General features: G+C 56.2%; 36 protein-coding genes and 4 tRNA genes. 6 read left to right on the forward strand and 34 right to left on the reverse strand.

Translation table 11 applies throughout. The features are described from left to right. Positions 1–431: 431 nt before the first annotated feature. From A6U95_RS13800 to trxA, 19 genes are all read right to left on the reverse strand, one after another. Positions 432–508: transfer RNA gene (locus tag A6U95_RS13800), tRNA-Pro, on the reverse strand. 76 nt (positions 509–584) lie between these two features. Next, a tRNA-Leu gene (locus A6U95_RS13805) sits at positions 585–671 on the reverse strand. Between the two features lie 47 nt (positions 672–718). Beyond that, a tRNA-His gene (locus A6U95_RS13810) sits at positions 719–794 on the reverse strand. 70 nt (positions 795–864) lie between these two features. Further along, positions 865–941, reverse strand: a tRNA-Arg gene (locus A6U95_RS13815). A 135-nt stretch (positions 942–1,076) separates the two neighbouring features. After that, entirely contained in the window at positions 1,077–2,480 is a 1,404-nt protein-coding gene (locus A6U95_RS13820) for an amino acid permease (RefSeq protein WP_065684888.1), read from the reverse strand. Between the two features lie 346 nt (positions 2,481–2,826). Next, entirely contained in the window at positions 2,827–3,567 is a 741-nt protein-coding gene (gene wecG, locus A6U95_RS13825; RefSeq protein ID WP_065684889.1) for a lipopolysaccharide N-acetylmannosaminouronosyltransferase, read from the reverse strand. 8 nt (positions 3,568–3,575) lie between these two features. Further along, a complete protein-coding gene (gene wzyE, locus A6U95_RS13830; protein WP_065684890.1) occupies positions 3,576–4,943 on the reverse strand; it encodes an ECA oligosaccharide polymerase in 1,368 nt (455 codons plus the stop codon). Continuing rightward, entirely contained in the window at positions 4,940–6,025 is a 1,086-nt protein-coding gene (locus A6U95_RS13835) for a TDP-N-acetylfucosamine:lipid II N-acetylfucosaminyltransferase (protein ID WP_065684891.1), read from the reverse strand. Before A6U95_RS13835 ends, wzyE begins: the two co-directional genes overlap by 4 nt. Further along, the gene (wzxE, locus tag A6U95_RS13840; protein ID WP_065684892.1) at positions 6,022–7,272 is read right to left on the reverse strand and encodes a lipid III flippase WzxE; all 1,251 of its coding nucleotides are present in this window, start codon (positions 7,270–7,272) and stop codon (positions 6,022–6,024) included. Before wzxE ends, A6U95_RS13835 begins: the two co-directional genes overlap by 4 nt. Position 7,273: 1 nt before the next feature. After that, positions 7,274–8,404 (reverse strand): dTDP-4-amino-4,6-dideoxygalactose transaminase, encoded by a 1,131-nt coding sequence (gene rffA, locus A6U95_RS13845; RefSeq protein WP_024484180.1) that lies wholly within the window; start codon positions 8,402–8,404, stop codon positions 7,274–7,276. After that, entirely contained in the window at positions 8,391–9,110 is a 720-nt protein-coding gene (rffC, locus tag A6U95_RS13850) for a dTDP-4-amino-4,6-dideoxy-D-galactose acyltransferase (RefSeq protein WP_065684893.1), read from the reverse strand. The genes rffA and rffC overlap by 14 nt, the downstream gene beginning before the upstream one ends. Then, entirely contained in the window at positions 9,088–9,969 is an 882-nt protein-coding gene (rfbA, locus tag A6U95_RS13855; RefSeq protein WP_059199113.1) for a glucose-1-phosphate thymidylyltransferase RfbA, read from the reverse strand. Before rfbA ends, rffC begins: the two co-directional genes overlap by 23 nt. A gap of 184 nt (positions 9,970–10,153) precedes the next feature. Next, the gene (rffG, locus tag A6U95_RS13860) at positions 10,154–11,221 is read right to left on the reverse strand and encodes a dTDP-glucose 4,6-dehydratase (RefSeq protein ID WP_037434473.1); all 1,068 of its coding nucleotides are present in this window, start codon (positions 11,219–11,221) and stop codon (positions 10,154–10,156) included. Beyond that, the gene (gene wecC / locus A6U95_RS13865; protein WP_024484184.1) at positions 11,218–12,480 is read right to left on the reverse strand and encodes a UDP-N-acetyl-D-mannosamine dehydrogenase; all 1,263 of its coding nucleotides are present in this window, start codon (positions 12,478–12,480) and stop codon (positions 11,218–11,220) included. Before wecC ends, rffG begins: the two co-directional genes overlap by 4 nt. Continuing rightward, the gene (gene wecB / locus A6U95_RS13870) at positions 12,477–13,607 is read right to left on the reverse strand and encodes a UDP-N-acetylglucosamine 2-epimerase (non-hydrolyzing) (RefSeq protein WP_021181555.1); all 1,131 of its coding nucleotides are present in this window, start codon (positions 13,605–13,607) and stop codon (positions 12,477–12,479) included. Before wecB ends, wecC begins: the two co-directional genes overlap by 4 nt. 86 nt (positions 13,608–13,693) lie before the next feature. Further along, the gene (wzzE, locus tag A6U95_RS13875) at positions 13,694–14,746 is read right to left on the reverse strand and encodes an ECA polysaccharide chain length modulation protein (protein WP_021181556.1); all 1,053 of its coding nucleotides are present in this window, start codon (positions 14,744–14,746) and stop codon (positions 13,694–13,696) included. A gap of 20 nt (positions 14,747–14,766) precedes the next feature. Then, positions 14,767–15,864, reverse strand: a complete 1,098-nt coding sequence (gene wecA, locus A6U95_RS13880) for a UDP-N-acetylglucosamine--undecaprenyl-phosphate N-acetylglucosaminephosphotransferase (protein WP_024484187.1) — start codon at positions 15,862–15,864, stop codon at positions 14,767–14,769. 277 nt (positions 15,865–16,141) lie between these two features. Beyond that, the gene (gene rho, locus A6U95_RS13885) at positions 16,142–17,401 is read right to left on the reverse strand and encodes a transcription termination factor Rho (protein WP_021181558.1); all 1,260 of its coding nucleotides are present in this window, start codon (positions 17,399–17,401) and stop codon (positions 16,142–16,144) included. Positions 17,402–17,848: 447 nt separating this feature from the next. Beyond that, the gene (gene trxA / locus A6U95_RS13890; protein WP_021181559.1) at positions 17,849–18,175 is read right to left on the reverse strand and encodes a thioredoxin TrxA; all 327 of its coding nucleotides are present in this window, start codon (positions 18,173–18,175) and stop codon (positions 17,849–17,851) included. A gap of 131 nt (positions 18,176–18,306) precedes the next feature. On the opposite strand from trxA, the gene rhlB reads away from it, so the two are divergent. Beyond that, positions 18,307–19,596, forward strand: coding sequence for an ATP-dependent RNA helicase RhlB (rhlB, locus tag A6U95_RS13895; RefSeq protein WP_024484189.1), 1,290 nt, complete (start codon positions 18,307–18,309; stop codon positions 19,594–19,596). Between the two features lie 9 nt (positions 19,597–19,605). Continuing rightward, positions 19,606–21,099: an exopolyphosphatase gene (ppx, locus tag A6U95_RS13900; protein WP_065684894.1), complete on the forward strand. Its 1,494-nt coding sequence runs from the start codon at positions 19,606–19,608 to the stop codon at positions 21,097–21,099. A 78-nt stretch (positions 21,100–21,177) separates the two neighbouring features. On the opposite strand, the gene rep is transcribed toward ppx, so the two are convergent. After that, positions 21,178–23,202 (reverse strand): DNA helicase Rep, encoded by a 2,025-nt coding sequence (gene rep, locus A6U95_RS13905; protein WP_065684895.1) that lies wholly within the window; start codon positions 23,200–23,202, stop codon positions 21,178–21,180. A 240-nt stretch (positions 23,203–23,442) separates the two neighbouring features. On the opposite strand from rep, the gene ppiC reads away from it, so the two are divergent. Next, positions 23,443–23,724 (forward strand): peptidylprolyl isomerase PpiC, encoded by a 282-nt coding sequence (gene ppiC / locus A6U95_RS13910; RefSeq protein ID WP_021181563.1) that lies wholly within the window; start codon positions 23,443–23,445, stop codon positions 23,722–23,724. Between the two features lie 243 nt (positions 23,725–23,967). On the opposite strand, the gene A6U95_RS13915 is transcribed toward ppiC, so the two are convergent. The 9 genes from A6U95_RS13915 to bcsR form a co-directional block, all read right to left on the reverse strand. Further along, positions 23,968–25,464, reverse strand: coding sequence for a pitrilysin family protein (locus A6U95_RS13915; protein WP_065684896.1), 1,497 nt, complete (start codon positions 25,462–25,464; stop codon positions 23,968–23,970). Between the two features lie 319 nt (positions 25,465–25,783). Then, positions 25,784–27,076 carry a dicarboxylate/amino acid:cation symporter gene (locus A6U95_RS13920; protein ID WP_065684897.1) on the reverse strand — a complete coding sequence of 431 codons (1,293 nt, stop codon included), beginning with the start codon at positions 27,074–27,076 and terminating at the stop codon, positions 25,784–25,786. Between the two features lie 316 nt (positions 27,077–27,392). Next, positions 27,393–29,405: a biofilm formation regulator HmsP gene (gene hmsP / locus A6U95_RS13925; protein WP_065684898.1), complete on the reverse strand. Its 2,013-nt coding sequence runs from the start codon at positions 29,403–29,405 to the stop codon at positions 27,393–27,395. Between the two features lie 319 nt (positions 29,406–29,724). After that, a complete protein-coding gene (gene bcsC, locus A6U95_RS13930; protein ID WP_065684899.1) occupies positions 29,725–33,198 on the reverse strand; it encodes a cellulose synthase complex outer membrane protein BcsC in 3,474 nt (1,157 codons plus the stop codon). After that, on the reverse strand, positions 33,180–34,292 hold the full coding sequence (gene bcsZ / locus A6U95_RS13935) for a cellulose synthase complex periplasmic endoglucanase BcsZ (protein WP_065684909.1): 1,113 nt from the start codon (positions 34,290–34,292) through the stop codon (positions 33,180–33,182). The genes bcsC and bcsZ overlap by 19 nt, the downstream gene beginning before the upstream one ends. 8 nt (positions 34,293–34,300) lie before the next feature. Beyond that, positions 34,301–36,610, reverse strand: a complete 2,310-nt coding sequence (bcsB, locus tag A6U95_RS13940; RefSeq protein WP_065684900.1) for a cellulose biosynthesis cyclic di-GMP-binding regulatory protein BcsB — start codon at positions 36,608–36,610, stop codon at positions 34,301–34,303. 61 nt (positions 36,611–36,671) lie between these two features. Further along, complete coding sequence (gene bcsA, locus A6U95_RS13945; protein ID WP_065684901.1) at positions 36,672–39,275, reverse strand: UDP-forming cellulose synthase catalytic subunit; 2,604 nt, start codon at positions 39,273–39,275, stop codon at positions 36,672–36,674. After that, a complete protein-coding gene (gene bcsQ, locus A6U95_RS13950; protein WP_065684902.1) occupies positions 39,272–40,009 on the reverse strand; it encodes a cellulose biosynthesis protein BcsQ in 738 nt (245 codons plus the stop codon). Before bcsQ ends, bcsA begins: the two co-directional genes overlap by 4 nt. A gap of 3 nt (positions 40,010–40,012) precedes the next feature. Next, a complete protein-coding gene (gene bcsR, locus A6U95_RS13955) occupies positions 40,013–40,207 on the reverse strand; it encodes a cellulose biosynthesis protein BcsR (protein WP_065684903.1) in 195 nt (64 codons plus the stop codon). Positions 40,208–40,401: 194 nt separating this feature from the next. Here bcsR and bcsE point away from each other — a divergent pair, with 194 nt between their 5' ends. The 3 genes from bcsE to bcsG are packed head-to-tail and all read left to right on the forward strand — an operon-like array spanning position 40,402 to position 43,819. Beyond that, entirely contained in the window at positions 40,402–41,967 is a 1,566-nt protein-coding gene (gene bcsE / locus A6U95_RS13960) for a cellulose biosynthesis protein BcsE (RefSeq protein ID WP_065684904.1), read from the forward strand. After that, entirely contained in the window at positions 41,964–42,161 is a 198-nt protein-coding gene (gene bcsF, locus A6U95_RS13965) for a cellulose biosynthesis protein BcsF (protein ID WP_065684905.1), read from the forward strand. The genes bcsE and bcsF overlap by 4 nt, the downstream gene beginning before the upstream one ends. Positions 42,162–42,163: 2 nt before the next feature. Then, a complete protein-coding gene (gene bcsG / locus A6U95_RS13970) occupies positions 42,164–43,819 on the forward strand; it encodes a cellulose biosynthesis protein BcsG (protein ID WP_065684906.1) in 1,656 nt (551 codons plus the stop codon). A 159-nt stretch (positions 43,820–43,978) separates the two neighbouring features. Here the strand turns inward: bcsG and dppF are convergent, their stop codons facing one another. The 5 genes from dppF to dppA all read right to left on the reverse strand — a co-directional run bounded on the left by dppF (position 43,979) and on the right by dppA (position 49,663). Next, positions 43,979–44,968 (reverse strand): dipeptide ABC transporter ATP-binding subunit DppF, encoded by a 990-nt coding sequence (dppF, locus tag A6U95_RS13975; protein ID WP_021181580.1) that lies wholly within the window; start codon positions 44,966–44,968, stop codon positions 43,979–43,981. After that, a complete protein-coding gene (dppD, locus tag A6U95_RS13980; RefSeq protein WP_021181581.1) occupies positions 44,965–45,945 on the reverse strand; it encodes a dipeptide ABC transporter ATP-binding protein in 981 nt (326 codons plus the stop codon). The genes dppF and dppD overlap by 4 nt, the downstream gene beginning before the upstream one ends. A 14-nt stretch (positions 45,946–45,959) precedes the next feature. Next, positions 45,960–46,862, reverse strand: a complete 903-nt coding sequence (gene dppC, locus A6U95_RS13985; protein ID WP_024484208.1) for a dipeptide ABC transporter permease DppC — start codon at positions 46,860–46,862, stop codon at positions 45,960–45,962. An 11-nt stretch (positions 46,863–46,873) separates the two neighbouring features. Next, positions 46,874–47,893, reverse strand: a complete 1,020-nt coding sequence (gene dppB, locus A6U95_RS13990; RefSeq protein ID WP_065684907.1) for a dipeptide ABC transporter permease DppB — start codon at positions 47,891–47,893, stop codon at positions 46,874–46,876. Positions 47,894–48,055: 162 nt separating this feature from the next. Beyond that, the gene (gene dppA / locus A6U95_RS13995) at positions 48,056–49,663 is read right to left on the reverse strand and encodes a dipeptide ABC transporter periplasmic-binding protein DppA (protein ID WP_065684908.1); all 1,608 of its coding nucleotides are present in this window, start codon (positions 49,661–49,663) and stop codon (positions 48,056–48,058) included. Positions 49,664–50,144: the final 481 nt, after the last annotated feature.

Here is a 50,144-nt window from a genome sequence, read left to right on the forward strand (position 1 = left end):
GATCGACCTGAGAAATAGGTCGATCATCATGGGTAAAGGATGTTAAAAAGTGTTCACCATGTCCTTGAACACCTGTCTACCATGTCCCCGGTCTGTACAGGGAGAGGGTTAGGGTGAGGGTCAACACGATATCTCGGGTATCGGACACCCACCATTTCCGCCAGTATAAAAAGCAAAAAAGCCGCTCATTACTGAACGGGCTACACAAATTCCAGACGTAAAAAAACCTGCTTAAAAAAGCAGGTTTCTTTGAAATTGGTCGGCGAGAGAGGATTCACTCGTATCGTCCATGATACTCGCCCCTTCGGGGTATCGCTGACGCGATATGCAAATCTGTTCCCGACAGATTTGTCGACCTCCTTCGGAGGTTCTCATCCTCATAGACTTCAGACGTAAAAAAACCTGCTTAAAAAAGCAGGTTTCTTTGAAATTGGTCGGCGAGAGAGGATTCGAACCTCCGACCCACTGGTCCCAAACCAGTTGCGCTACCAAGCTGCGCTACTCGCCGATTTCTTGTTGCTGATACTACTGAACTTTCCAGCTTATGTCTATGTAAATATTAAATTTATCAGACATTTTGTGTGTGGTGCGAAGAGAGGGACTTGAACCCTCACGTCCGTAAGAACACTAACACCTGAAGCTAGCGCGTCTACCAATTCCGCCACCTTCGCACTGTCACAAAACAGCTTTCAATTCTTTTACTTTACCCTAGGTAAAGTGGGGTGGCTAATGGGGCTCGAACCCACGACAACTGGAATCACAATCCAGGGCTCTACCAACTGAGCTATAGCCACCATAACTACTTTATCTACTGCTTACTTCACGCGGTAATCATACCACCGCAGCTCCTGCGCACAAAATTAATGGCGCGCCCGACAGGATTCGAACCTGAGACCTCTGCCTCCGGAGGGCAGCGCTCTATCCAGCTGAGCTACGGGCGCGTAGCGCCGTTGCGGGTGGGGATACTACGGTTTTATGCCCATCCTGTCTAGTGCTTTTTCTCAGAAATGTTGAGTTCGCTGACCCTTTGCTCACTCTTGCAGCAGAAAGGGCCCGACAAGGCCCTTTTCGTAAGCTTAGCGCTGACTTTCTGTCCGCTTTTCAGGCTGATGATGGACTTTATGCATACCGAATACAAAGTAACACAGGCTCACCGCAGCCAGGAAAATCATCCCCACCACCAACGAAATCCGCGTATCCGGATTGATCCCCATGCCAACCAGCACACAAATCAGGAAAGCGATGGTCAGGTAGTTCATGTAAGGGAACATAAATGACTTGAAGCTGTGAGTCTTCATCGCTTCTTTATGGGCACGGCGGAAATAGATCTGGCTGATCAGCACCACGAACCACGGCATCATGCCCGGCAGCACGCTGGCGCTATAGACATAGACGAACACCTGCTGAGGATTGGGGATAACGTAGTTCAGCGCAGACCCCACCAACAGGCAAATGATGGTAACGGCAATACAGTTGACCGGTACGCCGCTGGCAGAAAGCCTGGTCAATGCCGCAGGCAGTTGGCGGTTCTTGGCCAGGGCATAGAGCATGCGGCCGCCGCTATACATGCCGCTGTTGCAGCCGGAGAGCGCGGCAGTCAACACCACAAAGTTGATGATACCTGCGGCGGCGACGATACCAATCTTGGCAAAGGTCAGCACAAACGGACTGCCTGCGGTGCCGATACCGTTCCACGGGAAGATGGTGACAATCACGAAGATGGCACCGACATAGAAAATCAGGATACGCCACAGGATGTTGTTGATCGCACGTTTGAGCGTCACCTGCGGGTTTTTGGCTTCCCCGGCGGTAATGCCGACCAGCTCAACTCCCTGGTAAGAAGCTACCACGATACACAGGGCAAACAGGAAGCCTTTCCAGCCACCGGCAAAGAAGCCGCCGTGAGCCGTCAGGTTGGCAAAGCCCGTCGGCTGCCCGCCGTTACCGAAGCCGAAGAAGATCACCCCCAAGCCCACCAGGATCATCACGATAATGGTGGTGACCTTGATCATGGCAAACCAGAACTCCAGCTCACCGTACAGGCGCACCGCCGCCAGGTTGGCTAACGCGACCATAGCGACCGCAATTAACGCAGGCAGCCACTGCGGTATCTCTGGGAACCAGAACTGCACATAGACGCCGATAGCCGTGATTTCCGATATCCCCACGGCAAGCCACATAAACCAGTAGCCCCAGGCGGTGAGATAGCCGAAAAAGGGGTTCATGTATTTGTGCGCATAGACAGCGAAAGAGCCCGCCACCGGCTCCAGGAACAGCATCTCCCCCATCGAACGCATGATGAAGAACACAAACAGGCCAGCGATGATATAGGCCAGCAGCACCGAAGGCCCTGCCCATTTCAACGTACTGGCTGACCCCATAAACAGACCCACGCCGATCGTGCCACCCAGGGCGATCAGCTCTATATGTCGCGCTTCTAACCCGCGATGTAAACCTTGTGGTTTTTCTTTGCTTGCCATACATCCTCAATCATATTTTTGATGCTGTTTTGCCTGCCGATCGGTGCCGGTCATTATTGTTTTAGACAAGTTGAGTGTAATTCATCCCCCGCCGGGCAAAACGGAACTTAAGGAGTCATCCGCACAATTTAATTGCGGGGAAGTGCCGCTGCAGCCTGGGGAAATTTTCGGGCGCTATGGTTTCGCATTTTGCCGCTATAAGCAAACCGCGAATTAAAACCTTATGGAATAAGTGACGAGGGAATGATTGACCGAGGTTATAGCTTTGACCACGTTATGGCCGATAGGGAGATTATTTGAGCAAAACAGACGCTGGAGCAACGGAGAGGCTGCTCCAGCCGAAGGATCACATCTTGCCGGTGTAGTAATAGCCGACGAACTTGAGTAGTCGAAGCTGGCGGCGAATACGGCTCGGCTGGCTGAGCAGGCGGTAGAGCCACTCCAGGCCCAGATTCTGCCACACCTTGGGCGCGCGCTTCACATGGCCGGTAAACACGTCATAGGTGCCGCCAACCCCCATATACAACGCCTGTGGATGCACCTTGCGGCAATCCCGCATCAGGATTTCCTGTTTGGGTGATCCCATTGCCACGGTCACGATAGCCGCGCCGCTGGCACGAATGCGTTCAAACAAGGCATCCCGCTGTTCCGGCTTGAAGTAGCCATCCTGGCTGCCTACCAGATTCACATTCCACTGGCTACGCAGCTTCTGCTCGGTCTCTGCCAGCACCGAAGGCTTGCCACCCACCAGAAACACCGGGGTGCCTTCCTGCCCGGCGCGCTGCATCATGGCTTCCCACAGATCGGCCCCGGCCACGCGAGACACCTCCGCGCCAGGATACTTGCGGCGGATTGAGCGCACCATGCTGATGCCATCGGCATATTTGTACTCAGCCTCATCCAGCAAGGCATGCAGCGCCGGATCGGTTTCCGCATTGAGGATTTTCTCGGCGTTCATCGCCACCAGGGTGCCCTGCTTGACCCTGCCACCGTCGAACAGAAAATCCATACACTGCGCCATGTCGCGAAAGCCCCACAGGCTGAAACCACGCAGCTCATACTTGGGAACCGAAATGTTTGCTTCCATTGTCACTATTACCTTGGCACAAGGGAGTTGGCAACGGGAGCCAACGCGCGCTTGCGCATAATTCGAGTTTTGATAAGCCCGGCAGCATCAAACAGCCAGTACAGTAATTTTGCCAATACCAGGCAGGCACCAAAAATGATGCAGAAGAACACCACGCGTGAGACAAAGGAATCAACCCCCTCACGCGCCAGCACGATGATATTAAACACCGCACCAAAGCAGAACCCTTGCAAAATCGCCGCCTTAAAGCGGTTCTGTTCACTTTTGCCCAGCTCATACAGCCAGTCGAACCACTTGATGATCAGGCCCACCACAATGGCGCCCAGCGGGATAAACAGCACCCCCCCCATCACCACCAGCGAACCAATCAGCGTCGGGGAAATCGCCAGCCCGGAATGGTTGTCCAGCACTTCCCAGGTAAAGTAGTTGGCGGTATTCAGCACCAGATCAGGCCGCCCCGGCCACAACCAGGCAGGGATAAAGACATAGAAATCACGCACGATCGGGGCCAGCCCCTGGAAATCGATCTTGTCGTAATTTTGCAGCAGCAGCCCCAGATTCTCCCACGGCGAGAAGGTATCACGCGTCAGATACAGGAAAGTGTAGAACGCTTCCGGGCCGCTGACATCCAGGCTATAGCGTTTTAACGCCAGCCAGAACATGCCGACAATGCCAAGCACCCCGGCGGCTACCAGCATCCACAGCGAGATCCAGCCGCGCACAATGCCGATAAACAGGAATAGTGCGAACGCGATGATGATGTTGGCACGGGTACCGCCCACGATCACGTAGGTCAGAATGCCAAACGCCACCGTGGCCGCCAGGAAGAAGAACCAGGCGCGCAGATCCTGCTTCAGGAAATAAACCACCAGCATCGCCGGGATGAAGAAGTAGAAGAAGCGCTTGAGCGCCACCCCTGACACATCGCTGGAGAAGATTTGGCTGTAGGAGTTGAGCTTGAACAGCAGGAAACCGTTTTGCATAAAGAAGATGCCCACGGTGCCGATCGCCACCAGCGCCAGCAATATCCAGGTGATATGCGTCTCAACCCGGTTCATGGTGAACACCGGCTTATGCGGCTGACCAGTGCGTTTACGCAACCGCGTCTTGTAGCTGACGTAGTAAATCGCGTAGAAGGCGGTGGCGGAGAGAATGGCGTACAGCAGGAACTCTACCGGCACCACGGCCACGTCAAACTGGAACACCAGTAAGCAGGTCAGCGGGAAGCCAAAGTAAAACGTCAGCAGATAGAGCAGGGAAAAGAAGACGTTAAAGTTGAAGCGGACGCGCCGAAACTCCTGATAGGTCAGGGTGAGCACAAACAGAGCCCCGATCAGATAGACGACAAACAGTCCGCCAAACTGTGCCAGCGTCATGGGTTTTCCCCCGCCGCCAGCGCCAATGCCTGCTGCCAGCCATCCACGTAGTTCGGATTGAAAAAGGCGATGGATTGCTTATCCAGCGTTGCCAGTTGGCGCTGTGATTCGCGCACCACGGCTTCATCCAGCGAATCGCCATAGAACAGCACCGGCAGATGCTGCTCGGCCAGGTCCTGCCAGAACGGGTTCTTGCGGCTCAGGACAAAAGGCACGCCAAACTGGATCAACAGGCACAGCGTACCGATCCCCTGCTGGCGGTCGAAAATGAAGTAGCCGAGATCGCATTCACGCAGGATATTGAGATAATCGTCAAACGCCACCTGCTGGGTCAGCAATTGCAGGTTCTGCTCGGAGAACAGCTTCAGGCCCGCCGCACGCACCTGGGCAATATAGGCGTCATTATTGGCCGGATAGCCCATCGGCAAAATCACCCGCACTTTGTCACCAAATTGCTGATGGATCGCCTGTAACGCCTCGATATGGCGGTTGGTGGTATCACCAGAGTTGCCCACCAGGATGGTCATCGGCCCGGCCAGGTTCTTTTCAACTTCGATGCCTGTCAACGCTGGGTCCATCCGCGTCGGGAAATACAGCAGCGAGGCCGGAACGCGCGCGTGCCGCTGCTGGTAGTGGATCAGGTCGCCTCGGGTAGCAAACACGTGGCCAATCCGCCCTTGGGCAATGCGGCGCAGCACGTAGAACAGGCGATATTTCCAACTGGTGGCATTTTCATACAGATCGGCCCCCCAGATATGCCAGCTCACCTGGCGCGGCTTGATTTTGCCACTCAGCAAGGCCAGCCACAGCGCCGCGTTAAACTGGCCATGCAAGAACAGGCGGTTGTCACGGCTGGCCTTGGCACGGGCAATCACGGCCTCTGCGAGGCTCTTTTTGCCGGGGAAAGCCTCGATGGTCAGTTTGGGAAAGTGACCCAACGCGGCCACGTCTTTGGCTGCCACCATGAAGTGACACACTTGTTCTGGGGGCAGACGTTCGGCCAGCACGTCGTTAAAGAAGCGCAGCACCGTCTGATTATGATGCGGGATATCAGATCCCAGTACGTGGATTAGTATGGTCATACTCGTCTACGATAAAGAATAAATACGCAGCTACAGAGCGCAAAATACACGATGTAGGTTGCCATATAGGCCTGTGCTGCCCCTAATGCGCCGTGCAGTGGGATCAGCCAGTGCGAGAACAGCGTCAGCAAGGCAAACTGGCTGACCTCTGTCAGAATATAAAAACGTAGCGACGCCTTGGCGATCACCAGGTAACCAAAGACATAGGCCCCGACTTTCAGCACGTCCCCCACCAGTTGCCAGGCAAACAGATCGCGCATGGCAACGAATTTCTCTGAGAACAGCAGCCAGATGGCGAAGTCACGCAGCAGCCAGACGGTAAAGCTGGCAGCGGCGACCGCAGGCAGCACAAACTTCAGCGAGCGCACGATCTCCCGCGAAATAGCGCTTTTCTCTTGCAGGCGCGACAACGTTGGCAGCAGGTAAACGGTGAAAGAAGCGGTAATAAACTGCAGGTAGGCATCGGAGATACTGCTCACCCCTTGCCAGATCCCCACTTCGTCCCAGCCGTAATGCTCTGCCAGCAGGTTACGCATCATTACATAGGCGACCGGCAAGGTCACGGAGGTGATGAGCGCCATCAGGGTAAACTTACCGAGATGGCTGGCCAGCGCCTTATCCCAGGCCAGCGCCAGATAGCGCAGCGGCAGCGCCTTGCGCCGCCACAGCATGAAACCGGCAGGCAACACCACCAGGGCGGGAACCAGAGCCAGCCCGGCCAACGCGCCTTCATAGCCGCCCAGCTTAAAGCATAGCGTAAAGGCAACCACACCGATCAGGCTGCCAGCGATCACCGCCAGCGCGTTACCCATCGCATCGCGATAACCTTTGAGGATCGCCAGGAACAGGTTGGCGTAGGCAATCCCCATCTGGATAAACGCCACCGCCCGCACCACGTTCACATAGTCACCATGGCCAAACAGCCCACGGCTGATCGGCTCGGCAGCAAACAGGAACACCAGCGCCAGCAGGGTTGAGAAACCCAGCACGATGCTGGATGCGGTACCCACCGCCACCCGCAACCGCTGCGGATCCTGATGGTATTCCGCCACATACTTGGTGATACCGTTAAAAATCCCGGCACCCGACAGCACGCCCAGCACGGTGATCAACTGGCGGAAGTTACCCGCCTGCCCAACACCGCTGGGGCCGAAGGCCACCGCCAACATTTTTACCACCAGCAACCCCACGCCGATCTTGATCAGCGTGGAGCCAGCGGTCCAAATCGATGCTTTTGCCAGCGACATATCAGGCGAGGAAGCTCAGGATGGTATTGATCACCGTACGTTGATTGACGTCTGACATGTTAAAGAACAGCGGCAGACGCACCAGGCGCTCGCTCTCTTTGGTGGTGAAGCGGTCCTCGCCGGAGAAACGGCCAAACTTCTCACCCGCCGGGCAGGCGTGCAGCGGGATGTAATGGAACACCGACATGATTTCGGCTTCTTTCAGGTAGTCGATAAACGCGGTGCGATCCTGCACGTCTTTCAGCTTGATGTAGAACATATGGGCGTTATGCACGCAGTTGGCCGGAATGACCGGCAAGGCGATACGCCCCGCAGCCGCCAACGGTTTCAAGGCATCGTAATAGTTCTGCCACAGCTTCAGGCGGCGCTGGTTGATCGTCTCGGCGGCTTCCAGCTGCGCCCACAGATAAGCGGCTTGCAGATCTGACATCAGATAGCTGGAACCAATATCGCGCCAGGTATATTTGTCCACCTGACCACGGAAGAACTGGCTGCGGTTGGTGCCTTTTTCACGGATCACTTCGGCACGATCGATCAGAGCCGGGTCGTTAATCAGCGTCGCGCCACCTTCACCGCCAGCGGTGTAGTTTTTGGTCTCATGGAAGCTGAAGCAACCGATGTGGCCAATGGTCCCCAAGGCTTTGCCTTTATAGGTCGACATCACGCCCTGCGCAGCATCTTCTACCACCATCAGGTTGTACTTCTTCGCCAACGCCATGATGGTGTCCATTTCGCAGGCCACGCCAGCGTAATGCACCGGCACGATGGCACGGGTTTTATCGGTGATCGCCGCTTCAATCTTGGTTTCATCGATGTTCATGGTGTCTGGACGCAGATCGACAAACACCATCACCGCCCCGCGCAGCACAAAGGCGTTAGCGGTGGATACGAAAGTGTAGCTCGGCATGATCACTTCATCACCCGGCTGGATATCCAGCAGGATGGCGGCCATTTCCAGTGACGCGGTGCAAGACGGCGTCAGCAGCACTTTCGGGCAGCCGAAATGCTGCTCCATCCACTGCTGGCAGCGACGGGTAAAACCACCGTCACCACAGAGTTTGCCGCTGCTCATCGCAGCCTGCATATAATCGAGTTCCGTGCCAACAACCGGTGGAGCGTTAAATGGGATCATGTAAACCTCTATAGAACCAATACGCGGTGCTTTCTAGGGTGGCACCGTGCCGTTGATAGAGCCGTAACGCGGCAATATTACTTATCTGAGTCGCGATCCGCAGGCGCTGCAGCCGTTGCTGCTGGCACCAGGCGATCGCGGCAGTCATCAGCCGAGAACCGGTCCCTTTACCTTGTACACCTGGGAATGCCGCCAGCAGGCCGATACGCGCCTCTTGCTGGCCGATATCACGCAGGCTGACAAACCCTTCTGGCTCCCCATCGCTGCCCAGCACAAGCAGGCACTGATGGTCAAACGTCCCCAGCACCGCTTTTTCAATCCAGGTGGCGTAAAAACGCCCGCTGTCCTGCGGCTGATACCAAGGCGCGCGAAAACGGCTGGCGGCAAAAACCTTGGCCGCCACCGAACGCAACAGTGGAATATCTTCAGGCTGGGCGATGCGGATAGCCGGTAAATTCAATGCACAATCTGTGCCAATTGCCAGGGCAAAGTCCACTTCGCCCTCTACCAGCCGAAATCCCACACCAGCCAAACCATCGGCCAAGTCCAGGCGCTGAGCCGGGATCTTGGCCTGAACCAGCGCAAACGCATCCAGTTCAGTTGCCGTCAGCGCGGGAGCCGCATCGTCAAAATGCAGTTTGGCGCTAGAGAGTTGGAAATACTCGCTTTCCCAACCCAAAGGCTCAATATTGGCGTGGACGGACATGCAGTAAATCCAGTAAGTATTTGCCATAACCGGTTTTGGCTAACGCCTGCGCCGAGCGTCTTACGCCATCATCATCCAGCCAGCCGTTACGCCAGGCGATCTCTTCCAGACAGGCAATCTTGAACCCTTGGCGCTTCTCTACCGTCTGCACAAAGGTACTGGCTTCGATCAGGCTGTCGTGGGTGCCGGTATCGAGCCAGGCAAAACCACGCCCCAGCAGCTCGACGCTCAATTCGCCACGTTCCAGATACATCTGGTTGATGCTGGTGATCTCCAGCTCGCCACGTTCGGAAGGCTTCACCTGCTTGGCGAAATCCACCACCTGGTTGTCATAGAAATAAAGGCCGGTGACCGCCCAATTGGACTTTGGCTTCAGCGGCTTTTCTTCAATCGACAGCGCGCGGAAGTTATCGTCGAACTCCACTACGCCAAAGCGCTCTGGGTCCATGACCTGGTAACCAAATACCGTGGCACCTTTCAGACCCTGAACCACGCTTTTCAGTTTCGGGCTGAAGCCCTGGCCGAAGTAGATATTGTCGCCCAGCACCAGGCAGCACGGCTCACCGCCGATAAACTCTTCGCCAATCAGGAAGGCCTGCGCCAACCCGTCCGGGCTCGGTTGTTCGGCGTAGCTGAGGTTGATGCCAAACTCTTCACCGCTGCCCAGCAAACGGCGAAACGAGGGCAGATCTTCTGGCGTAGAGATAATCAGAATATCGCGGATCCCGGCCAGCATCAGCACCGAGAGCGGATAGTAAATCATCGGTTTATCGTAAATGGGCAGCAACTGCTTGGAGACGCCGCGGGTGATCGGGTGTAAACGCGTCCCCGAACCGCCGGCTAGAATAATACCTTTCATCGTCACTCCTGACTCACCTTCGTTACGCGAAAGTTCTTTTTGCCATACGTTAAGTAAACATACCCAATAGATTTCGAGCCACAGCCAGGCGGCAAGTACGTCAGTCCCCAGGAGCTTATACATAATAAGTGACTGGGGTTGACGTACGCAGCCAACAACGCTGTGGCCTGAAAGATGAAGGGTATTACTGGCTTAAGCCTAAACGTTCCCCGGCATAAGACCCGTCTTGCACTCGGCGCCACCAGGTTTCATTGTTCAGATACCAGGAAACCGTCTTGCGGATGCCGCTTTCAAAGGTTTCCTGTGGGCGCCAACCCAGTTCACGTTCAATTTTGCCCGCGTCGATGGCATAGCGCATATCGTGGCCAGGGCGATCTTTAACGTAGGTGATCAGATCGCGATATTTCGCCACGCCCTGCGGCTTGTTCGGTGCCAGCTCTTCCAGCAGATCGCAGATAGTCTGTACCACTTCGATATTTTTGCGTTCGTTGTGGCCACCGATGTTATAGGTTTCCCCAATCACACCTTCTGTCACCACCTGATATAACGCCCGCGCATGGTCTTCCACAAACAGCCAGTCACGCACCTGCGCCCCGTCGCCGTAGACCGGCAGCGGTTTGCCGGAGATGGCATTAAGGATCACCAGCGGCACCAGCTTCTCTGGGAAGTGGTAAGGGCCGTAGTTGTTGGAGCAGTTAGTCACGACGGTGGGGAAACCGTAGGTACGCAGCCAGGCGCGCACCAGGTGGTCGCTCGAGGCCTTGGAGGCGGAATACGGGCTGCTTGGCGCGTAAGGCGTAGTTTCGGTAAACAGATCGTCGGTGCCGTGCAGGTCGCCGTACACCTCATCGGTAGAGATATGATGGAAGCGGAAAGCCTGCTTTTTCTCTGCCGCCAGCGCCTGCCAATAATGACGGGCAGCCTCCAGCATGGTGTAAGTGCCCACTATGTTGGTTTCGATAAAGGCCGCCGGGCCGTCGATCGAGCGGTCAACGTGGCTTTCTGCCGCCAGGTGCATCACGAAATCCGGCTGGTACTGCGCAAATACGCGGTCCAGTGCGGCACGGTCGCAGATATCTACCTGCTCGAAAGCATAGCGCTCGTTGTCCGCCACACCCGCCAGCGACTCCAGGTTACCGGCATAGGTGAGCTTATCAACCACCACCACGCTGTCGCGGGTACCCTCGATGATATGTCTTACTACGGCAGAGCCGATAAATCCGGCCCCGCCAGTGACCAAAATACGTTTCAACGCCAAACTCCTTTGGTATCCACGATCCAGGACTGCTTAATCTCTTCCGGCCTGATGGCCTTGAATTCTTTATGATCGACCAGCATCACGATCACATCCGCCTGCTGTAAGGCCTCAGGCAGTTTTTTCAGCGTAACGTGGCCCGCCAGTGACTTCGGCAATTGCTCAACGTTAGGCTCGACCGCCAGGGTTTCACCCACGTGCCAATCGGCAATCAGGTGAGCCACTTCAACCGCCGGGCTTTCACGCAGGTCGTCGATATTGGGTTTGAACGCCAAACCGAAGCAGGCAATTTTCACTTCAGAAGCGCGCTTGTTAGTGGCCGCCAGGCAATCTGCCACGGCTGCCTTGACTTGATCGACCACCCAGAGCGGTTTGCCGTCGTTAACTAGGCGCGCAGTATGGATCAGACGAGCCTGTTGCGGGTTCTGTGCCACGATGAACCAAGGATCAACGGCGATACAGTGCCCGCCCACGCCTGGGCCAGGTTGCAGAATGTTGACGCGCGGGTGGCGGTTGGCCAGGCGGATCAGTTCCCACACGTTAATGCCTTGCTCGGCACAGATCAGCGAAAGCTCGTTGGCAAACGCGATGTTAACGTCGCGGAAGCTGTTTTCCGTCAGTTTGCACATCTCGGCGGTGCGCGAGTTGGTGATCACACACTCACCTTCGAGGAAAATCTTGTACAGCGCGCTGGCGCGCTCGGAGCATTTTGGCGTCATCCCGCCAATCACGCGGTCGTTCTGGATCAGCTCAACCATTACCTGCCCAGGCAGCACGCGCTCAGGGCAGTAGGCAATGTTCACGTCGGCCTGCTCACCGGCATCCTGCGGGAAACTCAGATCGCTACGCGCCTCTGCCAGCCACAGAGCCATCTGCTCGGTAGCGCCCACCGGTGAAGTAGACTCCAGGATCACCAGGTCGCCTTTTTTCAGTACCGGTGCCAATGACTTGGCGGCGGCTTCAACATAGGCCAGATCGGGTTCGTGATCCCCTTTGAACGGCGTGGGTACGGCGATCAGGAACGCATCGGCCGCCAGCGGTTTAGTCACCGCCTGCAGGTAACCGCCTTCTACCGCTTCTTTTACCACGCGATCCAAATCAGGTTCGACGATGTGGATGGCACCGCGGTTAATGGTATCTACCGCGTGCTGGTTAACATCTACGCCCACCACTTTTTTCTTGCGGGAAGCAAACGCCGCCGCCGTTGGCAAACCGATATAACCCAGGCCAATAACTGAAATAGTGTTAAAACTCATAGTGTCACCTGATGATTCTTTAAAGCTTCGAGGATACGTTGGCAGGCATGCCCGTCACCGTACGGGTTATGCGCCCGGCTCATGGCGTGGTATTCGCCTTCGTCTGTCAATAACCGGGTTACCGCATCAACAATTTTAGCTACATCCGTTCCCACCAGCTGTACCGTGCCGGCATCTACCGCTTCTGGCCGCTCGGTGGTATCACGCATCACCAACACCGGTTTACCCAGCGATGGCGCCTCTTCCTGAATGCCGCCTGAGTCGGTCAGGATCAGATAAGATCGCGTCATCAGATAGACAAACGGCAGGTAATCCTGCGGATCGATCAGAATGATGTTATCGATCCCCTTCAAAATACGGTTGACCGGCTCGCTGACGTTCGGATTGAGGTGCACTGGATACACCACCTGCACATCAGGATGCTGAAGAGCAATCTCGGCCAAGGCGCTACAGATGCGCTCGAACCCACCGCCGAAGCTTTCGCGGCGGTGCCCAGTCACCAGGATCAGCTTTTTGTTGGCATCCAGGAAAGGATAACGCTGGTCAAGGCTGCTGCGTAGCTCTGGGTTGTGCATGATGCGGTCGCGCACCCACAGCAATGCATCGATCACGGTGTTGCCCGTGACGAAAATATGGTCGTCCCGCAGCGATTCACGTAACAGGTTCTGCCGTGAATTTTCGGTTGGCGAGAAGTGATACATCGCCAAATGCCCCGTCAACTTACGGTTGGCCTCTTCAGGCCACGGAGAATAGAGATTACCGGTACGCAGACCCGCTTCCACATGCCCCACCGGGATACGCTGATAAAACGCCGCCAGGCTGGTCGCCATGGTGGTCGTCGTGTCACCGTGAACCAACACCACGTCCGGCTTGAAGTCCTCCAGTACGCCTTTGATCCCTTCCAGAATGCGGCAGGTGATTTCACTCAGCCCCTGGCCCGGTTTCATAATATTCAGGTCGTAATCCGGTACGATTTCAAACAAACGCAGTACCTGATCCAGCATCTCGCGATGCTGTGCCGTAACGCAGACTCTTGACTCAAAGGCATCATCCTGAGCCAGAGCATGTACCAGAGGTGCCATTTTGATGGCTTCCGGTCTGGTGCCAAAAACAGTCAACACTTTCACAGCGAATCTCTTTTGGTCGGTGAAGTGCAGGCGAACCTGCAAAGTTGGGCACTCAGTGCCCAACAGCGAAATTATTATATTATTGATTAACTACGTGGCCGGCGTACCAAGGCAACGCCCGCACCAATCAGGCCACCGATTGCGCCCCACATAATCAGCCAGAATACCCGGCGTGGGCTATCACGTTTCACCGGCTCTTCCGGCGTACGTAAATAGCGGTAGGTCTGGAATTTGGCATCTAACGTCGGGCCGACGTTCAAAGTTGCCAGCATGGCCCGATTCTGATCGTAACTCACATCGTAAGCCGGGCCGGAAGCCTGTAAACCTTCCAGGCGCGCCTGCAGCATGGGTTTGCCCAACAGGAACAGATCGGAGTCTGGCAGTTGTTCGGCTGGCGTATCGGTCTGCGTACGGCTAATCCCCTGCTGTTCGGCGATTTTCAGCGCCTGCTGCACGGTCTTGAGCTCACGCTGATACACCGCATCGGCTACCGCTTCCTGGCGTTTGACCTGTGCACTCATCGAGGTGGTACGCGCCGCCCAGGCTCCCTGGATCTCTTCATTCAGATGCTGCGCCGCACGGTGGCTGGCAAAGGCAACATACTGACGCAGCAGATGGTTGGAGTCTGGCGCGGTCTCGGCGGTGAGTTTCACGCTGTCATTCAGCACTTTTTTGTCGTCGCGCGGCGTGAACTGAATATTGTTAATCAGATCATCAAGCAACGCCGCATCGGCACGGGCATCCCCTTCCTGGCGCTGTTTGTAGTAATCGCTTTGCAGCCAGAAATCACGGCGCGTGTCATAAGCGGCCAACTGCATGATAAATTCATTATAGGCTTCATCGGCGATGCCTGGCTGATCGCTGGCAACCGCAGGCAGCGTGCGCTGATCCAGGTTACGCAGGAACTGCTGCTGAGAGTAATATCCCCCCAGCGCATTCACCGTTGGCTTATCGGTGATCGCCGTGGCGCTCCACTCCTGTTTCACCAGGTAGGAAACGATCAGCGCGACGGCAGCAAACAACACCGCGAAACCGATAATCCATTTTTTGCCGCGCCACAGGGTGCAGCATAGACCTCGGATATCGAGTTCGTTATCGACCACCGGGGTATTCTTGTCAGACGTTGTTTCAGGATTCATCACTGCCCTAAAGCCTCAGGTTAAGGTACTTGCTTATTGTTCGTTGCATTCCGCAGGCGGCGCTTGAGACGTTTGATATAGCGCGCAACCCGCCATGCACGTTTAATGCAATAGCCATACAAGAAGAATGCAAGCAAGAATAATGCCAACATAACCCATTCAGGTATGAAAGTCAGACGTTCGCCTATCACACCAACCGCCGCCAACAGCGCTGCGGCCAAGGTGATGAGCACAAAAGCCTGACGAGGCGTAAAGCCCGCTCGCATAATCAAATGGTGGATGTGTTGACGGTCTGGCGAGAACGGGCTCATGCCCTTACGCAGACGGCGATACATGATGGCAATCATATCCATCAGCGGGATGGCGATAATCCACAGCGCGGTGACCGGTTTGATCGGATGGTTTGGCCCTTGCGAGCTTTGCACCAGCAGCCAGATGGCGGTAAAACCGATCAGCGTACTGCCGGCGTCACCCATAAAGACCTTATAGCGACGGCCAAGGATGCCGAGGTTGAGCAGAATATAGGGAACAATGGCCGCCAGCATGGCGAAACACCAGAAGGCAAGCTCGCTATGGCCGCCTTGATACAGCAGGATCCCCATTGCGCCGAACGACACGCAGGAGAGACCGCCGAGCAGGCCGTCGATACCGTCGACCATGTTAAAGGCGTTAATCGCCGCCCAAACGGCAAACAGCGTCACCAAATAGCCAAACGGCCCCAACTGCATTTCCCAGCCACCAAACACATAGCCGAGGCTGCGCAGATAAAGGCCAGCAAACACCATCATGGCGATACCGACCAGTGCCTGAATGGTGGCGCGGATCTTGACGCTAATATCGAAGCGATCGTCCAGCGCCCCGACGAATACCAGGACACCGGCGCAGGTGAGATAGAGTTTGCTATGCGCAATCGTCTGGTCGGTGATCAGGAAGGCAAAGCAGATGCCAGCGTAAACAGAAATCCCACCCACCAGCGGGATCAGCCCCTGATGACGTTTGCGATAATTAGGCTTATCAACCAAACCAATAGGTTTTGCTGCCTTGCGAGCAACAAATAAAAAAGCCAGAGAAAACAGAAAAACAAAAAGAATTTCAGTACTCATGGTGAGTAAGTTCACGGTTAACAAATCTCTGAAGAAGATGAGGCAGCTTAACATGGGTAAAAAACCGCGCCACATGACCAAGCGACCTTTCAGTCATTTCCTATGACATAGACACTTATCAATGCCCAAAACGTGTCTTGCTTCAACGCATTAACGCAAAAACGGGCGCAAATAAGATAAGTTCTCAATAAGTCACAAGAATAACTTACTTTCCTTTACTGTTACTTATCGTATCCGCCAAAAGCAAAAAACGCCACGACTAGGCGTGGCGTTCCTCGAATATTTTACTTATTTATGAGCGTTTCATCATGTCGAAGAATTCATCGTTGGTTTTGGTCATCGCCAACTTGTTAATGAGGAACTCCATCGCGTCGATCTCGCCCATTGGGTGAATGATCTTGCGCAGGATCCACATCTTCTGCAGTTCTTCAGAGGTGGTGAGCAACTCTTCTTTACGCGTACCGGAACGGTTGTAATCGATAGCAGGGAACACGCGCTTCTCGGCGATTTTACGCGCCAGATGCAGTTCCATGTTACCCGTACCTTTAAACTCTTCGTAGATCACTTCGTCCATCTTCGAACCGGTATCGACCAGTGCGGTAGCGATGATGGTCAGGCTGCCGCCTTCCTCAACGTTACGAGCCGCACCGAAGAAACGCTTCGGACGATGCAGGGCGTTGGCATCCACACCACCGGTCAGCACTTTGCCTGAGGCAGGTACTACGGTGTTGTAGGCACGCGCCAGACGGGTGATGGAGTCCAGCAGGATGATCACGTCTTTTTTGTGTTCGACCAGGCGCTTGGCCTTCTCGATCACCATTTCGGCAACCTGTACGTGGCGGGATGCGGGTTCGTCAAAGGTAGAAGCGATGACTTCGCCTTTTACCAGACGTTGCATCTCGGTCACTTCTTCCGGACGTTCGTCGATCAGCAACACCATCAGCACGCAGTCTGGATGGTTGTATGCGATGCTCTGCGCAATGTTTTGCAGCAGCATGGTTTTACCGGCTTTTGGCGGTGCCACAATCAGGCCACGCTGGCCACGACCGATTGGCGCTGCCAGATCCAGTACGCGAGCCGTCAGATCTTCGGTAGAGCCGTTGCCGCGCTCCATACGCAAACGTGAGTTGGCGTGCAGCGGCGTCAGGTTTTCGAACAGGATCTTGTTACGGGCGTTTTCCGGTTTGTCGTAGTTGACTTCGTTAACTTTCAACAGGGCAAAATAGCGCTCGCCTTCTTTTGGCGGACGAATCTTACCGGAAATGGTGTCACCTGTGCGGAGGTTGAAGCGGCGGATTTGGCTGGGAGAAACGTAGATATCGTCGGGGCCTGCGAGGTAGGAACTGTCTCCGGAACGGAGGAAACCAAATCCATCCTGCAATATCTCCAGCACGCCATCACCGAAGATATCTTCTCCGCTTTTCGCATGTTGCTTGAGTATAGAGAAGATAATGTCCTGTTTGCGCAGGCGGGCCAGGTTTTCCAGCCCCATATTTTCGCCGAGAGTAATCAGCTCAGAAACCGGCGTATTCTTTAATTCGGTAAGATTCATAGTGGGGGTTCTTAAACTCGGGGTGTGTCTCGAACTAGTATCGTGAATGGTATGGCAGCGTGTTATACCCATAACCTTTCAAGCTACAACGTGAAATTCATAGGGTATGCGTGCCTGTTACTGGACGTTCGATCGCCGGGCTGCTGGGCCGCCGCAGTAAGAAATGGCTTAGCTGGGGCGCACACGCTGACGGTTTAAGATCGAAGGTGCCTTAAAACTGATTTTTTTGTAAAACCGCTTGATCGTCAAAACACGGGCTCGGTTCACAGTAAAATGCTAGTGCCGATGGTTCAACGTAGAGTAATGCTTAGATTCAGACTCTTTAGATTTAATACTTATGGCAAGTTCAGAATGCAGTATGGTTAAACTTAACACGCTTCTTGGCAGGCGTCTAGCGGTGAATGAAAATCCCCCTCCAGACGCCCGTCACGGGGCTTCCCGCCCTAATTACAGATTCGCGTCCAGGAACTCTTTGAGCTGGCCCTTGGACAGCGCGCCGACCTTGGTCGCTGCCACTTCACCGTTCTTGAACAACAACAGCGTTGGGATACCGCGGATGCCGTATTTAGGCGCGGTAAGCGGGTTTTGATCGATGTTCAGTTTGGTAATGGTCAACTTGCCGGCGAACTCTTCGGCAATCTCGTCGAGGATCGGAGCAATCATCTTGCACGGACCACACCATTCAGCCCAGAAATCGACCAGGATTGGCCCTTCGGCTTTCAGCACATCGGAATCGAAGCTGTCGTCAGTCAGGTGAATAATTTTATCGCTCATGTTCTACTCCACAGGATTAGGTCTACCTTGTTGGTGTAGCATCAAACCAACTCAGGTGATTTTATTTCACCGCTTTTATTTCAACGGATATGCTTTCGTAAAGCAATAGTTAGCTGATATTCTACCACACTATGAGCAAAACACACTTGACCGAACAGAAGTTTTCCGACTTCGCCCTGCACCCGTTAGTCCTTGAAGCCCTTGAGAAAAAAGGGTTTCACAACTGCACGCCCATCCAGGCGTTAGCATTGCCGCTCACCCTCAGTGGGCGCGACGTTGCAGGTCAGGCGCAAACCGGTACCGGAAAGACGCTGGCATTTTTAGCGTCTACTTTTCACTATTTGCTGTCCCACCCGGCGAAAGAAGGTCGCCAGACCAACCAGCCGCGCGCCTTGATCATGGCGCCTACGCGTGAACTGGCGGTGCAGATCCATTCCGATGCAGAAGCTCTGTCGCAGTCTACCGGGTTGAAGCTTGGCCTGGCCTACGGCGGCGATGGCTATGACAAACAGCTGAAAGTGCTGGAAAGCGGCGTAGATATTCTGGTGGGGACCACCGGCCGTTTAATCGACTACGCCAAACAAAACTATATCGATCTGGGTGCGATCCAGGTTGTGGTGCTCGATGAAGCCGACCGCATGTACGATCTGGGCTTTATCAAAGATATCCGCTGGCTGTTCCGCCGCATGCCTGCGGTCGATCAACGCCTGAACATGCTGTTCTCTGCCACCCTGTCCTATCGCGTACGCGAACTGGCCTTTGAGCAGATGAACAATGCCGAATATGTGGAAGTTGAACCGGAACAGAAAACTGGCCACCGCATTCAGGAAGAGCTGTTCTACCCTTCCAACGAAGAAAAAATGCGCCTGCTGCAGACGCTGATCGAGGAAGAGTGGCCGGATCGCTGCATCATCTTCGCCAACACCAAGCACCGCTGTGAGGACATCTGGGGCCATCTGGCTGCGGACGGTCACCGCGTAGGCTTGCTGACCGGCGACGTGGCGCAGAAAAAACGCCTGCGTATTCTGGACGACTTCACCAAGGGTAACCTGGATATCCTGGTCGCCACCGATGTCGCCGCACGCGGCCTGCATATCCCGTTGGTGACTCACGTCTTCAACTACGATCTGCCGGACGACTGCGAAGACTACGTGCACCGCATTGGCCGTACTGGCCGCGCGGGCGAAAGCGGTCACTCCATCAGCCTGGCCTGTGAAGAGTACGCGCTTAACCTGCCAGCCATCGAGACTTATACCGGCCACAGCATTCCTGTGAGCAAGTACAACAGCGATGCGCTGCTGAGCGATCTGCCAGCACCGAAGCGCCTGGTGCGCCCACGTGGCAACAACGGCCCACGCCGTAACTCTTCCGCGCCACGTCGTGGCGGTGCGCCACGTAACAACCGTAAACGTTCAGGCTAATAGACAACTATGCCAGGTTCCAGCACCCTCTATGCCGCCATCGATCTGGGTTCCAACAGTTTCCATATGTTGGTGGTACGTGAGGTGGCTGGCAGTATCCAGACGCTGGCTCGCATCAAGCGCAAAGTGCGCCTGGCGGCCGGGCTGGATCAGCACAATCACCTGTCACAGGAAGCCATGCAGCGTGGCTGGCAATGTTTGCGGCTGTTCTCAGAACGCTTGCAGGATATCCCGCGCGATCAAATTCGGGTCGTCGCCACCGCAACGCTGCGCCTGGCCAATAACGCGGCCGAATTCCTGCAAACCGCCGAAACTATCCTTGGCTGCCCCGTTCAGGTCATCAGCGGCGAAGAAGAAGCCCGCCTGATTTACCACGGCGTTGCCCACACCACAGGCGGCCCGGATCGGCGTCTGGTGGTCGATATCGGGGGTGGCAGCACGGAGTTGGTCGTAGGTACAGGGGCGCAGGCCGCGCAGCTGTACAGCCTTTCGATGGGCTGTGTCACCTGGCTCGAACGCTTCTTCAGCGATCGCAATCTGGAGCGGGATAACTTCGAAGCCGCCGAACAGGCCGCGCGTGAAATGGTGCGGCCGATCGCCCCACAACTTCGTCAACATGGCTGGCAGATTTGCGTCGGCGCCTCCGGTACCGTGCAAGCGCTACAGGAAATCATGGTGGCGCAGGGGATGGACGAACGTATTACCCTGCCCAAGCTGCGGCAGTTGAAACAACGCGCCATTCAGTGTGGCAAGCTGGAAGAGCTGGAAATCGAAGGCCTGACGCTGGAACGTGCCTTGGTGTTCCCAAGCGGCCTGTCGATACTGCTGGCCATTTTCCAGGAGTTAGGCATCGAAAGCATGACGCTGGCCGGTGGCGCTCTGCGCGAAGGGCTGGTGTATGGCATGCTGCATCTGCCGGTCGAGCAGGATATCCGCAGCCGCACGTTACGCAACCTGCAACGCCGTTACCTGCTGGATATCGAGCAGGCCGAACGCGTCAGCCAGTTGGCCGCGAACTTCTGTTTGCAGACCACCAACGAATGGCAATTGGATACGCGATGTCGTGAGCTACTGCATGCGGCCTGCCTGATCCACGAAATCGGCCTGAGCGTCGATTTCAAACAGGCTCCTCAACACGCCGCCTATCTGGTCAGTCATCTAGATTTACCCGGCTTTACCCCGGCACAGAAAAAACTGTTAGCCACCCTGCTGCAAAACCAAAGCAATGCCCTCGATCTGGCGCTGCTGAGCCAACAAAACGCCGTACCGCCCCGCGTGGCACAGCGCATGTGTCGTCTGTTACGTCTGGCCATCATCTTTGCCAGCCGCCGCCGTGACGATACCCTTCCCGCAGTACGCCTGCGTGCAAACGATGAAGAGTTGCATGTGATTTTGCCGCACGGCTGGTTAGAGCGACATCCGCTGCGCGCAGAGGCGTTGGATCAGGAAAGCCACTGGCAGAGCTATGCCCACTGGCCGCTGTTTTTGGAAGAGCAGTCTTAAAAGGGCACATGCAGCGCCCCTATATAGGAAGCCAGTGCAGGCTTTTGTTAGCGGTCTGAGACGCCTTCGCAACTAGTCTCAGCTACCGCCTTTGGCCTTGGCCAACATCGCCTTCACGCTGGCCAAATGGCTCTGACCTTTCTCCATCCGCTCCTGCGGGCTGACCACCTTACGTTCCGACTCCCAGGCCAGATCGTCCTGCGGCAGTTCCAACAGGAAACGGCTGGGTTCCGGCCGCACAAGCTCACCGTATTGGCGACGTTCGCGACACAGGGTGAAAATCAGCTCTTTCTGGGCTCGAGTGATCCCCACATAGGCCAAACGCCGTTCTTCATCGACATTATCCTCGTCAATGCTGCTCTGATGCGGCAATAACCCCTCTTCCATCCCCACCAGGAACACATAGGGGAACTCCAGCCCCTTGGAAGCATGCAGAGTCATCAGTTGTACCTGATCCAACTCTTCATCACTTTCGCCGCGCTCCATCATGTCACGCAACGTAAAGCGCGTGACCACCTGGGTCAGCGTCATCGGTTCGTCCAGATCGTTGCCTTCCAGCATCTCGGTCATCCAGCCAAACAGCGTGTTGACGTTTTTCATGCGCATTTCGGCCGCTTTCGGGCTGGGCGAGGTTTCAAACAGCCAGCTTTCATAGTCGATGCCGCGGATCAGATCGCGCACCGCTGCCACCGGTTCACGCTCCACCATCTGGATGATACCTTCCATCCAGTGGGTGAAACGCTGTAAAGACTCCAGCCCCCGTCCGGTCAGATACTGGCCCAGGCCAAGATCGAAGCTGGCGCTGAACAGGCTCTTGTTACGCTGATTGGCCCACTCCCCCAATTTTTGCAGCGTCGCCGGGCCGATTTCCCGCTTCGGCGTATTGACGATACGCAGGAAGGCGCTGTCGTCATCCTGGTTGGTCAAAACCCGCAGATAGGCCAGCAAATCCTTGATTTCCGGGCGCGAGAAGAACGACGTGCCGCCAGAAATCTTGTACGGAATGCGGTTCTGCATCAGCATTTTTTCAAACAGCCGCGACTGGTGGTTTCCGCGATAGAGGATCGCATAGTCGCCGTAGTTGGTTTTCTTCACAAAGTGATGGGCGATCAGTTCCCCCACCACCCGCTCGGCCTCGTGATCTTCATTGTTGGCCGTGACCACCTTCAACTCTTCGCCGTAGCCCAGTTCGGAGAACAGGCGTTTTTCAAAGACGTGCGGGTTGTTGGCAATCAGGATATTGGCGGCCTTCAAAATACGTTCGCTGGAACGGTAGTTCTGCTCCAGCTTGATCACCTGTAACGCCGGGAAATCTTCCTTTAGCAGTACCAGGTTCTGCGGACGCGCACCGCGCCAGGAGTAGATCGACTGATCGTCATCCCCCACTACGGTAAAGCGTGCGCGGTTACCCACCAGCAGTTTCACCAGTTCGTACTGGCTGGTGTTGGTGTCCTGATATTCATCCACCAACAGGTAGCGGATACGGTTCTGCCAGCGCTCACGCACCTCCTCATTACGCTGTAGCAACAAGGTGGGCAGCAGGATCAGATCGTCAAAATCCAGGACGTTACAGGCCCTCATGTGGTCGTGATACAGCCCGTAGCAGTGGGCGAACAGTTTGTCCCGCTCAGAGCGCGCCAGCCCCATTGCCCGTTGTGGATCCACCAGATCGTTCTTCCAGTTGGAAATGGTCGAGATCAGCTGTGCCACCAGAGTCTTGTCGTTTTCCAGCCACTTCTCGGTCAGTTCCTTCAACAACGCCAGCTGGTCTTGATCGTCAAACAGCGAGAAGTTGGACTTCATCCCCAACGCGGCGTATTCGCGTTTGATCACTTCCAGCCCCAGCGTATGGAAGGTGGAGATCATCAGGCCACGTGACTCTTTGCGCCCCATGGTTTGCGCCACACGCTCTTTCATCTCACGCGCCGCTTTGTTGGTGAAGGTTACGGCGGCAATATGCCGGGCCTGATAGCCACATTGGTGGATCAGGTGGGCGATTTTATTGGTGATCACACGCGTTTTGCCGGAACCGGCACCGGCCAGCACCAGGCAAGGCCCGGTAACGAATTCGACGGCTTGTTGTTGGCTGGGGTTTAATCGCATGGCGCTTTATTGCTCAATATTGGTGTGCAGGGGAGAAGGATTGTAGCAGAAAGCGCCACTCAGATTTATACCCGTCGCCTTTCAAGTTGTAGCGTTGTTACCCGCGAGCACAAACCCCAGTCACTTATCGAAAATAAGCTCCTGGGGATTTACGCTCTTGTCGCCTAGCTACAACTCGAAATTCATAGGGTAAAACAGGTATAATGGCGAAAAATTCTGCATGACGGTATTGGAAAAATTATGGCAAAGACCGCTAGTGCCCTGCACATTCTGGTGGATAACGAAACACTGGCCAACGAGCTGCTGGCCAAACTCAAGCGCGGCGTCAGCTTTGATACGCTGGCGCGCAAATACTCGAGCTGCCCGTCCAAACGCAACGGCGGCTCCCTGGGTGAGTTCAACAAGGGGACGATGGTCGCTGCCTTCGATAAGGCGGTGTTCAGCATCCCGTTGCTCAAGCCCTATGGCCCGGTGAAAACCCAGTTCGGCTATCACATCATCAAGGTACTGTATCGCAACTAGGCCCCTCACCCTAACCCTCTCCCACAGGGAGAGGGGACCGATCGAGCTAACTATCAGCTAAAGAAAATTACCTGACCACAGCACCAAATCAGATCCCTTTTATGTGGGGCACAGAACGATCACGGCACCTCACCACCAAGTCTGGCCCCTTTTACGTAGGGAACAGATCTACCACAGTACATGACCACAGCACCGGACCAGCTCCCTCTCCCTGTGGGAGAGGGTTGGGGTGAGGGGCAATGATTACTGTGCGCTGGCTTCCGGTGCTGCGGTAGCCGCGTCCGCCGGTTTTGGCTCTTCGCTCACCACGGCCGGTGCTGGTGCCATGATGCCGTTATAGGTTTCCTGTAGCTGCTTCATATTCATCTCCGGCTCCCCCTTCGGCTGTAACAGCACCAAGGTGGCATCCTGCGACAGTTGCAGCTTCAGTTCCTGATTCAGCGATTCCAGCGTCAGCGACGACAAGAAGGCCTGACGCAGCTTCTGGTATTGCTCCGGAGCGATATCCACCACGCCACTTTGCTGTGAACGCAGACGCTGGCTCATCAGCACGTCGGTGTCGGTGCGGGCATAGGTGGCAAACAGTTTGCTCAACTGATCGGTTTTCTGTGCCAGCAAGGCATTGAACTCATCCTGAGACAGGCCGTTGTTACGCACATTAGCCAATTCGCGGGCAATAAACGCCAGGCCACTGTTCAGATTATCATTCGGTGAATTCAGATGGATTGCACACTGGGCGCGTTGATACTGCACCCGGCAGTCAAAGCCCAGCTTGATGTTTTTCTGCTCGCTCTTTTGCAGTACCTGCTGAATATGCCAGAACAGGGCTTCACGGGCCATATCACTGCGCCAGTAACGGCTCAGGCTTTGCGAATCGCGAATCGGATGCCATGGCGTATCCCACATGATCGACAGCGTATCCTGCTTAACCTGATCGCTGATCAGGCTGACAGGCTGCGGTGGCAGTGGGGTCAGAGTTGGCATGGTTGCCGGCGCTTCGCGCTTGCCTTGGAGAGGCGAGAACGCCTTGTTGATCTGCTCACTCAGGCTACGGCTATCAACTTTACCTACGACATACAACGTCATAACGTCCGGGGTATACCACTGCTGGTAAAATTTCTGCAGTTGCTCGATATTGACCGGCCGCTTGACCGGTTGGCCCGGATCGTGTGCGAGCAACGTTGAGCCTTTCAGGCGATAACGCCACCAGCTGTCTTTAGGATCCGGCGGGAAGATACCGATAGGATCCATATTGGCATTCATCACCGCTTCTACCGTTGGCTCATCAATAGCCAGCTTACCCGTGGTATCCGCCAGCCAGGCCAGCGCCTCTTTCAACAGATCGGGACGGTTATTGGGCAGGCTCAGATTGTAGATGGTGAAATCATAAGAGCTGATGGCTGGCGGCAATGGCCGTTCACTGTCCACGCTCTGTTGCCACAGCGACTGTAGCTGCGGCTGGGTAAAACTCTCGCTGCGCGTAATCGCAATACGCGGCAGCAGATGGGCAAAACCGATCTGCTGGGCAGACTCCACCAGCGATCCGGTATTGACCATCAGCCTTAATTCAACGCGATCGCTCGGGCGCTGTGGTGTATCAAGGATCTGCCAAGAAAAACCGTTACTCAGCTGCCCCTGCTGCCAGGCAGGATCAGGTTGTAGCGCTTCAGCGTGCACGCTGCCGTTGGCCGCAACCAACAGCAGCCCACCCACTAAAAGACGAATTCTGGTGCCCTGCATGTGAACCCCTACTTAATGACTAGCCAATTTTTTATGCAAATACGGATATTCCGTTCATTGGAATATAAGGCATCGTCTCGCCGCGATGTTGACGAGTACGGCCTGAACTGTGCGTGGCACAGCAACGATCACACCCTGAGTTTCACCGTAGGGCGGAAAGCGCAAAGTGTACCATTCTGTTAGACCGCGCGCCTTGGCGGATGTCACTCATCACAGTGAAAAATAATAGCTGTAGGGTGTTATGGAGAAAAAATGAACAAGAAGCAAGGGGAAATGACATCGGCTGCCATGGCAGCCGATGTTGAAGATAGGAATAAACTTAGGCAGAAGGCAGCTTTTTGTTGGTCGCAACCTTATCTGTTCTGTTATTCAGCACGTCTTGCAGCTGCTTCTCATCCAGTTGGTTACACCATTTGGCCACCACTACCGTCGCCACACCGTTACCGACCAGGTTGGTCAAGGCGCGGGCTTCAGACATAAAGCGGTCGATACCGAGGATCAGCGCCAGACCGGCCAGCGGTAAATGCCCTACTGCCGAAATGGTCGCTGCCAGTACGATAAAGCCACTGCCTGTAACCCCTGCAGCCCCTTTCGAGGAGAGCAGCAACACCACCAACAAGGTCACCTGATGCATGATGTCCATATGGGTGTTGGTAGCCTGGGCGATAAACACCGCCGCCATCGTCAGATAGATCGAAGTGCCGTCTAGGTTGAACGAGTAGCCTGTCGGGATCACCAGGCCTACCACCGATTTCTTGCACCCCAGATTTTCCATTTTATCGAGCATGCGTGGCAGCACCGATTCGGAAGACGAGGTACCCAGTACGATCAGCAGTTCTTCTTTGATATAGCGAATAAATTTGAAGATATTGAAGCCGTTGTAACGGGCAATCGAGCCCAGCACCACCACCACAAACAGCACACAGGTGACATAGAAGCAGACAATCAGCTGGCCCAGTTGCAACAGGGTGCCCACACCGTATTTACCGATAGTGAACGCCATGGCACCAAAGGCCCCCAGCGGCGCCAGGCGCATGATCATATTGATGATGCCGAAAATGACGCGGGAGAAGCTGTCGATAACGTTAAAGATCACCTGGCCTTTCTCACCCAGGCGATGCAGAGCAAAACCGAACAGCACCGCAAACAGCAGCACCTGCAAGATGTTGCCGCTGGCAAAGGCACCTACCACGCTACCCGGGATAATATCCAACAGGAAAGGCACAATGCCCTGCTGCGAAGCCTGCTCGGCATAGACTGCTACCGCTTTGGCATCCAACGTTCCTGCATCAACGTTCATCCCGGCACCGGGTTGCACCACGTTAACGATTACCAGGCCGATCAGCAACGCAATGGTGCTGACGATTTCAAAGTACAGCAGGGCAATCGCCCCGGTACGGCCCACGGCCTTCATGCTCTCCATGCCCGCAATGCCGGTCACCACGGTACAGAAGATCACCGGAGCGATAATCATTTTGATTAATTTAACAAATCCATCGCCCAGGGGTTTCATCTGGGCACCGAGTTCAGGGTAGAAATGGCCAAGCAGGATCCCCAGCGTAATCGCTGTTAACACCTGAAAATAGAGGCTCTTAAATATAGTTGTTTTCATTAGCACATCCTTTGGGGGGAGACAACGCGGCAGGCGGGCAATCACTCGTCCGTCCTGTTTATCGCTTGCGCGGAAAATAACACCCCCATAACAACATGGAAATAACTTGTTGGAGGGATCCAGGCCTATTGGTGTGAATTTAAGAGCTGAAACGCGTCAGTCAGTGTACAAGTTCCAGCGTTACGGACGCTTTTCTTTGCATTAACTCAGAATAGGTAGCAGTAGAAACTAGTTTTTGACTGGGGAAATAAAGCGGCCGCTCCCGCCTGAAAAGTACCAGGAGGGAGGATAAAAACTCAGCGTCAGGTCAACCAGGTCACGCTTTGGCAACGGAGGCAAACTGCGCTTCAAACTCCTTGCGGGGCAAGGGCTTGGCAAACAGGAAGCCCTGGCCAGTGCGAATGCCGTGCTGTAACAGCCAGTCTCGCTGCGCCGCGGTTTCCACCCCTTCCGCCATTACCGGCAGATGGAGCACCTCGGAAATCGAGCTGATGATCCGCACCATCGCATCGTCCTCCGGCAGGCCGTCAATAAAGCTTTTGTCGATTTTAATCAGATCAATTGGCAGGGATTTCAGACGATTGAGGTAATTCAAGCTGGCATAGCCCATGCCAAAGTCATCCAAGGCGATCGACACGCCTAAATCATGTAATTCCCGTAGCAGTTCCAGCGCCCCATCAAGGTCGTGGATACGCACCGTCTCGGTGATTTCCAGCAGCAGCTTATGAGGGTCGATCTGGTGCTCGTCCAGCAGCCGTTTCAACTGAGGCACAAAGTCTTTATGCTGCAGTTGGATCGGCGAAATATTTACCGCCAACGGCAACGTGATGCCCTGGGATTGCCACGCGGCCAGAATACGGCATGACTCTTCCAGCACCCAGTTACCCAAGGGCACGATCACGTCCAACTCCTCCGCCAGCGGGATCACATCCGCCGGGAGAATAATCTGCCCGTCGGGCAGTTGCCAACGTAACAGGGCTTCCGCACCAGTCACCTGATTGGTTTGCATATCCCACTGCGGTTGCAGGAACAGCGCAAACTGACGTTGCTCAATGGCCAGCAGGATCTCGCTTTCCTGCGTCAGACGCTTTTGGGTTTTTTCGGTCAGGCAAGGCTCGAAGAACAGGATCTGATTTTTACCCTCACGATGTGCCGACATCATGGCCGAGGTGGCACTGCGCAGCAGTTGCTCCGCGCTTTCCCCAGAATTGGGATAATGGGCAATGCCGATACTGGCGCTTGGCCGCAGCGGCATTTTCTGTTGCAGGTTCAGTGGCGCATTGATGGCTGCCATCACTCTTCTGGCCAACTGCATGGCGTGAATGGGCTGCTCAATATTTTTCGCCAGGATGGCAAACTCGGCATTGCTCAGCTGTGCCAGCACGCAGTCCACACCGATAACCTGACGCAGCTTTTTCGCCAGCGTCAGCAACAGCGCTTCACGCATGGATGGGTTCAGCGCGCCGGAGGCTTCATGCAGGGTTTCGATCCCCACTACCAACAGATTAAAGCGCGGTGGCCGCATACTGGCAGCAATATGCTGTTCAAGCAGCGCGGCAAACAGCACCGGATTGGGTAATTCGGTCATCGAGTTATGGGTACTCAGGCGGCTCATGGCGGTATGCGCCTTGGCCAGCGTTTGCTGGTTGCGGTTGTAATTGCGCACCAGCAAGCCTAATTCATCGTCCTGATGTTGAGCAGGCAACATCAGTTGGTGGTAAGGGAGATCTTCCTGAGGGACATTTTCCAGTTCACGCGCCATGGCTCGCAATGGATAAACCAGCAGCCGGTTCATGCACCAGCTAACGGCGATCGACAGGATCAGCGCCAACAGCAGATAGGTCGACAGCATGGTCGATAGCGTGCTGAGGATAAACTGATACATGCGGTACGAATCGGCCTGTAACACCAGATAGGCCAGCGGCTGAGGATTGGCAGGCACCCGCTCAAGCGAATAGAGCGGCACCGAAATCTGTACCGGCAGCTCAAAGATTCGCGCCACTAGCGCAGGGACCGGGCGTTCCGGCGGGAAATTGGCATGCAGTGCCTGAAACTCGTTAGGCAGGACAATATCCGCTCGGGTGAGGATCCCCACCGGCTGCAGAGAGTTGAGCACGCGTTTGGTTTCCGGCACATCCATGCGCAGCACGGCTTCTGCCAGAGGCTGACGCACGGCCTGGGCCACATTCTCCAACTGCTGGGCATAGTCATCTCTGCGCTGCTGCACAAAGTGGAATAGCTGGATCACGATGAAGATACAGATCGTCACCAGTGCCACACCAGACACTGCCGCCATCTGCTTAATCGTTAATGAACGCCTGACCCGCAAAAACCTGCACTCCTAGATTAATCAATGACGCCCCTCACCCTAACCCTCTCCCACAGGGAGAAGGGATTGAATGCTCTAAAACCTAACTCTTGTGCCTGACCGCAGCTCCGTATCAGTTCCTGCAAGGAGGGGCAGGGGTAAGGGGAAATATTGCTTGCTGGATAAGCGGCTTGAGTATACTCGATTGCCTCACGTGTTTACCTTACCAACCGCTTGGTGGCAGCAGGAAAAGCGCGGGTTTCGGTATTATCCTAGCCGGAATAGCCACAGGGTAGCAAAACTACCCTGTGGGCGACACCACGAATCGACCAATTTCACGTTACTTGAAGTCGGCGTACGGCGTCAGTGGCTGCGGTGGCAGATCGAGATCGCCCTGCCAACCGGCGAGCGAGTAACGCAGATAAATCAACGCATGGCTCGGGGTATAGTCTTTAGCCTGTTGAATATCGATGCCGGCCCCCAGTGTCCAATGGGAACTGAGGCGGCGTTCGATCAGGGCTCGCAGCGTATAGCCCACGCCGGAGGAGGAGCCACCGCTTTCCACCGCGTCCCTGTCTGGCAGGGAATCTGGGATCAGCCCTTGCAGGGGATAGCGTTTTTCATCGTTGGTTTTCGAGTGCGAGATCGACACCGAGCCCCCCACTTCCCACGACCAGTTTTCCGTGCGCTGGCGATAGTTCACCGGCACCGCCAGCGAAACATATTGCTGCGGGCTGTAATAACCCCCCTGCCCAAGGGAGTAACCGCTCAAGTCTTTCTGATAGTGCCAGAGCATGGTGCTCAACCCAACGGTGGCGCGGCGGTTATCTTCGTTTATCACCTTATAGTAATAACCGGCCATCAAGCGCTGGCGCTGGTTATCCTCGACATTCTGGCCGGTAAGCTGATGAGCACTGAGATCGGCCCACACGCCGTTGGCTTCACCGCGATCGTAGCTGGCGCTCAGATTGATACCGGTGGCACGCACGCCGCCCCAGGTAGTGCCGGTGTTCGGATCTCGCGTCCCGCCGAAGGCCAACAGCGAACTGGTAATCGGCCGCCGCGAGGCGCCCAGCGTCCAACCGATATGGTTCCAGTCACCGCTATAGGCCACGCCACCGACCCAGTCCACCACTTCAAATCCCATCGGGGTAGTGCCGATGTCGGTTTGCCAATGGTCGTTAGCCCAACCGGCCGCCACGCTGGTGCCGGTGGTTTTTTGCCGTTCGTCACCGCGGCAACCCTGCGTGTTACAGGTGCCAAAGGTTTCGAAGTACTTGCCGTTATTATCGGTCGAGAAACTGCCCGCGTTCAGTTGGACGGTGTCGGTACGCAGGAACGCCCGGCCGTCATACAGCGGCATATCCACCTGCAACATGGTGTCATGCGCCTGATAATCCGAGATGCCACCGGTGCCGCTCGAACGCCAGTAGTCGTGATCGAGCGTGACCCTGACGTCCTGTTGGCGATAAAGATCGGCGGCATCGGAGCGGATGCCGCGTTTTAGCCAGTCATCCGTCGCGTTATTGCGGGTCAGACGGGTATAACCGTCATTATCCTCGGGCACCGTTGGCGCAATGCCGCTGGCCACCATCGCCTGACGATAATCCTGCTGCGCCGTTTGCGGTTGCAACTGCTTTTGCTCCAGCCTGGCGGCATCACGGTACACCAAGGCTTTGGCCTGCCCCGGCGGCTCCTGTTGGGCAGCCACTTTTAACTGCTTGAAGATATCGGTCGCTTTTTGCGGTTCGCCCACTGCCGTCCAGGCATTGGCAACACGGCGCTGGCCATTGATCGACTCGTCCGCTTGCGCTGGTGCCGTTTGCAGCCGTTGGCGGGCCTCGCTCAGCTGACCTTGCGCCACATAGGCTTCAATCTCCCCCAAACGCGCATCCGGATTATTCGGTTCACGCGCACGCACCCGCTGATAATCCGCCAGCGCCTCGTCATACTCTCCCCGCTCCAGCGCCCAATCTGCCAAGGTCAGGTCGATGCGCGTTGCCGGGGGCTGCTGGCGCAGATAGGCGATTGCTGCGGGTTCATCACCGGCAGTTCGGAGACGTTCGGCATGATCGAGCGTGGCCTGCATCTGCAAGCGCTGGGCCATCTCACGCATCCCGTCGTTCCACTGCGCTTTGGGCAATGTATTCAACTGGGCCAACGCCTGGTTGTCACGATCGCTACCAGCCAGGTACAGCGCATAGGCGTAAACCTGCTGCGGATCGCCTGACTTCTTCGCGGCCAGTTGACGCATCAGCACGTCGGCCTGCTGCGGTTGCCCGGCCTGACGCAGCGTTTGCGCATAGTGGTAGGTCAGCCAGACGTCATCAGGATCCTTCTGGTGCGCCTGCCGGTACTTTTCCGCCGCCTCTGGCCACTGTTGGCGCTGGGCCAGTTCGTCGCCCTGCTGTTTGAGCATATCCAGTTGCAACCCGTTGAGAGTGCTGTGCAGCTTGGTCTGCTGCCCACGAGGCAGGCTATTGAGATAGGCCAGCGCCTTTTGTGGCGACTGCCGCTGGTAGATATTCACCAAACCCCGCACCGCGCTACCGCTGCCCGGATCCAGGCGCAGAGCCTGCTGATAGTAGCGCTCGGCAGCAGCATCATCTTTACGGGCTACGGCAACATCGCCCAGGCCGATCAACGCATCGCTGTCGCCGTTATCAATCTGCCGCGCCTGCTGGTATTTTTGCTGAGCCAACGGCAGGTTATTAGCCTTTAACGCCTTGTCGCCCGCCTCGATCGCTAGCCAGTAGCGGGTGGTTTTGATCAGGCTCTGCCATTTGCTGCTGTCGTAGTTATCCTTGTCCGCCTTCTGCGCCTGCTGGAACAGGCTCAAGGCCTGCTGCCGGTTACCGGCGCGGGAATAGGCCAGGCCAAGCGCACCAAGCACTTCGGCATCATTGGGCGCACTCGATAGCGCTTTTTTCAGTTCCGGGATTGCCGCACGGCTGCCGCCTTTATTCACCTGCGCCAGCCCGGTCATGCGCGCGCGATAGGCAGGATCGGCCAGCAGGGTCCGCTGGCGGGCCAGTTCCTGCTGTGCGCCAAGCGCCTGCTCACCGCTTTCAAACACGCCGAGGAAACGGTTCAACGCCGCCACGCTCTGCGGGCTGACCGGCAACGCTTTGACCTGTTCCAACCACAAATCTGCCGCAGAACCGCGGCCTGCGGGATCGGCCGCCACCTGCTGTAACAGCTCATAGGCCTGAGCGTCACGATCCTGGCTGAACAGCATCCGCGCCAGCGCCATGCGCAGCGTGATGTTGCCGGGATATTGCCGATCCAGCGCCTGTAGTTGCTGTGTCGCGGCTAATTCCTGGCCGGGTAGCCTGGCCACCAGACGCCAATACTCCACCGCCAGATCGAGCGTCGGCAGATTACCGTGGAACAGCTCGTCGTACTGAGCTTTGGCCTCCGGCAAGCGCCCTGCGGCCGCCATCAGGCGAGCCTGTTGCAGCTTCTGGCGGGTTTCCGGCTGGGTCAGCAGCATATTCATTTCTGCCTGGCGGAACACCGGCGATTGCGGTGCCACCCCCTTCAGCTTATCCAGCTGTTGCTGCGCCAAGACCTGATTTCCCTGCCGCAGCGCCAGGCGCATACGCGCCGCTATCACGTCGGGGTTATTCGGATCCATCAGCTCAAGGCGATATAGCGATTGACGTACCAGCTCATCTTTGTTGCTGGCTTCACCGATGCGCACCTGCTCCAGCAGCCATTGCTCCGGGGCAACGCTCTCGGCACTCTGCGCCTGCGGCAACAGAGCCAGGCTTAAAGGAAACAGGCTTAGCCAGCCTAGTGTGAAGTTGCGCATAGGCTACTCCAGGCAGGTTGAAGTTCACCCTGACGATTGAAACGATAGCGTTGTTGATCCCATCCCTGGCCGAACAGCAGCAAAGAGGCGCTGAAATAGGCATCATTACCCAAGGGGTTATCCTGAATACGTTGGCGTTGCACCGCCAGGGCATCGGGTTGTGCAGCCAGCAGCGGCAACAGCGCGGCGGAGAAACCTACCGGGCCAGTACCGTTGGTTTTCCCGCTGGCGGTATCGACCTTCTCCGGCACAGCGCCAAGCTGGGCGGTGAGGCGCATCATCGGTTGAAACTGCTTCACCAGCGCCGCTTTATGGGGATCGTCGTCCGCCAACATCCCAGCCCAGAGATAGACGCGAATGGCGTCATAGCTGCCGATATTGGGTTTGACGGGATCGGGCTGCCAACCTTTGCCCGATTGCCACTCGGCCCAGTCTGGTGAAAACCCTTGCGGAGCCGTTTCCAGCAGCATCCGCTGGCTGGTTTTCTGCATCGCTCGCCACGGCCCGTTCAATTGGGCAAAGCGGGCCAGCAACTGCGGTGGTAAATAGCTGGGGTTCAAGCGCCAGCGATCCTCGGCCACAAAACCCATCTTGCCCGGCAGCAGCATCAGACCCAAACCGGGGATATTCGCCACCTCTTCACGACCAATCCGTTGCAACAACAGCGTGCCCAATGTTTGATAGCGGCGGCTTTGCCACAGCCGCCCCGCCTCCAGCAGGTTATACGCGATCCATAAATCCGCATCGGCAGCCGAGTTGCTGTCCAGCACCTTCCAGGCCTTGGCATCGTCCTGCCCCCACAGCCAGGCGGGCAGATGTGCGCTCAGGTCGCCAGAGGCGAGATTGTTCTCCGTCCACGCCAACAGCTTATCGAAGGCAGGCCGATCGTTGGCCACCAGCGCGAAGAACATCCCATAGCTCTGCCCTTCGGACGTGGTGATGCGCTTCGGGCTGCTGGGATCGATCACCCGCCCTTCATCGCTGAGATAAAACTGTTGGTACTGCTGCCAGGCTGGCCAATCACAGCTTGCTGCCGTGCTGAACGCACACATCAACATCAGGCCAGGCAGCAGGCGGCGCAGACAGATCTCCATCATGGCGATTAATCCCGATCTTCCGGTGACAGACGACGACGGCTAAAGGCCTTCAGACCACGCCGCAGCAATAGGGCCGCCATCACCACCACCAGCGCGGCTATCGCGCCCAGCAACAGCGGATGCGTCGACAACGCATACCAGATACGTTCCCACCATGGCAGATGGCCGACGTAGTAAACATCCCCCACGCGCAAGCTATCGACGCCGGACTCACGGATCACGGCCACCGAACCAAACATCGCCGCACGCTTGCCGCTGTCTAGCTGCGCATTATTCAACAGTTCATAACCCCGTGGGCTGTCTGCCAGCAGGGCTACAATGCTGCGCTGATCGTGGAACGGGGATTGCACACCGACAACCGCCGCCATCGCCCCTTCCGAGCTGATGGTGGTTTTGCTGTCTGGCGTAGCGTCATCCTGCTGCACATCCATACTCGGCAGCGGCAGTTGGCGCATCGGCATTTTCACCCAGCTCAGCGTCGCCTCTACCAGCAGGTTGATTTTCTTGTCATCACGCAGCTCCGGCGGAATGGTGCCGATCAGCAGGATATCGGCGTCTTTTTCCTTGGCCTGTGACCAGTCATCGGACAGCGAGAAAGCCAGCGCCGGATAGCCGGTTTGCGCCCCCATGTTACCCATGGCGTTGAGCAAGGCGCTCACCTGGGCGGGCTGCGGCTGTTTGTTCACCAGCACCAGCGTTTGCGACAGATCCGCCAGACGGCTGAAAGGGAAACCGGCATTGGCGAAGGAACGCAGGTCGGGCATGGTGATAAAGTGACGATAGCCGGAGAAATCGATGGTGGAGTTGCCGTCGATCACCGCATGGTTCGGCACCAAGGAATAGGTTTCGCAACGCCCTTCGGCACCGCTGGCCAGCAGCGTGGTGTAATCGAAGTCAAAGCGCAGCTGGTTGGTCGCCCCCAACTTCAGCACCGGAATATTGACCGCCTTATCGGAATCGAGCAATCCCTGAGCCAGCGGCAAACGCAACAGCTGTGCGCCCTTCTCATGCTCTGGCACCAGGGCATAGGACTGCACAAACTGATTGTTCAGGCTGATGCTCAGGCGAGAACCATCCTCAATACGCGGGGAGGTGTAGCGGTATTTCAGCTGCATATCGATACCGTTGCTGTGGATCAGGAACAGATCCGGCGGCAGGTTCATCGACAGCGAGATAGGCCCAGGTTCGACGCCGTCAGTCTGCAACTGCTGGGCATATTGCTGCAGTTCGCTGAACTTCATTGCCCGATCGGTACGCACCCAGTTTGGCGCATCGTATGGCTGGCGAACGGCCAACTGCTCAACCTTATCCACGCTCACATTCTGGCCACGGAACAGGATATTACCCTGCGCGATGCCCTTCACCGCCGTGATCAGGTCGTTATCATCACGGCCCTGTACTAACAACAGCTTCACATAGGGGTTATCCGGGTGGCTGATCATCTCCACCGTCGGCCCGTTGACCGCCGGATAATCCTTCAGGAAGTCCGGGCGCTGTTTATTGGTGGCAAACACGATGGCGTGCTGGCTTGGCAATCGGTTAAACAGCGTCGGGAAGGACTGACCGCGCCACTGCGCCTGGGTGCCGAACCAGGAGGCCAAGATCCCCGCCGCACGCTGCTGTGCAAGATCGGGTTGGCCGGCAAACACCATCGGCAGCGTTAATGGCCGATCGTCTCGGCTGTCAAAGAAGGGTTCCGGGAAGTGGGAAAGCTCATTTTTCACCGGCAGTGTCTGGTAACGCAGGTTCAGCGAACTGGATTTGCTGACGTCCAGCCACAGCGTGCTGTTGGCCGGGTTCTCACAGATGTTCTGGTAATGACCGACAAACACCAGGCGAATACGATTAAAATCGGTGATATAGCGCGGATCGATCGGCAACTGGACACGATTAGGCTTACCCAACTGTTCCTTGGTAATGGTGGTGACGCCCATCAACTCATCGTTGAGGTAGATCTTGACGTGCGACTCTACCGGGATCAGCGACGGTGAAGGGGTAAACTCCAGGTCCAGCAGCGCCTGCGAAACCACTTCGTCACTGCGTACGCTAAACTCAATCTGGCCTTCTGGGCGGGTGCCACGCAGGATAAAGGTGCCAGGCGGTGGTGCCACCTCGGTAAACGGCAGTTTTACATCCCGCACCGGCGCCTCGGGTGCTTGCGGCACCGCCACTCCCATTGGTACGGTGACCGGAGCTTCGGCCACGGTGCTCACAGGCGGGGTCACGCCAGCCGCTGGAGTGGGGGCCGTTTCCGCATGAGATAAGCTACTGATGCCTAAGGCCAGCGAGGTAAACCAGTTTATTTTTCTCGTCATCGTATCATCATCTTTTGGGCCAGTTCACAGGGCATGCGAACGGGCGGTTGCGACATACAGCCTATGCCACCGTCTCTGTGGCCGTTGGAGCGCGGCCTCTTCCTACGCCATGCGGAATAAATGACAGGATCCAGGTGGCCAGCGAGGTCAGGCCGACCAGGATCTTGCGCATCGTTGGAGGCGCATAGTCGGCCATGCGCCGGTAGCCGTGAAAACCTAGCATCAGTACGTCCCGCAGGCTGTCCACCGGCCGGTCTTCCGGGAATGCGTCTTGCCACAGTGCCCAGGTATCGGCCCGGGCAAAGGTACATTGAATAAATTCGATATGTTGGCGGGTCGAGAGTTCGACCAAGCGGACCCCCACCGAGCGGCCATGGGATCGCGTCACCACGCAAGGGAAGCTGAACTCCTGCTGGCCACGTTTAAGCAGCAGCGCAATCTGGTCATGCTCTTGCAACTGATCCGGCACGCGCATTTCGATACCCACACCACCGTCGGAGTAATCACGCAACGTACAGGGGAACAGATGTCCGTCTGCCCGGGCTACCGCCGCAGGCATGGCGATCTCCACGCGATGCGACTGCCGTACTTGCCTGGCCTCCACCGCCACGGCCACCGCTCCACCGAGGATGGTCATGTTGTAGATCACCCAAATCAGGCTGATAACCACCGTCATCATCTCGTCCGCCGGGCCGTAGAAAAAGCGCCACACGCCAAAACCCAGGCCTGCCAGATTGAGTGTCACCAACAGCAGGTAAGGTCGGGTGATCACCCAATCAACGTGCTCTTGCGTAACCAACCCGCCTTTGGCGGTGACGTTGAACTTGCCTTTATGCGGATTGAACAAGGCCACGGTCGTTGGCCGGGCGATATACCAGGCCAGCACGGTTTCGTAGATTTCACTCCAGAAGGAGTGGCGGTATTTGCCCTGAATACGTGAGTTGGTCAGGCTGGCGTGGATCATGTGGGGCAGCACATACAGCGCAATTGCCAAGGCTGGCGCGAAGATGATGTAAGCATGCATCAACAAAAACGCCAGCGGCGCGGTCAGGAAGATCAGGCGCGGAATACCGGACAGGAAGTGCAGCATGGCGTTGGCATAGCACAGGCGCTGGGCAAACTTCAGCCCTTTACCCAGTAACGGGTTATCCAACCGGAAGATCTGCACCATGCCACGCGCCCAACGAATACGCTGGCCGATATGGGCAGACAGGCTTTCCGTTGCCAGCCCGGCGGCCTGCGGAATACGGATATAGGCAGAGGTGTGGCCAAGGCGGTGCAGACGCAGCGAGGTATGGGCATCTTCGGTCACCGTTTCCACCGCGATACCGCCGATCTCATCTAATGCCGTACGGCGCAAGATGGCGCAGGAGCCGCAGAAGAAGGTGGCATCCCACATATCATTACCGTCCTGAACCAGCCCGTAGAACAGGGTGCCTTCATTTGGCGTCTGGCGAAAACGCCCCAAGTTGCGCTCAAACGGATCGGGCGAGAAGAAGTGGTGCGGCGTTTGCAGCATCGCCAGCTTCTTGTCTTTAAAGAACCAGCCCATGGTCAGCTGCAGGAAAGAACGCGTGGGGACGTGATCGCAGTCGAAGATGGCAACAAAATCACCGCTAGCGTGCTTGAGCGCATTGTTGATATTGCCCGCTTTGGCGTGTTCATGGGTCGGCCGGGCGATGTATTTCACCCCGACCTCTGCGGCAAAGGCTTTAAACTCTGGCCGGTTACCGTCGTCGAGAATATAGATATTGATTTTATCTTTCGGCCAATCGATGCCCAGCGCCGCATAGATGGTGGGCTTCACCACGCCCAGATCTTCGTTGTAGGTCGGCACCAGCAGATCGACGGTCGGCCAGGTGCTGCTGTCGGCAGGCATCGGCACCGGCTGGCGATTCAACGGCCACACGGTTTGGAAGTAGCCCAGCACCAGCACTACCCAGGCATAGGTTTCCGCCGCCAGCAACAGCAGGCCGCAGGTCAGGCTGAGCGGATCGTCCCAGTTCAGCGTTGAGGTATAGCGCCACCATAGATAACGGCAGGAAACGGTCAGCGACAGCACAATCAGCATCAGGCTGGGTAACCGGCCCGGGATACGCCGCACCACCATGGCAATACACCACAGCAGCAGCACAAAAATAAACTGGGCGGGCAGTTCAAAGGGCTGGGAAATACACAGCAGAGCCAGCAGCCCAGCCAATAGGCCAGCAATGATAAACAGCACCTGCCGTACCCGGTGATTCATCCGGTTGAGGCGCTGTACCGTACGCTCCTCCATACCGGCACCCTGCAAGCGCTGCGGCAAGCTTTGCAACCAGTTGGCGTAACGCAGTTGCAAACGGTGCCAACCGGCAAAGTAATGGCGCCCCATCGGGGCCGGGCCACTGTGGGTCACCAGCAACCAAAAACCCTGCAACAAATAACGCAACGCGTCTGCCGGGCGTGGGCGATGGGGGGAAATATGGGGGAACCAATAGCTTTGGCCTGCCTGCACCTTTTGCCAGCCAGGGGACTCAAACCGCAGCAACAGCCAGCCAATAGCCACCATCAGGGTCGTGAGACCAGCGGTAAATGCCGGGGCCCCCGCGTGGCGATAAGCGCGGTAGCGTTGTTGCACCGCCCGGTGAACGGGAGGCACCAGCAGCAGGCTCAATACCCTGCTCATACCTCGGCGTCCTGCAGGTTGAGCAGACACCAGTTGGCCAGCGTCAGCACTTCGTCGGCCGCCAGGCTTTCCGGCCGATACTCTCCCAGCGGCTGCTTGACCGCCATCGCTTCCGCCAGCGCTTCATCACGATGGATCACCAGTGGCAACAGACCTGCTAGCGTTTGTAGCCACAGCTGATGCAGATCTTGCTGCAACGGGCTGGCCGAGGAATAGTGATTAATCAGCAAGTGGCACCCCGTAGGCAATGGCTGCTGATGCAGGCGCGCATGGCAGTTGGCATCGGGCCCGAGCAACAGGAAAACCTGGTCGGCCAGCGCCAGTTGCTGTTCAATCTCGGGACCGTCACCCGCTGGGATATCCAGCAGGATCCAGCGATACTGCCCTGAAGCACGTAACTGAGCCAGAAAATCATGCCAACGTTGTGGGGTATCACTTTGTTGCTGCCGTACTTTTTCCCGTTCGGCGGCGCTTAACCGGCCAAACGGCAGAAAATCGAGCTTTTTGCCGTAACGCATTGCCCCATGCGACCAACCGGTGCCATCCAGCTCTGCACGAGCCCAGCCCCGGTTCAGTTCGAAGGGCATATTAAAGTGTAATCGCAGCAGGTTGTCCGGTGACAGGTCAATTGCCAGTACCGACTCGCCCAGTTGCTGTAACGCCCAGGCTAACGCCGCAGTGATTGACGTGGTGCCAATACCGCCCCGAATCCCTTGCAGTGCAATGACCGGCATGGATCAAGCACTCCCCGTCTTGTTGGCTAGTTCCGCCAGCAGCGGCCAGCGGACCATCATTTGTGCTAGCCGTTCCTGGCGTGAAATATCGATGTAGTTTAACTTAGGCAACGAAAAAGCGCGGCTCAAAGCCTGCAAATCGTCCTGAGGTTCTACTGGGGCTTTCTCCCGAAGCCCTCTTAACGCATCATTATTCATCTTGCCGCCTCATAAAATAGGCTAATGTTAAATGACTATAGCAACGTTCGGAAAAAATTGGGCCAATAAGATGAATCTTAACGGATAATATCCCTCTTATGGTTAGATTTGCTATGCTAACTCAGACATTACGCTTTTAATGTGACCAGCTCGGGTTTGGTCTACGCCACTTTCAACGAAAGTAGAATAAATCTATGGCGCACTCTTTTTCATTAGGTATCCGACGGATTTGGCAAGAATTGTCGGCTATGCAATCCCCAGGCTTTTACTGGGTGAATATCGATCGCCAGAGCGATGCCAACCTGTTTTGCCGGCAGATCATCGCCGCCCAGGCAGAAGATGCCCAGTTGGCAGTGATTTGTAGCGGCAATCAGGCAGACACCTTATTGGCAACGCCTCTTTCCCCTGCGATTAAAAAACTCCCTTTATATAGCCTGCCAGAAAAAAAAGCGGCGCTGCTGCATTTGGCCGACGATCTGATGCGTGAGCTAAAACCCAGCAACCGCTTACTGATCCTGTTGGCCCACGCCAGCCTGTGGCAAACCTTTACCAGCGATGAATTGCGCAAATGGGCCGCTCAACTCGGCCAATGGTTACACCAGCAGCAGTGCACGCTGGTTGTACTCAGCCACGGCAGTGGCGTGAGTAAACTCAAAGGCCAGCTAGCCGCCGAGCACCGTATTCTCAACGGCCTGGCCAGCCTGCAGGGGCTGCAAGGCAGTGCCCAGTATCTGGTGCACTGGTGGAGCACGGCAAACGGCATCAATGCCAATCAGTTGTTCACCCTGACCGAAGGCCCGGAAGGCTGGCAAGGGGCAGACGATAGTAACCAACCCTCCCCTACCCCGGAACGCAACGACGAGAGCCTGTGCCTGGCGGAACAACGCATTCTCGAGGGCGCCCCGCCGCTATCGGCCAGTTGGCAACTGTTTGAGAACAATACCAAGTTGATGCAGCGTGGCATGCTGACCATCGCCGCCACGCTGATCTTCGCCCTGTATCAAAGTGACGAAATTGACGAGTTGGCCCATCAGATCCATAGCCTGCGCCGCAGCAGGGGCGACGGGCTGAAGATTGTGGTACGTGAGATGAGCGCCAGCCTGCGCTACAGCGACGAACGCCTGCTGCTGGCCTGCGGTGCCAATCTGATCGTGCCCCACGTGGCACCGCTTTCCAATTTTTTGACCATGCTGGAAGGTATTCAGGGCCAGAGGCTGTCGCGCCATGTCCCGGCGGATATCGATAACCTGCTCGCCGGGCTGCGGCCACTGCAACTGAAAGGCTACCTGCCGCTGGAGGAATTCAACCGGGCGGTGACTTCGCTGATGGAAAATACCCTGTTGCCGGAAGATGGCAAAGGGGTGATGGTCGCCCTGCGCCCAGCTCCGGGGTTGAGCGCTCGCCAGTCGATGACGCTGTGCCATTTGCGGCGTTTTGGCGACATCATGACCGTGGCGCAGAATCGGCTGTTCCTGTTCCTTTCCACCTGCCGGATTAACGATCTGGATACCGCACTGAAATTCGTCTTCCGCCTGCCAGTTAGCGAGGCATTCAGTAATCGGGTAGTGTGGCATCAGGATGTGGATATTATCGATAAAATCAGGCTGTTGCGGCAGCATATCGAGTTTTCGCTCCCCGCCAGCAAGCTGCAATCGGCCGCTGCCACAACAACCCACGCCGTAGAAACGGAACACCAGACCGAACGCCGGGAACCCATTCCCTTCACCCTGATGAGCCTCGGGCAGGAGGAACAGCCATGAACGCACTTGACGATATCGTGCAACTGGTGATCCTGTGCGCAATAGTGTTTATCCCTACGGGATACCTGCTGCATCGCCGTTTCCCCAACTGGCACCGATCTTGGCAGAATTTGTTGTTATCACCGCGCTATTTAAAGTCGGCAGGGCTATGGGTGCGCACAGGTTCCACCTCTCAAATCAAGCGTAAAAAATAACCATGAGCGACGATAAAATAACGCAACCTGACAATACCTTATGGCGATACTGGCGCGGCCTTGGCGGCTGGAACTTCTATTTCCTGGCCAAGTTCGGCCTGCTGTGGTTCGGCTATCTGAATTTCCATGCGCTGCCCAACCTGGTGTTTATGGCCTTTTTACTGATGCCGATCCCGTCGCCGCGCTTGCACCGCTGGCGTCACCTGATCGCCATTCCTATCGGTATCGGTTTGTTCTACCACGACACCTGGCTGCCGGGGATTAACAGCATCCTTAGCCAGGGCTCGCAGCTCACCGGTTTCAGCGCCGATTACCTGCTGGAACTGACCAACCGCTTTATCAACTGGCAGATGATTGGCGCCGCCTTCGTGCTGCTGATTGCCTACCTGTTCCTGGCCCAATGGATACGCATCACGGTGTTTACCGTGGCGGCATTGGTGTGGTTGAACGTGGTCAATATTGCTGGCCCGGCGATCTCCTTGCTGCCTACCACCAACACTGCAACGGTGACGGATACCCCGTCTACACCGGCCACGGCGACGGCACCAGGCGGCAATCTGCCTGCGGCCAATGGCCCACCGACCAATGCCAACCTCACGGCCTACCTGGAGCAGTTCTACCAGCAGGAAAAAGCCCGAGCGACCACCTTCCCGGTCGCCTTACCTGCCGATGCCCAGCCGTTTGACGTGCTGATCATCAACATCTGCTCGTTAGCCTGGGCCGATCTGGACGCCGTCAATCTGCGCAACCACCCGCTGTGGGCCAAGATGGACATTATGTTCACCAACTTTAACTCGGCCACTGCGTACAGCGGCCCAGCGGCCATCCGCCTGTTACGCGCCAGCTGCGGCCAGCCTTCACATCACGATCTGTATCAGCCTGCCAATCAGCAGTGCTATCTGTTTGATAACCTGGCCAAGCTGGGCTTTAAACAGCAGTTGATGCTCGATCACTCCGGCGTGTTCGGTAACTTCCTGAAAGAAGTACGTGAGCAAGGTGATATACAGGCTCCACTGATGTCGCAGGCCGGGATCGGCAATGAACTGGCTTCATTCGACGGTGAACCGATCTATAACGATCTGCAACTGCTCAACCGCTGGCTCGATCAGCAGAAAAAGGGCGGCGATGCCCGCACCGCCACCTTCTTCAACCTGATCCCGCTGCATGACGGCAACCGCTTTGTCGGGGGTAAACAGACCGCCGATTATCAGCCCCGAGCGCAGCAACTCTTCGATCAGTTGAATACCTTCCTCGATGAGCTACAGAAATCCGGGCGCAAGGTGATGGTGGTGATCGTGCCGGAGCACGGTGCGGCGCTGGCGGGCGACAAAATGCAGATGTCCGGCCTGCGGGATATCCCAAGCCTGAACATTACCCATACGCCGGTTGGTATAAAACTGGTTGGTATGCAGGCCCCGCATCAGGGCAGCCCGGTGGAGATTAAAACGCCGAGCAGCTATCTGGCGCTGTCCGAACTGGTCTCGCGGTTGGTGGACGGCAAGGTGTTTACTGCGCCAAGCGTCGACTGGCAAGTGCTGACGCAGAACCTGCCGCAAACGGCGGTGATCTCTGAGAATGACAATGCCATCGTGATGCAGTATCAGGGCAAGGCGTATATTCGCCTTAATGGCGGGGATTGGGTGCCTTATCCCCAGTAAGCGGTGAGGGGCGTTTTGCGGCTAGTAAGTTTCTGAACCGCACTCATAAAAAACGCCGGTATCGCTACCGGCGTCTGATTGAAGATAGAGTGGCAATGTCGCGGAGGGAACCGGGCGCAGCATGCAGAGTATCTACGTTGCGAGCCCGGTGAAGAAATATCAAGACCCTGCGGCTTCATCCTGGTCAACGGCAAAGCAGGCCACCATTTGATCGCCATACTGCTTGAGCTGCGGTTGCAGCTGGGTGCAGGTGCCAAAGGCACGGCGGCAACGGGCGTTGAATGCACAGCCCGGTGGTGGGTTCATTGGGCTTGGCAGTTCACCGGTCAACTTGATGCGCTCCCGGCGCATATCCGGGTTCAGGCGCGGCGTAGCAGAAAGCAGTGCCTGAGTATACGGATGGCGCGGGTTATTGAAGATGGCGTCTTTACTGCCCTTCTCCACGCAGCGGCCGAGGTACATCACCATCACTTCATCAGCAATGTGCTCCACCACCGACAGATCGTGGGAGATGAACACGTAAGACAGCCCCAGATCCTGTTGCAGATCCATCATCAGGTTCAGCACCTGCGCACGCACGGACACGTCCAGCGCAGAAACTGGCTCATCGGCAATCACCACGTCCGGGTTAAGCATCAGCCCACGCGCAATGGCGATACGCTGCCGCTGGCCGCCGGAGAACATATGCGGGTAACGGTCATAATGTTCGGTTTTCAGGCCGACCTTCGCCATCATCTCCAGCGCTTTCTCACGCCGTTCGGCGCTGCTCAACGAGGTATTGATCAGCAGCGGCTCCTCAAGGATCTGCCCCACCTTCTTACGGGGGTTAAGCGATCCGTAAGGATTCTGGAACACGATCTGGATCTTCTGGCGGCGCAGCTTCTCTGCCGTCACGTCTGGCTTAAGCAGATCTTGCCCCTGATAGTACAGCTCACCACCGGTAGGGATTTCGATCATGGTCAGCAAGCGGCCCAGCGTGGACTTACCACAGCCAGACTCCCCAACCACCGCCAGGGTTTTACCGCGCTCAAGGGTAAAGGAAACCCCGTCCAGCGCTTTTACCAGCCGTTCCGGGGCAAACAGCCCCTTCTTGACCGGGTAGTGTTTTTTCAGGTCAATGGCCTGCAATAAAGGGTGGTTCTGGCTCATACGGTCGGCCTCCCCGCATCATCCAGCGGTGTGTGACATTTAACCTGACGGCCGGGAATGCTGCGCAGTTCCGGCTCTTCTTCGCGACAGTGTTGGGTTGCATACGGGCAACGCGGGTTCAGCAAGCAGCCTTGTGGCCGATCGTACTTGCCCGGCACCACGCCAGGCAGCGAGGCCAAACGCGCCTTGTCGGTAGCAAACTCCGGCAACGCACGCAGCAGCGCCTGGGTGTATGGGTGGCGCGGCGAACGGAAAATTTCTACCGCCTTACCGGATTCCACCACCTGCCCAGCGTACATCACGATGATGTGGTGCGCCGCTTCCGCCACCAGCGCCAGATCGTGGGTGATCAGCAGCAGCGCCATATTTTCGCGCTGTTGTAGCTCGAGCAGCAGCTCAATGATCTGGGCCTGGATGGTCACGTCGAGCGCGGTCGTCGGTTCATCCGCAATCAGCAGCTTGGGCCGGCAGGCGATCGCCATGGCGATCATCACACGCTGGCTCATCCCGCCGGAAAGCTGATGAGGGTAAACGTCCAGCCGCGAGGCCGGATCGGGAATGCCTACCTGATTGAGCAGATCGATAGCGCGTTGGCGACGGGTGCGGCGGTTACCGCCCTGATGCACCTTCAACGCTTCCATAATCTGGAAACCGACGGTATAGCATGGGTTCAGGCTGGTCATTGGATCCTGGAAAATCATCGCGACTTCGGAGCCCACCAGCTGGCGGCGCTCTTTTTCCGAGATTTTCCGCAGGTCCTGGCCGTTGAACTCCAGCTTGTCAGCCATCACCTTGCCAGGGAAATCGATCAACCCCATGATCGCCAGCGAACTGACGGATTTACCGGAGCCGGATTCGCCGACGATGCCAACCACCTGCCCCTGTTCTACGCTGTAGCTGATTCGGTCTACTGCGCGGAACGGCGCACCTTCGTCACCGAAGTGCACCGAAAGCTTGTCTACATTTAATAACGCCATTCTCTCTTCCTCTGTTACTGCTTGAGTTTGGGGTCGAGAGCATCACGCAAGCCGTCCCCCATCAGGTTAAAGGCCAAAACCGTCAGCAGAATTGCCACCCCTGGGAAGGTCACAACCCACCAGGCACTTTGCGCGAACTGCAGTACGTCAGAGAGCATGGTGCCCCACTCCGGCGTTGGCGGTTGCGCACCCATACCCAGGAAGCCGAGAGCGGCCATATCCAGAATGGCGTTCGAGAAACCGAGAGAAGCCTGCACGATCAGCGGTGCCAGGCAGTTTGGCAGGATATTGACGAACATCTGACGCGCCGCTCCAGCCCCCGCCACGCGGGAAGCCGTCACGTAATCGCGGTTCACTTCCACTAGCACCGCAGCACGAGTCAAGCGAACATAGTGCGGCAAAGCAACAAAGGTCAGCGCCAGCGAGGCGTTAACGATCGAGGGCCCAAACACCGCCACCAGCACCAACGCCAACAGCAGGCTTGGCAGTGCCAGCATGATATCGACCACGCGCATGATGATGGCATCGACTACGCCGCCGAAATAACCGGCCAACAGGCCGAATACCACGCCCATCACCAGAGAAAGCACCACCACCAGGCAGCCTACCAACAGCGAGAGCCTGGCACCGTACATCAGGCGCGACAACACATCACGGCCGACATCGTCGGTACCCAGAATAAACTTCCAGCTTCCGCCTGTCTCCCAGACCGGGGGCCTAAGCAGGGCATCACGGAACTGTTCGGCAGGCGCATGTGGAGCCAGGAACCCGGCCCCCACGGCAACCACCAGCATGATAACGATATAAACCAGGCCAACTACGGCCCCTTTGTTGCGCTTGAAATAGTGCCAAAACTCCTGGAACGGGGTCATTGGCTTCGGCGCACCTTTCACTACAGACTCGGTAATTTGAGACATCAGAGCGCCCCTTATTTCTTGTGGCGAATACGCGGGTTGACCACGCCGTAGAGCACGTCTACCAGCAGGTTAACCAGAATAATCATACAGGCGACCAGCAATACGCCGCCCTGAACAACCGGGTAATCACGGCGTTGCAACGCATCCATCAGCCAGCGGCCAAGCCCCGGCCAGGAGAAGATGGTTTCGGTCAGGATCGCCCCGGCCAGCATGGTGCCAACCTGTAGGCCGATCACCGTCACCACCGGCAGCAAGGCGTTACGCAATGCATGCACCACGATCACCCGCATACGGCTCACACCCTTGGCGCGCGCGGTACGGATATAATCTTCACCCAGCACTTCCAGCATGGAGGAGCGGGTCATACGCACGATAACCGCCAGCGGGATGGTGCCCAATACGATGGCGGGCAGGATCATATGCATCACGGCGTCGATGAAATCACCCGGCTCACCCCAGATCAGGGTGTCGATCAGCATAAAGCCGGTTAGCGGCAGGCTGTCATCGAGGAAGACCGTATCGCTTATTCGCCCCGATACGGGCGTGAGGTTGAGCTGTACCGAAACCAGCATGATCAGCATCATGCCCCACCAGAAGATCGGCATTGAATAACCGGTCAGGGAGATACCCACGGCGGTATGATCAAACACCGAACCTCGCCTGACGGCCGCCAGCACCCCCACCGGGATACCGACAATCACCGCGAAGAGCATCGCGCACAGGCCCAGTTCCAGGGTGGCCTTAAAGCGCGGCACAAACTCTTCCCACACGGAGATACGGCTTTTGAGGGACGTCCCCAAATCGCCATGCAGCACGTTGGTGACGTAATGGAAGTATTGTTGATAGAGCGGTTTATCCAGCCCCATCTCTGCCATGAGTTGTGCATGGCGCTCTGCGGAGATCCCGCGTTCCCCGGCCATAATGGTCACCGGATCGCCGGGGATCATATGGACGAATGCAAAAGTCAGCAACGTTATGCCGATAAACGTTGGGATAACTAACCCCAAACGTCGGAGTATGAACTGCAACATATCCCGAACTCTCTGTATAAAGTGCCCGGCAGCTCATCGTCCGCCAGGCTTATTAAAACTCACACGCTTCACGACATTCTTCTGGGGACGGGAATGCAGGGGCGCAACGTATTGCGCCCCTGCAGATTAAGTATCCCAGTCCTTCAACCCGCCTAGGTAGGCTTAGTCCAGAGAAACGTTCTCAAAGTGATGTTTACCAAGCGGGTCGACCACATAGCCCTTCACTTCTTTACGCACTGGCTCGTAAACGGTGGAGTGGGCAACAATCAGCGCCGGAGCCTGATCGTGCATGACTACCTGAGCCTGCTTGTAGAGTGCGACGCGTTTGTCGTGGTCCGCTTCGGCACGGGCCGGTTGGATCAGATCCTCAAACGGCTTGTAGCACCAACGGGAATAGTTGGAACCATCTTTGGCGGCCGCACAGCTGAACAGCGTGGCGAAGAAGTTGTCTGGATCCCCATTGTCACCGGTCCAACCCATCATCACCGTCTGATGCTCACCGTCTTTGGCACGCTTGAGATACTCGCCCCACTCGTAGGTGACGATCTTGGCATTGACGCCAATCTTCGCCCAGTCGGACTGGATCATCTCAGCCATACGACGTGCGTTCGGGTTATACGGACGTTGTACCGGCATCGCCCACAGATCGATGGAGAAGCCATCTGGCATGCCTGCTTCTTTCAGCAGCTCTTTGGCCTTGACCGGATCGTAAGCGTAGTCTTTGATCTCGTCGTTATAGCCCCACATGGTTGGTGGGATCAGGTTCTTGGCAGGTTGACCCGCCCCCTGATACACCGCATCCACGATGGCCTGCTTGTTCACCGCCATGGTCAGTGCCTGACGCACCTTCACGTTATCCAGCGGCTTCTTCTCGGTGTTGAACGACAGGTAGCCGACGTTCAGGCCAGGCTGTTCCATCAGGTTGATGGTTTTGTCCTGCTTCATACGAGCGATGTCTGCCGGGTTCGGGTACGGCATGACCTGGCACTCGTTTTTCTGCAGCTTGGCGTAACGCACAGAGGCATCTGGCGTGATGGAGAACACCAGGCGATCGATCTTCGGCTTGGTGCCCCAGAAACCGTCAAAGGCCTTGTAGAGGATTTTAGAGTCTTTCTGGTACTGCAGCAGTTGGAACGGCCCGGTACCCACTGGGTTCAGGTCCACTTTCTCTGGCGTACCGGCTTTCATCATCTTGTCGGCATATTCAGCGGACAGGATGGAAGCGAAGTCCATGCCCAGGTCAGCCAGGAATGGCGCTTCTGGACGGGTCAGCGTAAAGCGAACGGTGTTGTCGTCTACTTTCTCGACTTTGCTGATCAGATCCTGCATGCCCATACCCTGGAAGTATTCATAGCTGCCGCCAGAAACCTTGTGGTAAGGGTGGTTTGGATCAAGCTGACGCATGAAGGAGAACACCACGTCGTCGGCATTCAGTTCACGGGTAGGTTTGAAATCTTTGCTGTCCTGCCACTTCACGCCTTTGCGCAGGTGGAAGGTATAGGTTTTACCGTCTTCGCTGACGTCCCACTTCTCTGCCAGGCCAGGTTCCAGTTCGGTGGTGCCCAGTTTGAACTCAACCAGACGGTTATAGATTGGCACTGAGCTGGCATCATAGGTGGTGCCGGAGGTGAACAACTGCGGGTTGAACCCTTCAGGAGAACCCTCAGAACAGTAAACCAGCGTCTTTGCCTGCACGCTTGCCGCAACGGTCAGCGCAATCAGGCCGATACCGAATTTCAGAATCCCTGATTTACCCAAGGAACTTGTCATCGCTAGTGCTCCGTATGTGATGTGGTGTGTGTATTACCGCCAGAGCCTAATATTTTTTGTTACGCGGCCTGTGCGGTCAGCGCCCGAGGGCAGGAGGAATAAAAAGCGCGAGAATGCCGGATGGAACGCATCACGGCAGGGCGTTTGAGCGAGTGAATTTCACTCATACACCTCTCACTCTTATCCCTGAGGGTACCAAATTGCCAACTGTTTGGGGTGCCGTCAATATAACCAGTAGGGATTTACCTAGACTGTGAGAAACAGCAAGCAAACATAAAAAAAACCTTTCAGCAACATTTACAGCATTAAAACTTGTGCTACGGGTTAAATCTTGGCGTCATGAACCAATGTTCATGATCAATCCAGCATTAACCTCCAATAAAAAACCAAAAAAGATTATTGCTGAATGATGAATATCTGAGCGGTTATTTTTGTGATCCCGGTAAAAGACAGGAGGAAATGCTGTCTCTTATACACATCT

This window comes from Serratia sp. 14-2641 (genome assembly GCF_001692375.1).
GTDB lineage: Bacteria > Pseudomonadota > Gammaproteobacteria > Enterobacterales > Enterobacteriaceae > Chania > Chania fonticola_C.

What these genes read in the sequence shown, in the direction of transcription:
- A6U95_RS13820 (WP_065684888.1), bottom strand. Translation starts at nt 2,480, where the DNA reads ATGGCAAGCAAAGAAAAACCACAAGGTTTACATCGCGGGTTAGAAGCG.
- wecG (WP_065684889.1), bottom strand. Translation starts at nt 3,567, where the DNA reads ATGGAAGCAAACATTTCGGTTCCCAAGTATGAGCTGCGTGGTTTCAGC.
- wzyE (WP_065684890.1), bottom strand. Translation starts at nt 4,943, where the DNA reads ATGACGCTGGCACAGTTTGGCGGACTGTTTGTCGTCTATCTGATCGGG.
- A6U95_RS13835 (WP_065684891.1), bottom strand. Translation starts at nt 6,025, where the DNA reads ATGACCATACTAATCCACGTACTGGGATCTGATATCCCGCATCATAAT.
- wzxE (WP_065684892.1), bottom strand. Translation starts at nt 7,272, where the DNA reads ATGTCGCTGGCAAAAGCATCGATTTGGACCGCTGGCTCCACGCTGATC.
- rffA (WP_024484180.1), bottom strand. Translation starts at nt 8,404, where the DNA reads ATGATCCCATTTAACGCTCCACCGGTTGTTGGCACGGAACTCGATTAT.
- rffC (WP_065684893.1), bottom strand. Translation starts at nt 9,110, where the DNA reads ATGTCCGTCCACGCCAATATTGAGCCTTTGGGTTGGGAAAGCGAGTAT.
- rfbA (WP_059199113.1), bottom strand. Translation starts at nt 9,969, where the DNA reads ATGAAAGGTATTATTCTAGCCGGCGGTTCGGGGACGCGTTTACACCCG.
- wecC (WP_024484184.1), bottom strand. Translation starts at nt 12,480, where the DNA reads ATGAGTTTTAACACTATTTCAGTTATTGGCCTGGGTTATATCGGTTTG.
- wzzE (WP_021181556.1), bottom strand. Translation starts at nt 14,746, where the DNA reads ATGAATCCTGAAACAACGTCTGACAAGAATACCCCGGTGGTCGATAAC.
- rho (WP_021181558.1), bottom strand. Translation starts at nt 17,401, where the DNA reads ATGAATCTTACCGAATTAAAGAATACGCCGGTTTCTGAGCTGATTACT.
- trxA (WP_021181559.1), bottom strand. Translation starts at nt 18,175, where the DNA reads ATGAGCGATAAAATTATTCACCTGACTGACGACAGCTTCGATTCCGAT.
- rhlB (WP_024484189.1), top strand. Translation starts at nt 18,307, where the DNA reads ATGAGCAAAACACACTTGACCGAACAGAAGTTTTCCGACTTCGCCCTG.
- ppx (WP_065684894.1), top strand. Translation starts at nt 19,606, where the DNA reads ATGCCAGGTTCCAGCACCCTCTATGCCGCCATCGATCTGGGTTCCAAC.
- rep (WP_065684895.1), bottom strand. Translation starts at nt 23,202, where the DNA reads ATGCGATTAAACCCCAGCCAACAACAAGCCGTCGAATTCGTTACCGGG.
- ppiC (WP_021181563.1), top strand. Translation starts at nt 23,443, where the DNA reads ATGGCAAAGACCGCTAGTGCCCTGCACATTCTGGTGGATAACGAAACA.
- A6U95_RS13915 (WP_065684896.1), bottom strand. Translation starts at nt 25,464, where the DNA reads ATGCAGGGCACCAGAATTCGTCTTTTAGTGGGTGGGCTGCTGTTGGTT.
- A6U95_RS13920 (WP_065684897.1), bottom strand. Translation starts at nt 27,076, where the DNA reads ATGAAAACAACTATATTTAAGAGCCTCTATTTTCAGGTGTTAACAGCG.
- bcsC (WP_065684899.1), bottom strand. Translation starts at nt 33,198, where the DNA reads ATGCGCAACTTCACACTAGGCTGGCTAAGCCTGTTTCCTTTAAGCCTG.
- bcsZ (WP_065684909.1), bottom strand. Translation starts at nt 34,292, where the DNA reads ATGGAGATCTGTCTGCGCCGCCTGCTGCCTGGCCTGATGTTGATGTGT.
- bcsB (WP_065684900.1), bottom strand. Translation starts at nt 36,610, where the DNA reads ATGACGAGAAAAATAAACTGGTTTACCTCGCTGGCCTTAGGCATCAGT.
- bcsA (WP_065684901.1), bottom strand. Translation starts at nt 39,275, where the DNA reads ATGAGCAGGGTATTGAGCCTGCTGCTGGTGCCTCCCGTTCACCGGGCG.
- bcsQ (WP_065684902.1), bottom strand. Translation starts at nt 40,009, where the DNA reads ATGCCGGTCATTGCACTGCAAGGGATTCGGGGCGGTATTGGCACCACG.
- bcsR (WP_065684903.1), bottom strand. Translation starts at nt 40,207, where the DNA reads ATGAATAATGATGCGTTAAGAGGGCTTCGGGAGAAAGCCCCAGTAGAA.
- bcsE (WP_065684904.1), top strand. Translation starts at nt 40,402, where the DNA reads ATGGCGCACTCTTTTTCATTAGGTATCCGACGGATTTGGCAAGAATTG.
- bcsF (WP_065684905.1), top strand. Translation starts at nt 41,964, where the DNA reads ATGAACGCACTTGACGATATCGTGCAACTGGTGATCCTGTGCGCAATA.
- bcsG (WP_065684906.1), top strand. Translation starts at nt 42,164, where the DNA reads ATGAGCGACGATAAAATAACGCAACCTGACAATACCTTATGGCGATAC.
- dppF (WP_021181580.1), bottom strand. Translation starts at nt 44,968, where the DNA reads ATGAGCCAGAACCACCCTTTATTGCAGGCCATTGACCTGAAAAAACAC.
- dppD (WP_021181581.1), bottom strand. Translation starts at nt 45,945, where the DNA reads ATGGCGTTATTAAATGTAGACAAGCTTTCGGTGCACTTCGGTGACGAA.
- dppC (WP_024484208.1), bottom strand. Translation starts at nt 46,862, where the DNA reads ATGTCTCAAATTACCGAGTCTGTAGTGAAAGGTGCGCCGAAGCCAATG.
- dppB (WP_065684907.1), bottom strand. Translation starts at nt 47,893, where the DNA reads ATGTTGCAGTTCATACTCCGACGTTTGGGGTTAGTTATCCCAACGTTT.
- dppA (WP_065684908.1), bottom strand. Translation starts at nt 49,663, where the DNA reads ATGACAAGTTCCTTGGGTAAATCAGGGATTCTGAAATTCGGTATCGGC.